Origin of the sequence: Streptosporangium becharense (assembly GCF_014204985.1) — a bacterium.
Classification (GTDB): Bacteria; Actinomycetota; Actinomycetes; order Streptosporangiales; family Streptosporangiaceae; genus Streptosporangium; species Streptosporangium becharense.
The window spans coordinates 397,190-454,860 of record NZ_JACHMP010000001.1 but is presented as its reverse complement, the minus strand read 5'-3'; the positions used below and the strand labels follow the sequence as shown (position 1 = coordinate 454,860).

42 protein-coding genes and 1 pseudogene (2 of these 43 running past the window's edge) are annotated in these 57,671 nt (G+C 73.5%); 30 read left to right on the top strand and 13 right to left on the bottom strand.

The genetic code is table 11. The features are described 5' to 3' along the window. Positions 1 to 78: the final stretch of an HAD family hydrolase gene (locus F4562_RS01995; protein WP_184540521.1), read on the top strand. Its footprint begins 654 nt before the window's first position; only the last 78 of its 732 coding nucleotides appear in the window; the start codon falls outside the window, past its left edge; the stop codon is at positions 76 to 78. A gap of 142 nt (positions 79 to 220) precedes the next feature. On the opposite strand, the gene F4562_RS01990 is transcribed toward F4562_RS01995, so the two are convergent. After that, on the bottom strand, positions 221 to 1,084 hold the full coding sequence (locus F4562_RS01990) for a PaaX family transcriptional regulator C-terminal domain-containing protein (RefSeq protein WP_184540520.1): 864 nt from the start codon (positions 1,082 to 1,084) through the stop codon (positions 221 to 223). Further along, positions 1,081 to 1,695, bottom strand: a complete 615-nt coding sequence (locus F4562_RS01985; RefSeq protein ID WP_184540518.1) for a GNAT family N-acetyltransferase — start codon at positions 1,693 to 1,695, stop codon at positions 1,081 to 1,083. Before F4562_RS01985 ends, F4562_RS01990 begins: the two co-directional genes overlap by 4 nt. Positions 1,696 to 1,751: 56 nt before the next feature. On the opposite strand from F4562_RS01985, the gene F4562_RS01980 reads away from it, so the two are divergent. Further along, the gene (locus F4562_RS01980) at positions 1,752 to 2,783 is read left to right on the top strand and encodes an alpha/beta hydrolase family protein (protein WP_311733912.1); all 1,032 of its coding nucleotides are present in this window, start codon (positions 1,752 to 1,754) and stop codon (positions 2,781 to 2,783) included. A gap of 64 nt (positions 2,784 to 2,847) precedes the next feature. Beyond that, positions 2,848 to 3,267: a DUF1622 domain-containing protein gene (locus tag F4562_RS01975; RefSeq protein WP_184540516.1), complete on the top strand. Its 420-nt coding sequence runs from the start codon at positions 2,848 to 2,850 to the stop codon at positions 3,265 to 3,267. Positions 3,268 to 3,432: 165 nt separating this feature from the next. On the opposite strand, the gene F4562_RS01970 is transcribed toward F4562_RS01975, so the two are convergent. Together F4562_RS01970 and F4562_RS01965 are read right to left on the bottom strand one after the other, a co-directional pair. Continuing rightward, positions 3,433 to 4,326, bottom strand: coding sequence for a fumarylacetoacetate hydrolase family protein (locus tag F4562_RS01970; RefSeq protein ID WP_184540514.1), 894 nt, complete (start codon positions 4,324 to 4,326; stop codon positions 3,433 to 3,435). Between the two features lie 121 nt (positions 4,327 to 4,447). Then, entirely contained in the window at positions 4,448 to 5,572 is a 1,125-nt protein-coding gene (locus F4562_RS01965) for a DUF3500 domain-containing protein (RefSeq protein WP_184540512.1), read from the bottom strand. A gap of 113 nt (positions 5,573 to 5,685) precedes the next feature. On the opposite strand from F4562_RS01965, the gene F4562_RS01960 reads away from it, so the two are divergent. Beyond that, the gene (locus F4562_RS01960; protein WP_184540510.1) at positions 5,686 to 6,405 is read left to right on the top strand and encodes a FadR/GntR family transcriptional regulator; all 720 of its coding nucleotides are present in this window, start codon (positions 5,686 to 5,688) and stop codon (positions 6,403 to 6,405) included. Between the two features lie 126 nt (positions 6,406 to 6,531). Beyond that, positions 6,532 to 7,833 (top strand): serine hydrolase domain-containing protein, encoded by a 1,302-nt coding sequence (locus F4562_RS01955; protein WP_311733911.1) that lies wholly within the window; start codon positions 6,532 to 6,534, stop codon positions 7,831 to 7,833. Here F4562_RS01955 and F4562_RS01950 read toward each other — a convergent pair. Then, a complete protein-coding gene (locus F4562_RS01950) occupies positions 7,821 to 11,042 on the bottom strand; it encodes an AfsR/SARP family transcriptional regulator (RefSeq protein ID WP_184540506.1) in 3,222 nt (1,073 codons plus the stop codon). The two genes, F4562_RS01955 and F4562_RS01950, sit on opposite strands and share 13 nt — an antisense overlap. Before the next feature lie 76 nt (positions 11,043 to 11,118). Between F4562_RS01950 and F4562_RS01945 the strand changes: the two genes are divergently transcribed. The 5 genes from F4562_RS01945 (at position 11,119) to F4562_RS01925 (ending at position 16,321) form a co-directional block, all read left to right on the top strand. Then, a complete protein-coding gene (locus tag F4562_RS01945) occupies positions 11,119 to 11,643 on the top strand; it encodes an ArsR/SmtB family transcription factor (RefSeq protein ID WP_221206596.1) in 525 nt (174 codons plus the stop codon). Continuing rightward, entirely contained in the window at positions 11,640 to 12,851 is a 1,212-nt protein-coding gene (locus F4562_RS01940; RefSeq protein WP_184540504.1) for an MFS transporter, read from the top strand. Before F4562_RS01945 ends, F4562_RS01940 begins: the two co-directional genes overlap by 4 nt. Next, positions 12,832 to 14,049, top strand: a complete 1,218-nt coding sequence (locus F4562_RS01935; RefSeq protein WP_184540502.1) for an aminopeptidase — start codon at positions 12,832 to 12,834, stop codon at positions 14,047 to 14,049. Before F4562_RS01940 ends, F4562_RS01935 begins: the two co-directional genes overlap by 20 nt. A 193-nt stretch (positions 14,050 to 14,242) precedes the next feature. Next, positions 14,243 to 15,004 (top strand): 3'-5' exonuclease, encoded by a 762-nt coding sequence (locus tag F4562_RS01930; protein ID WP_184540500.1) that lies wholly within the window; start codon positions 14,243 to 14,245, stop codon positions 15,002 to 15,004. Between the two features lie 129 nt (positions 15,005 to 15,133). Further along, entirely contained in the window at positions 15,134 to 16,321 is a 1,188-nt protein-coding gene (locus tag F4562_RS01925; RefSeq protein WP_184540498.1) for a hypothetical protein, read from the top strand. A 6-nt stretch (positions 16,322 to 16,327) separates the two neighbouring features. On the opposite strand, the gene F4562_RS01920 is transcribed toward F4562_RS01925, so the two are convergent. From F4562_RS01920 to F4562_RS01910, 3 genes are all read right to left on the bottom strand, one after another. Beyond that, complete coding sequence (locus tag F4562_RS01920) at positions 16,328 to 17,620, bottom strand: RNA polymerase sigma factor (RefSeq protein ID WP_311733910.1); 1,293 nt, start codon at positions 17,618 to 17,620, stop codon at positions 16,328 to 16,330. Positions 17,621 to 17,658: 38 nt separating this feature from the next. Next, on the bottom strand, positions 17,659 to 18,009 hold the full coding sequence (locus tag F4562_RS01915) for a YciI family protein (protein ID WP_184540496.1): 351 nt from the start codon (positions 18,007 to 18,009) through the stop codon (positions 17,659 to 17,661). Between the two features lie 175 nt (positions 18,010 to 18,184). After that, positions 18,185 to 18,787 carry a DUF2249 domain-containing protein gene (locus tag F4562_RS01910; RefSeq protein WP_184540494.1) on the bottom strand — a complete coding sequence of 201 codons (603 nt, stop codon included), beginning with the start codon at positions 18,785 to 18,787 and terminating at the stop codon, positions 18,185 to 18,187. A 192-nt stretch (positions 18,788 to 18,979) separates the two neighbouring features. Here F4562_RS01910 and F4562_RS01905 point away from each other — a divergent pair, with 192 nt between their 5' ends. The 5 genes from F4562_RS01905 (at position 18,980) to F4562_RS01885 (ending at position 24,344) form a co-directional block, all read left to right on the top strand. Continuing rightward, complete coding sequence (locus F4562_RS01905) at positions 18,980 to 19,654, top strand: helix-turn-helix transcriptional regulator (protein WP_184540492.1); 675 nt, start codon at positions 18,980 to 18,982, stop codon at positions 19,652 to 19,654. 421 nt (positions 19,655 to 20,075) lie between these two features. Next, positions 20,076 to 20,660, top strand: coding sequence for a hypothetical protein (locus F4562_RS01900; RefSeq protein WP_184540490.1), 585 nt, complete (start codon positions 20,076 to 20,078; stop codon positions 20,658 to 20,660). Positions 20,661 to 20,902: 242 nt separating this feature from the next. Further along, positions 20,903 to 22,402 (top strand): arylsulfatase, encoded by a 1,500-nt coding sequence (locus F4562_RS01895; protein ID WP_184540488.1) that lies wholly within the window; start codon positions 20,903 to 20,905, stop codon positions 22,400 to 22,402. Further along, on the top strand, positions 22,399 to 23,433 hold the full coding sequence (locus F4562_RS01890) for a formylglycine-generating enzyme family protein (protein ID WP_311733909.1): 1,035 nt from the start codon (positions 22,399 to 22,401) through the stop codon (positions 23,431 to 23,433). Before F4562_RS01895 ends, F4562_RS01890 begins: the two co-directional genes overlap by 4 nt. Continuing rightward, on the top strand, positions 23,430 to 24,344 hold the full coding sequence (locus tag F4562_RS01885; protein ID WP_221206595.1) for an HAD family hydrolase: 915 nt from the start codon (positions 23,430 to 23,432) through the stop codon (positions 24,342 to 24,344). The genes F4562_RS01890 and F4562_RS01885 overlap by 4 nt, the downstream gene beginning before the upstream one ends. Positions 24,345 to 24,590: 246 nt before the next feature. Here F4562_RS01885 and F4562_RS35625 read toward each other — a convergent pair whose 3' ends face one another. The 4 genes and pseudogenes from F4562_RS35625 to F4562_RS01865 form a co-directional block, all read right to left on the bottom strand. After that, positions 24,591 to 25,958 carry a SulP family inorganic anion transporter gene (locus F4562_RS35625; protein WP_184540486.1) on the bottom strand — a complete coding sequence of 456 codons (1,368 nt, stop codon included), beginning with the start codon at positions 25,956 to 25,958 and terminating at the stop codon, positions 24,591 to 24,593. Positions 25,959 to 25,980: 22 nt separating this feature from the next. Further along, positions 25,981 to 26,262, bottom strand: a pseudogene (locus tag F4562_RS36615) (SulP family inorganic anion transporter); the annotation flags it as partial. Between the two features lie 68 nt (positions 26,263 to 26,330). Further along, positions 26,331 to 27,311: a hypothetical protein gene (locus tag F4562_RS01870; protein WP_184540484.1), complete on the bottom strand. Its 981-nt coding sequence runs from the start codon at positions 27,309 to 27,311 to the stop codon at positions 26,331 to 26,333. Continuing rightward, complete coding sequence (locus F4562_RS01865; RefSeq protein WP_184540482.1) at positions 27,308 to 27,691, bottom strand: hypothetical protein; 384 nt, start codon at positions 27,689 to 27,691, stop codon at positions 27,308 to 27,310. Before F4562_RS01865 ends, F4562_RS01870 begins: the two co-directional genes overlap by 4 nt. A 206-nt stretch (positions 27,692 to 27,897) precedes the next feature. Here F4562_RS01865 and F4562_RS01860 point away from each other — a divergent pair, with 206 nt between their 5' ends. The 11 genes from F4562_RS01860 to F4562_RS01810 all read left to right on the top strand — a co-directional run bounded on the left by F4562_RS01860 (position 27,898) and on the right by F4562_RS01810 (position 47,578). Further along, on the top strand, positions 27,898 to 31,485 hold the full coding sequence (locus F4562_RS01860; RefSeq protein ID WP_184854757.1) for a CHAT domain-containing protein: 3,588 nt from the start codon (positions 27,898 to 27,900) through the stop codon (positions 31,483 to 31,485). Between the two features lie 560 nt (positions 31,486 to 32,045). Further along, positions 32,046 to 32,795: a 2,3-dihydro-2,3-dihydroxybenzoate dehydrogenase gene (locus tag F4562_RS01855; protein WP_184540478.1), complete on the top strand. Its 750-nt coding sequence runs from the start codon at positions 32,046 to 32,048 to the stop codon at positions 32,793 to 32,795. A 21-nt stretch (positions 32,796 to 32,816) separates the two neighbouring features. Beyond that, the gene (locus F4562_RS01850; protein WP_184540476.1) at positions 32,817 to 33,992 is read left to right on the top strand and encodes an isochorismate synthase; all 1,176 of its coding nucleotides are present in this window, start codon (positions 32,817 to 32,819) and stop codon (positions 33,990 to 33,992) included. Beyond that, positions 33,985 to 35,523, top strand: a complete 1,539-nt coding sequence (locus F4562_RS01845) for a (2,3-dihydroxybenzoyl)adenylate synthase (protein ID WP_184540474.1) — start codon at positions 33,985 to 33,987, stop codon at positions 35,521 to 35,523. Before F4562_RS01850 ends, F4562_RS01845 begins: the two co-directional genes overlap by 8 nt. Before the next feature lies 1 nt (position 35,524). After that, positions 35,525 to 36,154, top strand: a complete 630-nt coding sequence (locus tag F4562_RS01840) for an isochorismatase family protein (RefSeq protein ID WP_184540472.1) — start codon at positions 35,525 to 35,527, stop codon at positions 36,152 to 36,154. A gap of 49 nt (positions 36,155 to 36,203) precedes the next feature. Beyond that, on the top strand, positions 36,204 to 36,383 hold the full coding sequence (locus F4562_RS01835; RefSeq protein WP_184540470.1) for a phosphopantetheine-binding protein: 180 nt from the start codon (positions 36,204 to 36,206) through the stop codon (positions 36,381 to 36,383). Next, positions 36,376 to 40,251, top strand: coding sequence for a non-ribosomal peptide synthetase (locus tag F4562_RS01830; protein WP_221206593.1), 3,876 nt, complete (start codon positions 36,376 to 36,378; stop codon positions 40,249 to 40,251). The genes F4562_RS01835 and F4562_RS01830 overlap by 8 nt, the downstream gene beginning before the upstream one ends. Positions 40,252 to 40,381: 130 nt before the next feature. Then, positions 40,382 to 42,280 (top strand): ABC transporter ATP-binding protein, encoded by a 1,899-nt coding sequence (locus tag F4562_RS01825; RefSeq protein WP_184540466.1) that lies wholly within the window; start codon positions 40,382 to 40,384, stop codon positions 42,278 to 42,280. A gap of 47 nt (positions 42,281 to 42,327) precedes the next feature. Beyond that, positions 42,328 to 44,088: an ABC transporter ATP-binding protein gene (locus F4562_RS36185; RefSeq protein WP_184540464.1), complete on the top strand. Its 1,761-nt coding sequence runs from the start codon at positions 42,328 to 42,330 to the stop codon at positions 44,086 to 44,088. Between the two features lie 52 nt (positions 44,089 to 44,140). Then, a complete protein-coding gene (locus tag F4562_RS01815) occupies positions 44,141 to 46,081 on the top strand; it encodes a condensation domain-containing protein (RefSeq protein ID WP_184540462.1) in 1,941 nt (646 codons plus the stop codon). 363 nt (positions 46,082 to 46,444) lie between these two features. Next, on the top strand, positions 46,445 to 47,578 hold the full coding sequence (locus F4562_RS01810) for a nucleotidyltransferase family protein (protein WP_184540460.1): 1,134 nt from the start codon (positions 46,445 to 46,447) through the stop codon (positions 47,576 to 47,578). 757 nt (positions 47,579 to 48,335) lie between these two features. On the opposite strand, the gene F4562_RS36180 is transcribed toward F4562_RS01810, so the two are convergent. After that, positions 48,336 to 49,073, bottom strand: coding sequence for a phosphotransferase family protein (locus tag F4562_RS36180; RefSeq protein WP_221206592.1), 738 nt, complete (start codon positions 49,071 to 49,073; stop codon positions 48,336 to 48,338). A gap of 650 nt (positions 49,074 to 49,723) precedes the next feature. Between F4562_RS36180 and F4562_RS01800 the strand changes: the two genes are divergently transcribed. The 4 genes in view from F4562_RS01800 to F4562_RS01785 are tightly spaced (at most 18 nt apart) and all read left to right on the top strand, a layout consistent with a single transcriptional unit that may run on beyond the window. Then, positions 49,724 to 50,890 (top strand): acyl-CoA dehydrogenase family protein, encoded by a 1,167-nt coding sequence (locus tag F4562_RS01800; protein WP_184540458.1) that lies wholly within the window; start codon positions 49,724 to 49,726, stop codon positions 50,888 to 50,890. Between the two features lie 18 nt (positions 50,891 to 50,908). Further along, positions 50,909 to 51,271: a phosphopantetheine-binding protein gene (locus F4562_RS01795; RefSeq protein ID WP_221206590.1), complete on the top strand. Its 363-nt coding sequence runs from the start codon at positions 50,909 to 50,911 to the stop codon at positions 51,269 to 51,271. Continuing rightward, positions 51,268 to 56,199, top strand: a complete 4,932-nt coding sequence (locus F4562_RS01790) for an FkbM family methyltransferase (RefSeq protein ID WP_184540456.1) — start codon at positions 51,268 to 51,270, stop codon at positions 56,197 to 56,199. The genes F4562_RS01795 and F4562_RS01790 overlap by 4 nt, the downstream gene beginning before the upstream one ends. Next, positions 56,196 to 57,671: the beginning of a non-ribosomal peptide synthetase gene (locus F4562_RS01785; RefSeq protein ID WP_184540454.1), read on the top strand. 2,838 nt of this gene lie beyond the right edge of the window; only the first 1,476 of its 4,314 coding nucleotides appear in the window; it begins with the start codon at positions 56,196 to 56,198; its stop codon lies beyond the right edge, outside the window. The genes F4562_RS01790 and F4562_RS01785 overlap by 4 nt, the downstream gene beginning before the upstream one ends.

Here is a 57,671-nt window from a genome sequence, read left to right as displayed (position 1 = left end):
CCGACGGCGGACGAGACGGTGCTCCGCATCGAACGGCTGACCGACCTCCCCGGCCACCTGTCACGCACGAACGCCTGACCGGCGCGGAGGGACCGCATCCTGCTCCCGGCAGGCGGAGACATCCACAAGGACCCACCGGGACAGGGAATGGAGGAGGCGGAAGCGGTGGTGGACATCAACGCGGCATGTCAGGGAACCGCCGCGGCTTCCCCGTGGCCGCTCACACCGGCGGTTCCCGTTCGTCGAGACGGTAAGCGCGGAAGACGGCGAGGTCGGGGGAGACGGCGGCCAGGTCGAGCCAGGCGCGGCGGAACCGGTCGCGGGTGGCCGGCGGCGACCAGTCCGCCGGCCGCAGTTCGGCGGGCAGGAGGGGGTCGAGGTCGAGGGCCCGGGTGAACGCCTGGGCCAGTTCCAGGGCGAGGGCCGTGCGCAGGGCGGCGCCGCCGGTTCCGGCGGCGGCGGCACGCGTCCGTCGCTCCGCGGTGCCGCTGATGGTCGCGTCGAGTGCGCGGTAGGCGTCCTCGACGGGCGGGGACGGCCACAACCTCTCCGCGATGGCGCGTGGATCGTGGGTTCTGCCGAGGCGCAGGTCGTCGGTCGTCGCCACGATCAGGTCGTCGAGTGTTCCGGGGTGCACGCCCTCGGCGGCGAGCGCGTCCCGCAGGTCGTGGGGGCTGAGGTACAGGGCAGGTGCGACGGCGGCCGCACCGAGGCGCCCGAGGGCCGCGCGCAGGGAGTCGCGCCGGGCACGCCGGCTCTCGGGGATCGAGAACGAGTACAGGCGCCACCGGCTGTCCCAGGGGGCCAGTCCGGCGTCCTGCCGGTAGGCGAACGCGACGAACCGGGTGTCGTTCCGCTCCCGGCGCAGCGCCTCGGCGGACAGCCTCAGGGTTCCGCGCCGCCCGCGGCCCTCCTGGACGGCGAGGCCCGCCGTGACGAGCCTGCGGACGGCGAGGCGGACGGGCTGGTCGTCGAGGCCGACGGCCGCGGCGACGTCGTAGACGTGGCCGAGGTCCGCCACGCCGGCCGAGTCGAAGCACGCCTCGACCACCGTGCGCGGCGCGATCGGCGCGGGGGCGGTCATCGGGCGGGCTCGGCGGGTGCGATGGGGAGTTCCATGTCCGTGACCCTGCGGAAACCGTAGAGCTCGCCGAGCATGCCGACGTCCGTGGTCTTCCGCGCGACGAATCCGAGGCGTTCGTAGAGCGCCCGTGCGCGAGGGTTGGTGTCGACGACGCTCAGGCGCACCAGCCGTTTGCGGTGGCGCCGGCCGACGTCGAGGGCCCGCCGGAGCAGGAGGGTGCCGATGCCGGTGCCGCGTGCCGCGGGGCTGACGGCGACGCCGTCGAGCAGCAGTTCGTGCCTGCGGGGTGCGCGGTGCAGCGGCAGGAGGAGGGAGAGGCGCCACGGGGCGCTCCACCACGAGTAGTGCCGTGCGAGCGCCGCGTACGTCAGGTCGATCGCCGAACGGCCCGCCAGCTGGTATCCCAGCGCTCCGACGACCTCGCCGTCGCGCACGGCGCACACGAACCGGTCGGTGGTCAGCCGCGCGGCCACGAACGCCACCGCGTGCCGCCGCGGCCCGAGCGCGTGGCCGAGTTTGCCGCCGAACGCCTCCCAGTACAGGGCCGCCACCTCTTCTCGCCCCTCAGGGGGGACGCCTTCGACGATCTGCGGATCAGCATGTGTGCTCACCGCTCGATTCTATCGATTACCGTACGATCGTGAGCAATTCGATAGGTAAATCTCGGGTGAGACGCTTCGCCACGGTGATCGTGGCGGTGGTGGCGGTGCTGCTCACGGGCGGTGGCTGGGTGCTCGTCGCGAACGACTACGCGTTGCGTGAGGAGCGCGTGTCGATCCCCTTCGACGGCGGTGTGCTGGACGGGATCCTCGCGACGCCCCCGGAACCGGGTCCCCGGCCCGCGGGCCTGGTGGTCTTCGTGCACGGCGACGGGCCCGTCGACGCGACCGCCGCCGGGTTCTACCGGCCGATCTGGGAGAGCCTGGCCGCCGCCGGGTACGCCTCGCTGTCCTGGAGCAAGGCCGGCGTCGGCGCGTCCACGGGGAACTGGCTCCACCAGTCGCTCGGCGATCGTGCTCGCGAGGTCGGGGCGGCGGTGGACTGGGCCGCCCGCCGGCCGGGGATCGATCGGCGGCGCATCGGCCTGTGGGGAGCCAGCCAGGGCGGCTGGGTGGTCCCGGGCGTGGCCGCCGGACGCGACGACGTCACCTTCGTGATCGCCGCCTCGCCCGCGGTGAACTGGTTGCGCCAGGGACGCTACAACCTCCTCGCGGAGCTGGAGCACGACGGTGTGGACGCGGCCGGACGCGCCGCCGCCGTGGCGGCCGCCGACCGCACGCGTGAGCTTCTCGAACGCGGTGCCTCCTGGCGGGAGTATCGCGCCGCGACCCTTGAGACGCACCCCATGACCGAGGCCAGATGGGGGTTCGTCATGCGCAACTTCCGCGCCGACGCCACCGCCGACCTCACCGCCATGGGCCGGCGCGGCGTCCCGACCCTGCTGCTCCTGGGGGAGGACGACCGCAACGTCGACGCCGACGAGACCGAGAGGACCTACCGCGACCTGCTCGGCGACGCCCTGACCGTGCGCAGGTTCCCCGGCGCCGCCCACTCCCTGGCCCGCACGGACGTCGAGGACGACGCCGTCTGGGGGACGATCGTCGGCGTCATGGCCCCACGCCGCGTCTTCGCCGACGGATACCTGGAGGCCCAGCGTGACTTCCTCGCGCGACTGCCCGCGGACGACGGACGCGAGTGATCCCGGGGACGCGTGCCCGCGGTGCCCCCGGCGTGAGTCCCCCGTTCACGGGTAGCGCCAGCACATGCCCGATCTGCTTTCCGAATCGGCCCTGCGTGAGGCCGTCGACTTCTTCGTCCGCCTGGTCGAGGCCGCAGGTGCGATCGTCATCGTCCTCGGCGCGGGCGTGGCCTTCGTACGGTTCCTGCTGGTGGCGGTGCGGCGGAGCGCGGAGGACTTCATCGCCGTGCGCCTGCTCCTCGGACGCTTCCTGGCGCTGGGTCTGGAGTTCCAACTGGCCGGCGACGTGCTGCGCACGGCCATCGCGCCGTCCTTCCAGCAGATCGGGCAGCTGGCGGCGATCGCGGCCATCCGTACGGCGTTGAACTTCTTCCTCAACAAGGAGATCGAACGCGAGGGCCGCTCGATCCAGGACGCCCACCGTCGCCCGGCGGACCGGGAGGCGCGAACCGCCGGGGACGGCGGCCGGGACGGGGAGGGGTGACGACCGGGCGGACGTGTCGTACCGCGACCCGCCGCCCCCGGTCCCGGCCGGTGTGAGCCGGTGCGGCGGCTGATCGGCCGGGGGAAACGTCCGCGTTCGCGCGCGGCCAGGCGGCGCCTCGGCCGCGCACCGCCCGTCGAGGTAGAGACGTTCGCGTTCGCGCGGTCAGGACTCGCCGGGGACGACGCGTGCCCAGGCCGTGCCGAGGTGCTCGATCTCGACGTCGACCCGGTCGCCGGGCTGCAGGAAGACCGCCGGGGTGCGGGCGTACCCGACGCCCTTCGGGGTGCCGGTGGCGAGCAGGTCGCCGGGCTGGAGCGTGAACACCGCGGAGATCGCGGACAGGACGGCGCCCACGGAGAAGATCATGTCAGCGGTCGAGCCCTCCTGCATGACCTCGCCGTTGACGAGGGTGCGCAGCGACCAGCCCGCCGCGGGATCGCCGACCCCGGCGGCGGGCGTGATCGGGCCGAGGACTCCGCTGCCGTCGACGTTCTTGCCCAGGGTCCACTGCGTCGACCGGCGTTGTGCCCGCCGGGCGGTGATGTCGTTGAACGGCGCGTAACCGAACACCCCGGCGAGCGCGGTCTCCTCGTCGGCCCGGTGCAGCCTGCGGCCGACCACGGCGAGCAGTTCGCCCTCCCAGTCGAGCCCCGGCTCGCCCGGGGGGACGGCCACGGTGCCGCCGGACACGTTCAGCGACGCCGTCCAGCGGGCGAAGATCGCGGGGTGGTCCGGCACCTCGAACGGCCCCTCGGCGGCGTGGTCGCGGTAGTTGAGGCCGACGCACAGCACGCGGGCCGCCGGCCGGACCGGAGGCACCAGCTCCAGGGCCTCGACCGGCCGTGCCGTGCCGCCGGAGCCGGGCATGGAGGCCATCGCGGCCTCGGGGTCGTTCCAGAACGCCTCGACGTCGGCGATCGGGACCACCTCGCCGCCGGGCGTGAGGCCGCCGGCCATCGTCCGGCCGTCCTCGCGGTAGCCGACCACGCGTACCCCGGCTGCCGGGTACCCGCCGGATCGTCGGTCGGTGCGGGCCGGGTGACCGGACACGGACATGTGATTCCCCTTGTTTCTCTCGGCCCGCCGCCGGACGGCGGCGAGAAGGGCCTGACCCTTCGGGTGGTTTCTCGGCGTGAGGACGGACCGCGGGAAGAAGAGGCGTCGCGTGTCCCCGTCCTCACTCGTCGCCGGACGTCTCCGGGGCCGGCCCGTGCTGGGCGGCGCGGTGCTCGGCCAGGATGTCGGCGCCGAAGTCGTTGCCGGGGTCGCGCCACACGCAGTGCACGTGATCGGCGTCGTCCTCGGTGTTGTCGAACTCGATGAGGGTGACCGGGCCTTCGATCCGGAAGTAGTGCGGCCGTGCGATGTCGTGCGCTCCGGCCCAGACGAAGTGCAGTTCGTCGTGTCCCGCCTTCCTGATCCGGTCCATCTCGCGGCCGGCCTGGTCGGGTTTCAACCGGTTCAGGAATGCCTCGACGAGGAGGTCGAACGCCCTCTGCTGGGCCGGGTTCATCCGGGTGCGGGCCAGGCCCCGGGGGTTCCCCCGGACGTAACGCAGAGCACGGCGGTCGGCGTCGGTGATCATCGCGTCCCGTCTGCCCACCCCGTGGACGTCGGGCCACTCCTCCTCGCCGATGACCGGTACGCACCGGGTCGCGAAGTCGGGCGGCGGCACCGGGTGGATTGTGGCCCGCTCGACCTGGGCCGGGTCCAGCGCCGCGAGCAGCGAGAACCCGAGGTCCTCCTCCTCGCCGAGGATGCGGAACGGGCCGATCCCGGCCGGTTCCGAACCGAGGAGGAGGGGCGTCGCGGCCAGCCGGTCCTGTCCGGCCACGGTGAAGTTCAGCGACAGGTGGTGCCCCACCAGCCGCCAGCCCCAGTCGCTGTCGGGCTGCGGCTGGCCGAAGAAGGTGAGGAAGTAACCTTCCGGGTCGCGGAAGTGGGCGGCGACGTGCCCGAACACCGGGGCGTTGAGCTCGCGCAGCACATGCTCCAGCGACATGACCTGGACGGCCTTCGCGTACCCCTCGACGGACATGCACTGGGCGATCAGCCGGTGGGCGAGGTAGCGCTGGGCGTTCGTCATGTCGCGCAGCGGAACGCCGCGACGTCCCGACTCGGGGAGGAAGTTCCAGTGCCTGCGGTTGTCGTCGTCGAACGGGACGACGACACGTGCCCGCTGCTCGGCGTCGAACTGGTCGAACAGCGCCATCGCGGCGAACGTCACCAGGGTGACGTTGAAGTCCCCGTCCACCGGCCGGTGCGCCGGCGCGTGGTGCAGCGTCGCCTCGTCGCCGCTCATCGACCCGTCACCCGCATGGCACTCCGATCAGAAAATCACCCGGATGGTTCGGGTGTTTCAGGAATGGTGCAGTGGGGAGCCGCGAGTGTCAAGTAATCACTAGAATGGTTCGGGTGTTTTCCAAGCCGCCGGCGCGTGCCCAGCAGCTCGCCACCGACATCGAGCAGCTGGTCACAGACCGCCGCCTGAAACCGGGTGACCGGATCGCGACCATGGAGGAGCTCCGTGCCCAGACCGGCTACGGGCGTGCCACCATCGGCGAGACCGCCCGCCTGCTCTCGGAGCGGGGTTCGGTGGAGGTGCGACCCGGGCGTGGGGGAGGCCTGTTCGTCGCCCAGTCCAACCCCGTGGTGCGTCTGCGGCGCACCCTGCTGACGGTCCCCCACGGGGGCACCACGGTCTCCGACGCGATCGCCGTACGGGAGGCGCTGGAGGAGCTCATCGCGCTGGAGGCCGCCCGGCACCGCGACGAGCGCGACATCGAGGAGCTGCGGCGGCGTGTCGACGGGATGCGGCGCGCCGGTGACGACGTCGAGGCGTTCCTGAGGGCGAACTGGGCGTTGCACGAGCGCATCGCCGACATCACCCCCAACGAGCTGGCGCGTGCCGTCTACGTCGGGACGATCCGCTGCGTCGCGGATCTCGCCGTCCGGGCGGACAGCGAGGATCCCCCCGCCTCGGGCGACTACCTGGAGCGCCGCGTCGCGGTGCACGAGGAGCTGGTGGAGGCGATCGCGGCCGGTGACGAGGCACGGACGCGCGCCGCCGTCCTGGCGCACGGAGGGGACGCCGCACCACGGTGTGCCGGGCCGGAGGCGATGACGACCGGCTGACAGTGGGCTGAGTGCGGGCTGTGTGCGGTTTGTGAGCGGCGGGCCGGAGGGTGAGGTCGTCCGCGTCACCTACTCACCCGGAGGAACGCCTCGATGTCCCAACGTGTCTTCTCATCGGATCGTGCGGTGCGGCCCCGTCTGCCGCACACGGTCACGGCTTCGGCGCTGGCCGTGAGCCTGACCGTGGCCGCGGCGTTTCCGGCCGCCGCCGCGGCCACGCCGTCCGCGGCCCGCAGCGGCGCCGCCGCGACCTGGGGCGGCACCGAGGCGCAGCGCGCTCAACCGTCCTGGCTGCAGCAGCGCGCTCAGCTACAGCGGTTGGCGCGGAAGCTGGTCGCCGTTGGAGCACCCGGTGTGATCGTGCGGGTGGACGACGGCCGGGGCCGGCCGGTCGAGATCGTCGCGCAGGCCCCCTGGACCAGACGGGATCACCTGCTCAAGGCGGGGGACGAGTTCCGGATGGGGTCCAACACCAAGACCATGACGGCCACGCTCGTGCTGCAACTGGTCGCCGAGGGCAGGCTCGCCCTGACCGACCCGGTGGAGAAGTGGCTGCCGGGCAAGGTGCCCAACGGCGGGGCGATCACGTTGCGCATGCTGCTGAACCACACCAGCGGCCTGTTCGACTACACCGAGGACGCCGCGGTCCGGCCGTCGATCCTCGGCACGGATCGGCGGCGGTGGACCCCGGCGAAGCTGCTCGCCGTGGGGGTGAAGCACGACCCGCTGTTCGCGCCGGGCACGAAATGGTCGTACAGCAACACCAACTACGCCGCGATCGGCGCCGTCCTGGAGCGGGTCACCGGGACGAGCCTGGCCGATCTGGTCCGGGACCGGATCGTCCGGCCGCTCGGTCTCCACCACACCTACTACGCCACGGACTCCACCTGGCGCGGCCCCCACGCCCACGGCTACGAACCGGACGCCGCCCGCATGCCACCGGGTGTGCCGGCCGAGTTCAGACGCTTCGCCGGGGCACGCCACCACGGTCACGTGGACGTCTCCGCCAACGACCCCGGGTGGGGCGGGGCGGCCGGGGCGGTGGTGTCCACCACGCGGGACTGGTCCCGCTTCTCCACCGCGTTGCTGTCCGGCAAGCTGCTGCCCGCCGCCCAGCTGGCGCAGCTGCGCACCACCGTGCCGGTGGACCCGCGGCAGCCGGACGGGCCCGGCTACGGGCTGGGCATCCAGACCGGTACCACCCCGTGCGGCACGTTCTGGGGTCACGACGGCGGCCTCCCCGGCTACCTCACCGTCGGCGTCGCCGACCGCACCGGCGGCCGCACGGCGACCGTCCTCATCGCGACGGAGTCCTGGTCCGAGTTCGGGACCGACCCGAAGATCGCCAAGGCCGCCCAGGCGCTCCAGACCTCCGTGATCTGCGCCATGTTCGGCAAACCCGTGCCGGCCGCGGCTCACGGCGGCTGACCGGCGCGGCCAGCCTCGGGTGCGGTGACGGTCACCGACACCAGGTCCTCGGCCTCCGCCCGCGACATCACCGCACCCGCGGCGTGCGCGGCCGCGAACCCGGCGTCGCCCAGGGCGGCCGCGGCCCGTTGCGTGATCATCCGCACGTCGGCGTCGCCGGGGTCGTCCCGGCCCCGCAACACGGTGGCGGCCCCGAGCAGCCGTCCCGCCCGCTCCGGCCGGCCGCGGCGCAGCTCGATCGCGGCGGCCACGACCGCGATCGAGGCCGCGACCGGCGTATGCCAGGTCAGCGTCAGGTGCACCGCCGGGTGGTCGAGCCGGCGTACCGCCTCGTCCGGGAAACCCTCCGCGGCGTCCACCTGGGCGAGCACGCCCAGCAGTAACGCGGCCAGGTGCGGGGTCGACCGGCCGGGTGACGTCTCGGCCAGGCCGGCCCGGGCGTGTTCGCGGGCCGCCCCCGGCCGGCCGGCCCGCCACTCCAGTCGTGCCAGGCCCAGGCGCACCTGAGCCCGCGACTCCGCCGACCCGGTCCGCTCGACCTGGTCGAGCAGGTCCGTCAACCGCCGCCGCCCGCCGTCCACGTCGCCGGCCTGAGCCCGGTGCGACGCGTCCGCCACCTCGTTCTCCATCGTGTGCTCGGGCATGCCGAGTTCCCGGAAGTACCGGGTGGCCCGCTCGGCCAGCGCGGGCCCACCGGCCGGTTCGCCGGCCCGCCGCAACGCCGAACTCAGGGTGCTCAGCGTGATCGCCAGCCCCCACCGCTCGCCGAGTTCCTCGAAGCCGGCCAGCGCGCGTGGCAGCACCCGCGTCGCCTCGGTGGCGTGCCCGGTGTTCATGGCCAGCACGCCTCGCACCAGCAGAGCCAACGACCGGCTCCAGGGGTCCGCCCGCTCGTCCGGCGGACCGGGCGTGTCCGGTGCGGTTCGATCGCGTCCCGAGCCGATGGCGAATGCCAACCGGGCCATCTCCACGATGGGGTGGTCGCCGGGGGTGACGTGCTCCAGCGCCTCCCCGATCCGATCGAAGGCCGCCTCCGCCTCGTCCGGCCGGCTGACGGCCTCGGTGGTGGCGAGCGCGTGCGCGGCGACCACCAGCGCGCGGGCCCGCGGCTCGGTCGAACCGCGGGCCCGGAGCACCCGGCCGAGCAGGTCCAGCGACTCCGGCGGGTGGTCCCGCAGGAACCAGAACCAGCACAGTGCGACGCCGAACCGGACCGCCAGGTCGGCGTCGCCGGACTCGACCGCCCAGCGGATCGCGGCCGACAGGTTGTCCCGTTCCGCGGACAGGCGGACCAGCCAGCGCAGTTGGTCGGAGGTGCGCAGGTGCCGGTCCGCGGTCTCGGCCAGCCGAAGGAAGAACCCGGCGTGCCGCCCGCGTGCGACGCCGACCTCGTCGCGCCGGATCAGTTGCGCGAGGCCGTACTCCCGGATGGTCTCCAGCATGCGGTAGCGCGGTTCGAGCGGGTCGGCGGGCTCCACCGGGTGCAGCAGGGACTTGTCGACCAACGCCGCCAGCAGCTCCCGGACGTCGCCCACCCGGCCGATCGCCTCCGCCGCGTCCTCGGTGAAGGTGCCGGGCACGACCGACAACCGTTCCAGCAGCGTTCGCTCGTCGGCGTCGAGCAGGTCCCAGCTCCAGGCCACCGCGGCGCTCAGGGTCCGGTGCCGCGGCAGCGCGGTGCGGCTGCCGCCGGTGAGCAGCCGGAACCGGTCGTCCAGCCGTGCCGCGACCGTCTCGACCGGCAGGGCACGCAGCTGTGCCGCGGCCAGCTCGATCGCCAGCGGCAGGCCGTCCAGGCGGCGGCAGATCTCCACCACCGCCGTCAGCGCGCCGCCCTCCGGAGCGAAGCCCGGCCGCACCGCGGCGGCCCGGTCATGGAACAGCCGGACCGCCGCGCAGGCGCGGGCCCGCTCGGCCGTCGCCCCCGGTTCGGGCAGCTCCAGCGGGAGCACCGGGTGCAGGGTCTCGCCGTCGATCCGCAGGGGTTCCCTACCGGTGGCCAGCACCCGCAGCCCCGGGCACCGGCCGAGCAGGGTCCCGGCGAGCGTCGCGACGGCCTCGATCACGTGCTCGCAGTTGTCCAGCACCAGCACCAGGTCATCGTCCGCGAGCGTCTCCACCAGGTGGTCCAAGACCGCCTGCGGGGTGGCGGGCCGCGGCGGCACGCCCTCCTCGCGCACCCGCAACAGGTCGAGCACCACGCGGGGCACGTCGTCCGCGCCGACCGGGGCCAGCGGGACGAACCACACCCCGCCGGACGGCGTGAGCCGCCGGCCGACGGTGCCGGCCAGCCGGGTCTTGCCCGCCCCTGCGGGGCCGACCAGGGTGACCAGCCGGACCCGGCCGAGCAGTTCGACCACCCGGCGGACGTCGTCGTCGCGGCCCACGAAGCTGGTGAGCGGGATGTCCAGATTGCCGTTCGACCGGCGGGACCGGGGGAGCTCACCGCGCAACACCGCCAGGTGGGCCTGCTGGAGCTGCGGTCCGGGGTCGCTGCCGAAATCGTCCGCCAGCAGGCCGCGGATCCGCTGGTAGGCGGCCAGTGCCTCGGCGCCGCGGCCGTCGCGCGCCAGGGCCCGGATCAGCTGGGCGTGCAGCCGTTCGCGCAACGGGTGCGCGGCGGTCAGCGACTCGAGCTCGGCGACCAGGTCGAGGTCGGTACCCAGCGCCAGCTCGGCTTCGATCCGGTCCTCCAGGGCGGCCAACCGGGCCCGCTCCAGCCGTTCGGCCTCGGCGGCGGCGAACGGTGCCTCGCGCACGTCCGCCAGGGCGGGGCCGCGCCACAGGCTCAGGGCCTCGCGCAGGGTGGCGGCGGCCTCGGCGGGCCGGGACCGCGCGTGCGAGCGCCGGCCCGCGCGGGCCAGCCGCTCGAACCGGACTGCGTCGACCGCGTCCGGCTCGACGGCCAGCCGGTACCCGGCCGGGCCCGAGGTGAGCAGCCCGGGGTCGCCCAGGACGCGCCGCAGCCGGGAGACCAGCGATTGCAGCGCGTGCAGGTGGTCGGCCGGTGCCGCCTCGCCCCACAGCGCCTCGGCCAGGGTCGCCGGCCGGACGGCACGCCCGGCGTCCAGGGCCAGCCGGGCCAGCAACGCCCGCAGCCGCGCACCCCCGACCCGCGCCGGGCCGGTGGCGGTGTCCAGCGTCAGGGAACCGAGGACGCCGACGCGTACCCGTCCGCTGTCACGGCACGGCCCGATCGCATCTGCCATGGCCGGCAGTCTCTCAGATGGCGGCGAACCCCGGCCCGATCTTCCCAAGACATGTTGGGAATGTCATAATCCCAACATGTCTTGGGAAAAAGATGGCGACCTGGTGCCGCTGCGCGCGCTGGCGAACCCGCTCCGGATCCGCATCGTGTCACTGCTCACCGGCACGGCCATGTCGGCCACGGAGGTCGCGGAGGAACTGGGCATCGCCCACGCCTCGGCCAGCTACCACCTGCGCCAGCTGGCCGAGGCCGGCTTCCTGCAGCAGGTGGACGAGCGGCCGCCCCCGGGCGGCAAGGGCAGGCCCCGCCGGCTCTACCGTTACGACCCCTCCAGCGGCGCGCGGCTGGAACGCGCGGACGGCCGGCAGCTCATGCACGAGGCGCTCACCACCGACTTGGCACGACGCCTCGCCCAGACCAGGCTCCAGCGCATGTCCATGGACGCCGAGGTATGGCTGGACCGCGCCGTGTGGGAGGAGATCGTCGGGCTGATCGAGCAGGCGGTCGCGCTGGCCCACGACAAGGCCGGGCCGCCCCGTTCCGGCGACCGGGTCAAGGTGAGCATGACCGCGTTCCTGCTGGAACTCGACGACGTGCGATGACCCGCCTGCTGACGGTGTGCGCGGGACTGTGCTTCCTGTCGCTCGGACTGCTCATCCCCACGATCCCCAAGTACGTCACCGGTCCGCTCGGCCAGGGGCCGGGCCTGGTCGGCGGCTGCCTGGCGATCACGTCCGTGTGCGCCGTCCTCTTCCGCCCCCTGGCCGGCCGGATGGCCGACCGGCGCGGCCGCAGGGCGGCCGCCTGCACTGGTGCCGCGTTGCTGGCGATCACCTCCTTGGCCGTGCTCACGGCCGAGTCGCTGCCGCTGTTCCTGGCGTGCCGGGCCGTCGCAGGAGCGGGGGAGGCCCTGGCCTACGTCGGCCTGGCCGCCGCGGCCGGCGACCACGACCGTCCGGGCGCCGCGATCAACCGCTTCTCCGTCGCGGTCAACGCCGGCCTGTGGGCCGGACCGGCGCTCGCCGAGGCCGGCCATTCCGTCGCCGGTCTGCGGGCGGCGTGGGCGTTGTCCGGAGCCGTGGCCCTGGTGGCCTTCGTGGCCTGCCTGTTCCTGCCCGCGGGCCCGGCCGTCGCAGGTGATGCCGCCGGTGACGACGCCGGCGGTCCCGCCGGCACGGGGAAGGCCGGGCCGCTCGTGCACCGCGCGGGACTGCGTCCCGGGCTGGCGTACTGGGCGTCGGTGTGGGGATACACCGCCTTCAGCGCCTTCCTCCCGCTGCACGTCGCCGCGCTGGGCGGCAGCGGCAGCGGCCCGCACTTCCTCCTCTACGGCTGCGTGCTGCTCGCCGTGCGGCTCGGCGGGCAACGATGGACGAACCGGATCGGCCCCGTCAGGACGGCGACCGTGTCCCTGCTGGTCACCGCGGCCGGACTGGCCCTGCTCGTCGCCTGGCCGTCCGTGGCCGGCGCGCTGGCCGCCGCGGCGGTGATCGGTGCCGGGCAGGCACTGGGGCTTCCCGCGTTCCTCACGATGGCGGTGACCGGCCTGCCCGCCACGCAGCGCGGCTCGGCGGTGGCCACCACGACGGCGTTCTTCGACCTCGGGTTCACGACGGCCGCGCTCGCGCTGGGCGCCGTCGTGCAGTCGTCCGGCCTGGCCCACGGTTTCGCGGTCGCGGGCTGCGTGCCGGCCCTGGCGCCGCTGCTGTTCCTCTCCCTTCCTCGAAAAACCCTTCCCCGCGAGGCCCTTCCCCGCGAGGCCCGCGAGACATCGTCCCAAGGAGGCAGTCATGACCGTTCCCACCGCTGAGCTGGCCGGTTACGCCGATGTCGTCCTCGACGTCGCCGTGCCGGTCGTCGCCGGCGACCGGGTGCTGATCAACGCCGAGATCGAGCACGCCCCGCTCGCCCGCGCTCTGGCCGAGGCGGCGTACGCCCGAGGCGCCCGCTACGCCGACATCTGGTACTTCGACCCCTACGCGAAGCGGTCCCGGGTTCGGCACGCTGACACGGCCACGCTGAGCGAGGTCCCGGCCTGGCTGGACGCGCGCAACGAGGACCTGGTCCGCCACTGCGGCGTCCTGCTCAACATCCGCGGCGCCGCGGCGCCGGATCTCCTCGCCGGGCAGGACCCGGTACGGGCGGGCCTGGACCGCATGCCGTATCTCACGTCGAGGCAGCGGATGCAGCTCGGCAACCTCGTCCGCTGGGCGATGGTCCCCTGCCCGACCGCGGAATGGGCACGCGCGATCTTCGGCGAACCGGACGAGACCCGCCTGTGGGAGCACCTTCGCCCGATACTGCGCCTGGACCGGCCCGACCCCCGCGCCGCCTGGGAGCAGCGGATCACCGAGCTGCTGGGCCGCGCGGAGGTGCTGAACGGGATGCGGCTCGACGCCGTCCGGTTCGAGGGGCCCGGCACCGACCTGACCGTCGGCCTGCTCCCGGACGCGCACTGGACCGCGGCGCGCCTCGAATCCGTACGGGGGCACCGCTTCCAGGCCAACCTCCCCACCGAGGAGGTGTTCACCACCCCCGACTACCGCCGGGTGGAGGGCACCGTCCGGTCGACGCGGCCGCTCGCGCTCGACGGGAGCGTCATCCGCGACCTGGAGCTGACCTTCACCGGCGGGGTGGTGACGCAGGTGCGGGCGAGCACCGGCGCCGACGTGGTCCGCACCCACCAGGCGACCGACGCCGGCGCGGCCCGTCTGGGCGAGCTGGCCCTGGTCGACGGCTCGTCACCGGTCGGGCGATCCGGCCTCACCTTCCTGGAGACCCTGCTGGACGAGAACGCCACCTGCCACCTGGCCTGGGGTGCCGGCCTGCCCCCGGGTGTGCCCGAGCACCTGCGCGGCCGGGACGCCGCCGGGCTGGAGGCGGCCGGGGTCAACGTCTCCGGCGTGCACGTCGACTTCATGGTGGGCGGCCCCGACGTCACCGTCACGGGGATCGGGCACGACGGCGGTGAGATCGAGCTGCTCCGCGACGACGAGTGGCAGGTCTGAACCACCCCAGTGCCCCCTGACACGGCCGGGTCGCCCCCTGACACGGCCGGGTCGCCCCCGGCGCGCGGCTGGACGCGCGGAGCCCGTCCACGCCGCGCACCGGGGACGTCGAACCGGCCGATCCGTGCCGCGTCACGTTGCAGATGGATCACGTACCGTTTGGGAACGCACGCGAAGTGTTAGATCACGACGTATGGGATCTTCGCCAGAGGCCGACCAGCCCGGCCTTCCCCGCATCACCTGGAAACAGGCCATGGCGCAGGGCCTCGACACCTACGCGCGGCTCAGGAAGAAGGGCCTGCAACCGGTCGGACCGCCCGTCGCCGTCACCGAGTTCGAGCGCCGCGAGGTCAAACTGTTCGACCCCGGCAAGGCGCTCGACCTCGAACAGTACGCCGCCCGGGCGTCCGCCTGGGCGGTCGAGCGGCTCCGCTCCGACGCGGTGATCCTCGACACCGAGACGACCGGCGTGGACGTCGAACACGACCGCGTGGTCCAGGTCGCCGTCATCGACATGCGGGGCCGGGAACTCCTCGACACGCTCGTCGACCCCGGCGTGCCGATCCCGCCCCGGGCGAGCGACATCCACGGGATCACCGACCGGGACGTCGCCGGCCGCCCGGTCTTCGCGGAGATCCTCCCCCGGCTGACCGAGGCCCTGGGGAGGCGGCCCGTCGTGGTCTACAACAGCCGGTTCGACGGACCGCTGCTACGCGCCGAGGTCGCCCGCGTCCACGGGGCCGAGCACGCCGAACAGTGGACCCGGGCCAGGCCGTGGAAGTGCGCCATGACCGTCTACAGCTGGTACCGCGGGCAGTGGAACGTCGAACGGGGCGACTGGCGGTGGCACAGGCTGCCGAACGCCCGGCACGGGGCACTCGGCGACTGCCGGGCCACGCTGGCGCTGCTCCATGAGATGGCGGCAGGCCGGGCGGACCCGGACGGGGGCGGGTGAGCCGGTCGGGCGGCGGAATCGGCCAAGTTGGGCCTTCTCGGTGGCCGGTCGGCGGGTTATGCAAGAGCCGGAGAGCATGCGCGCGCCATCCCTCTCACGACCACCGCTCCGATGTGGACGAAGGATGACATGCGCCGATTATGGACAGTAATCGTACGGACGCTCTGCGTCACAGCCCTGGCCGCGACCGGGCTCACCGCGACCGCCACGACCCCCGCGGCCGCCACAACCGTCACGACCAGCGTGACCGCCACAACCGCCGCGACCAGTGTGACCGCCACGGCTACCGTGACCCCCGCGACCGCCACGGCCGAGCCGCCCCGCTGGGGGTTCGCCGTCGTCAGGAACAGCGCCAGCGGCCCCGTCGTAGACCTCAGCCGCCAGGCGGGTTCGTGGCCGGACGGGCTCAAGGTCGAGGCCACCCCGGGCGGCCCCGGCCAGGTGTTCGTGAAGTTCCCGCAGATCGGCATGGCCGCCGGGGGAGTCGCCCACGTCACGGCGATCTCCCAGTCCGCCGACTGGTGCCAGGTGCAGAACTGGTGGCAGTCGGGCGCCGACGAGATCGTGGCGGTGCAGTGCCACCGGCACGGCGTGGGCCCGATCGCCTCGTGGTTCTCCGTCACCTTCGGCCACAGTGCCCAGTACCTGCCCGCCCACCAGGCGTTCGGGTACGTGCACTGGGACGGCTCCGCCGTGGCCGCCGGGTTCAACTCCTCGGCGCCGACCGCCGTGAACACCGTCGAGCCGTGGACGGGACCGGGATCGTGGCGGGTCACCCTGCCGGGGCTCGGTTCGGCGGGCCGCGCCGGGAACATCCAGGTCACCGCGGCCGACCCGGCCGTACCGGCGCGTTGCAAGCTGGGCGGATGGAACGCGACGACGGCCGCGCAGAGCATCCTGGTGCGCTGCCACGACGCCACCGGGGCACCGTTGAACACCGGGTGGAGCCTGACCTACCACCGTGAGCGGGCCCTCATGTGGACGCCCCCGTCGTACCGCTTCGCCTACACCTTCGACAACGCCCCCGACACCCCTGGTGTCTACGTGCCGACGCCGTACCCGGTCAGCTACAACTCCCGGTCCGGGGCCGTGCAGCTCAGCAGGTACGCCCTCGCCAGGAAGCAGGTGGTCTTCGGCGACGTCAGCGGGTACCGGGACAGCGTCCAGGTCACCGCGTTCGGCTACGGCCCGGAGTTCTGCAACCTGTTCGCCCCTTGGGAGATCTCCACGGCGCTGGTGAGAATCCGGTACGTCACCTGCTACAACGGTGCCACTCAGGTCGACCATCCGGCGATGGTCACGTACGTGGCCCGTTAGCCGGTGTCACGGCGACGCCTCGCCGTTCTCGGCCGGCGTCGCCGGGACCCGCCCCGACGGCGGCTCCCGCCCGGCGCCGGAGCGTTCGGCCGCCTCCAGCCGGCACCGCAGGTGTGCCCGTTCGGGCTCGGTGCCGGCCAGGTCGAGTGCCTCCCGGTAGGCCAGGGCGGCCTCGGGGAAGCGGCCGAGCCGGTGCAGCAGGTCCGCCCGGGCGGCCGGATAGGGGTGGTGGCCGCGGAGCCCGGGCTCGCCGGCCAGGTCGTCGAGCAGGGCCAGGCCCGCTGCCGGGCCGTCGCGCATCGCCACCGCCACGGCCCGGTTCAGCGCGACGACAGGGGACGGCGCCAGCGCCTGCAGCACGTCGTAGAGCGCCACGATCTGCGGCCAGTCGGTGGTCGCGACGTCCGCGGCCTCGTCGTGCAGCGCGGCGATCGCGGCCTGCACGCTGTACGGGCCGGGCGGGCCGCCGCCCAGCGCGGCGAGCACCAGGCCGCGGCCCTCCTCGATCATCGCGCGGTCCCAGCGGCCGCGGTCCTGGTCCTCCAGCAGCACGAGGCCGCCGTCCGGGCCGGTCCGGGCGTCGCGCCTGGCGTGGACCAGCAGCATCAGGGCGAGCAGCCCGGCCACCTCCCGCTCGGCGGGCATCAGCCGGCGCAGGATGCGTGCCAGTCTGACGGCCTCCCCGGCGAGGCCGGACCGTTGCAGGTCCGCCCCCGAACTGGCCGCGTACCCCTCGGTGAAGATCGAGTACAGGACCTGGAGCACGACCGGCAGGCGCTCGGGCAACTCGTCGGCGCCGGGCACGCGGAACGGGATGCGGGCTTGGCTGATCTTCTTCTTGGCCCGCACGATCCGCTGGGCCATCGTCGCGGGCGGGACGAGGAAGGCCCGCGCCACCTCGGGTGTCGTCAGCCCGGCCAGGCAGCGCAGGGTCAGCGCCACCCGGTCGTCGGCGGCGAGGGCCGGATGAGCGCAGGTGAAGAACAGTTGCAGCCGCTCGTCGGGCAGGCCGCCGCCGGTGTCCGGAAGCGGGACGGGACCGGCCCGTTCCGCCTCCACCTGGAGGACGGCGAGCCGGGCGGCGTAGACCCGGTCCCGGCGCAGCCGGTCGACGGCCCTGCGCCGCGCCGTCGTCAGCAGCCAGGCGCCGGGCCTGGCCGGCACGCCCTCCACCGGCCAGTGCGTCAGCGCCGCCTCGATCGCCTCGGAGGCGACCTCCTCGGCCAGGTCGAGATCGCCGAAGCGGCGCACGAGGGAGGCGATCAGACGGCCGTGCTCCTCGCGGAACACCGACTCCACCACCCCGTTCTCACCGCTTCCCCCGCCGTCCGGCACCGTCAGACCCCGAAGTCGGCGACCGGCCGCACCACGACCGCGCCGCTGCCGCGTGAGCCGGGGCAGCGGGCGGCCCAGTCGAGTGCGGCGTCGAGGTCCGGGACGTCGATGACGTAGAAGCCGCCCAGCACCTCACGGGTCTCGGCGAACGGCCCGTCCGTGACGGTCCGCTCGCCCGCCGGGCCGACCCGGACCGTCGTGGCGGTGACCAGGTCCGCCAGGGATTCGCTCGACACGTGGATCCCGGCGTCCCGCACGGCCCTGTCGTAGGCCATCCAGTCCTCGGGGGTGCACTCCGCGGCCGCGCCGTTCCCGTCGATCGCACCCGCGTGGATGAGCAGCATGTACTTCATGGTCAGACCTCTCCGTATCCCGTCATGTCACCGTACGGCGCTCGCCGTACACCATGACGACGAACGGGACCCGGCCGGATCGACAGCGTCCCCGGGATTTTTTCCCGAACGGGAACGGCGGCCGGGCCCGCCCTCCGCCCGGGAGCAGGTGGGGCGGACGAGGGCGGAGGAGAGGTCACCGGTCGGCGGGCTCCGGGGTCCTGACGACGGGCTCCAGGACGAGGGCCTGACGGCCGCGGTGGACGGTGAGGTAACCCAGCCCCTCGGGCCCGGCGGCCAACCGGCGCCGGGAGCGGCGGGGCAGCCACACGAGGGCACCGGGTCGCAGGTCCAGGGTGCCGCGTTCGGTGGTGAGCCGGCCGGTGCCGTGCAGGACGTGCAGGAGGACGTCGTGGTCCAGGCCGTTGTGGGCGTCGACGGTGGCCTCGGGTGCCAGCCGGGTGATGTCGGCGTCCAGGTCGCGCTGGGGCACCTCCAGCTTCCAGGCCGTGCCGGTCGCGTCCGGGGGGACCGCGCCGGTGTCGCACAGGAGGCGGGGGAGCGGGGTGGCGGCCAGCTTGGTGATCCGGATCCGCCAGACCCCGGGGCCTCGGTCGAGATAGTCCCAGCCGTGGCCGCCGGGGTGTTCGTTCTCGAACTCGTCGCGCAGGTGCCGGGGGTCGTGGTCGTTGACCAGCACGAAGGATTCCCCGACGGCGAGGGCGCCGTAGGTCGCGAAGATCGTCGGATGCTTGTCGGGCTTGCGTAGGGAGCGTACGTCGAGCTCCTGGTCGGACATGAGGTCCCCTCTCGTCCCGCTATTTATACAAGTGGAAATTGTATAAACTCAAGTCGTGACCCCCACGGACCGGACCCGCGAGGAGGAACGCCCGGTGGACCACGTCATCGGCACGCCGTCGGCGGCGGCGCTCCCGTCGCCCGACCCGTGACCGTGCCGGCCGGGCCCCGGCGGCATGGCACAGTGGATCCCGTGAATGCCGAGCAGGGGGTCCCGCCGCCCCCGACCGGGCGCCGCCGCGAGGTGCTGGAGGTCCTGCGCGCGTCCTCCTCGGCGATGAGCATCGTCCGGATCGCCGAGCGGCTCGGCGTGCACCCGAACACGGTCCGCTTCCACCTGGACGCGCTGGCCGAGACGGGGCTCGTGGAGCGGGTGGACGCCGCCCCGGCCGGTCCGGGCCGTCCGCCGCTGGTGTTCCGGGCCAGGCGTGGCATGGACCCGTCCGGGCCGCGTAACTACCGGTTGCTGGCCGGGATCCTGGCCGGCACCCTGGCCGCGGACCCCGACCCGGTGGGCCGGGCGACCGAGGCCGGGCGGGCCTGGGGCAGGCAGCTGGCGGAGCCGCCCGCCTCACCGTCCGGGATCGGTGAGGAGGAAGCGGTCGGCCGGCTGATGAGCGTGCTGGACGACCTGGGATTCGCCCCCGAGCGCCGCCCCGCGGACGCGCGGGGGCCGATCGGACTGCGGCACTGCCCCTTCCTCGATCTCGTCGGCACCCAGGCCCGGGTGGTGTGCCCCGTCCATCTGGGCCTGATGCAGGGCGTGATGACCGCCATGGGGTCGCCGGTCACGGTGGAGCGGCTGGAACCGTTCGCCGGCCCCGACCTGTGCCTGGCGCACCTCGCCGGTGCCGGATCCCCGCCGTGACCGCCGGGTTGTCCGCGCGAACGCCCTCCGCCGGTCCGGTCCGCGTACTCCTCACCGGGCCGGGCAGCACGGCCGAGGGAGATCTCCGCACTGTCGGTGTGGCCCACGGGGATCTTCAGGCCGATCGGGCAGGGGAACAGGCTGATGCAGGGGCCCGGAGACTGCGGTCACCCTGTACGTGTCCGGCAGCGCGGATCTGTTTCCGCCGGGAGCCGGGCCGGTTCGGTGCCCGGCCGCCGCGTCCACCGGGGCTGACGGAAACACCGTCATGTTTCTCGGCGCGGACGGTGAGTCGCCGGGACGGGAACGCGCCGCGCCTGCCTATATTGCCGAAGTGGGCGTACATCGTGCCCGCAAGCGTGAGTCCAGCGGCTCGCCCCGGTGGCCGGTGCCGAGCGGTCGGAGTGAACCCGGAGTGAACATGGCCGGTGAATCGGCCCGCGATCCCAGCCCGAGAGGGAGGCGCGGGCTCCCCGAGATCGACCCTGCTCTCCGGGCCGCCGCGGCGGCGTCGGCGGGCGGCACGCTCGTCATCTGGTGGCCCGCGTTCACGCTGGGCGCCTACGACGCCGTCTTCTTCGACGCCGTGCTGGCGATCTGGGCCGTGGCCACGGCGGTGCTGCTCGCACCCCTGGTGCTGCGCACCAGGGGTGCGCTGCCCTGGGCGGGGTGGATCGCTCTGGCGTTGCCCTCGGTCTGGATCGTCCTGGCCGTCGTGGCGCCGAGGAGCCACGGGTTCCGCTACCTCCACTACTTCGAGGTGGTGCTCACCCTGGTGGGTGCGCCGGCCCTGACGTGGCTGCTGTCGAGAATCCTGCTGCCCGAATACGCCGAGCTCCCGGAGCGGTACCGGCTGCGGGCGGTAGCCGTCACGATCGCCGTCGGAGTCCTGGCCTTCCTGCTCGGCAAGTTCAACTACCTGTTCCTCACCTGCGCCGATTTCGACGTCAGCGGCAACAACACCCCTCCGGGCTGCGCGAACGGCCCGCCTTTCCACCTTCTCTGAGAGCCTGACGCCCGGGGACGGCCCATGCGGCTCCCGGCGACGACCTCCGCCGTAGGAGGCTCCCGGCAATCCCGAGCCTCGTTTCCCGAGGGGGGTCGCCTTCACCTGCGGGCATCCTTGGCCACGTCGCACTCGAATCTTGACAACCCGATGGCCCGGCCATTCCGCCCGGCGGGCGATGCTGGTCACCCGGGGATCGTGTATCACGGCTGCCGGACGGTCAGGACACTGCGGAGGAATGCATGCCGGAGCGACCGAACATCCTGGTCATCTGGGGAGACGACATCGGGATCTCGAACCTCAGCTGCTACAGCGAGGGGCTGATGGGATACCGCACCCCGAACATCGACCGGATCGCCGAGGAAGGCGCGCGGTTCACCGACTACTACGGCGAACAGAGCTGTACGGCGGGCAGGTCCGCGTTCATCACCGGCCAGAACCCCTACCGGACGGGTCTGACCAAGGTGGGCATGCCCGGCGCCGACCTCGGGCTGCGCGCCGAGGACCCGACGATCGCCACCGCGCTCAGGGCCCAGGGGTACGCGACCGGCCAGTTCGGCAAGAACCACCTCGGCGACCGGGACGAGTTCCTGCCGACGATGCACGGGTTCGACGAGTTCTTCGGCAACCTCTACCACCTCAACGCCGAGGAGGAGCCGGAGCAGGCCGACTACCCTACCGAGGAGGAGTTCCCCGGGTTCGGAGAGCGGTTCGGGCCGCGAGGGGTGATCCGCTCATGGGCCGACGGGGACGGCACCCAACGCGTCGAGGACACCGGACCGCTCACCAGGAAGCGGATGGAGACCTGCGACGAGAAGTTCCGCGACGCGGCGATCGACTTCATCCGCCGCCAGAACGAGGCCGGCACGCCTTTCTTCGTGTGGTTCAACACCACCCACATGCACTTCCGCACGTACTGCAAGCCGGAGAGCAGAGGCCGCGCCGGGCGGTGGCAGTCGGAGTACCACGACACGATGCTCGACCACGACGACCTCGTCGGGGACCTGCTGGCCGTCCTCGACGAACTCGGCGTCGCCGGGGACACGATCGTCGTGTACTCCACCGACAACGGCCCGCACATGAACACCTGGCCGGACGGTGCCATGACGCCGTTTCGGAACGAGAAGAACTCCAACTGGGAGGGCGCCTACCGCGTCCCCGCCCTCGTGCGGTGGCCGGGCAGGATCCCGGCGGGTACCGTGCTCAATGGCATCGTCAGCCACAACGACTGGTTCGTCACCCTGCTGGCCGCGGCCGGCGTGCCGGACATCGCCGACCGGCTCAGGGCGGGAACGGAGCTCGGCGGCACGGCTTTCCGGGTGCATCTGGACGGCCACAACCAGCTTCCCTACCTCACCGGCGAGGTGGACGAGAGCCCGCGCGAGCACTTCTTCTACGTCTCCGACGACGGCGACCTCACCGCGCTGCGGTTCCACAACTGGAAGCTGGTCTTCCTGGAACAGCGCGCCTCCGGAACGTTGCGCGTGTGGAGCGAGCCGTACACCCGGCTACGGGTCCCGAAGGTGTTCAACCTGCGCACCGACCCTTACGAACGCGCCGACATCACCTCCAACACCTACTACGACTGGATGATCGACCATGCCTGGCTGGTGATCCCCGCGCAGTCGTACGTCGCCGGAATGCTCTCCACGTTCGCCGACTTCCCGCCGCGCCAGGAGCCGGCGAGCTTCGGCATCGACCAGGTGATGGAAAGGCTGCGCACCGGGATGGCGAGCGCGTGAGCGGCGTCGCGCGCGCCGGCGACCACGGGTCGCGGACGCCGCGCACGTCCCGGCCCGCGGGGTCGCCCCGCGGGGCCGGTGGCCCGGTCCACCTCGACGGCGGCGTCTTCACGATGGGCTCCGACGAGCACCATCCCGAGGAGGCGCCGGCTCACGAGGTACGGGTCGACGCCTTCGCCATCGACCCGGTCGCCGTCACCAACCGTCGCTTCGCCGCGTTCGTCGCGGCGACCGGCTACGTCACCGTGGCCGAGCGGCCGCCGGACCCGGCCGAGTTCCCGGGCGTGCCCCCGGAGAGCCTGGTGCCCGGGTCGATGGTGTTCACGCCGACGTCCGGCCCGGTCGACCTCCGGCATCTCAGCCTGTGGTGGAGATGGACGCCGGGCGCGTACTGGCGCTCCCCCGAGGGGAGCGGTTCCAGCGTCGACGGCCGCCTCGACCATCCGGTGGTCCACGTCGCCTACGAGGACGCCGTCGCCTATGCGACCTGGGCCGGTGCCGCGCTGCCGACCGAGGCGCAGTGGGAGTACGCCGCCCGCGGCGGCCTTGAGGGCGCCGCGTTCACCTGGGGCGACGAGCCCCGCCCGGGGGGCCGCGTCATGGCCAACACCTGGGACGGGGACGACTTCCCCTGGCGCTCGATGGGCGAGTCCGGCTGGTCGGGGACCGCGCCGGTCGGCTCGTTCCCGCCGAACGGCTACGGGTTGTTCGACATGGCGGGCAACGTCTGGGAATGGACCGGCGATTGGTGGACCGAGCGGCATCCCGGCCGGGCCGCGTCGCCGTGCTGCGTCCCGCGCAACCCCCGCGGCGGCGACGTCGACGCCAGCTACGACACGCGACAGCCCTGGTTCCGCGTCCCCCGCAAGGTGATCAAGGGCGGATCGTACCTGTGCGCCGACACCTACTGCCTGCGGTACCGGCCCGCCGCCCGCCGGCCGCAGATGATCGACACCGGTATGAGCCACATCGGCTTCCGCTGCGTCCGGGACTCCCCGGCGTCCGGACGCGCGGAAGACACCGCGTCGTGACCGCGGGGATCCCGCTGCCGTCGTGGCGGCCGGGCATGACCCGGGACACGCTCCTGGGGTTCCTCGACGCCGCCCGTTCCGTGCCGAAGGCCGATCGGGTGGCCTACTTCGACAACGACGGCACGTTGTGGTGCGAGCGGCCGACGTACGTCCAGTTCGAGTTCTTCCTGGACGCCCTGCGCCGGCGAGCCGCGGACGACCCGCCGGTCGGTGGACGGCCCGAGTTCGCCGCGGTTCTCAGCGGTGATCCGGAGCAGGTCGGCGCGCTCGGCCTGCAACGCGTCGCGCTCGCGCTCGCCGGACTGTTCGAGGGCTTCACCCCCGAGGAGTTCACCGCCGAGGTCCGGGCCTTCATGGCGACGGCGACCCACGCCGCGCTCGGCCGGCCGATGAGCACGACCGTGTACCGGCCCATGCTGGAGCTGATCGCCGAACTCCGCCGGCTGGACTTCACCGTCGGCATCGTGACCGGAGGCGGAACCGAGTTCGTCCGCGCCGTCAGCGACGACCTCTACGGCGTGCCCGCCGAACTGGTGGTCGGCACGCTCATCGCCTACGACTTCGCACGGGACCCGGGCGGGCGTCCGGGGCTCCGCCGCACCGGGCACATCCTCGGCGCCGCCAACGAGGGACCGGCCAAGGTCGCCAACATCCAGACCCAGCTCGGGCGACGCCCGATCCTGGCCGCGGGGAACTCCGGCGGTGACCGCGAGATGCTCGAATGGGCCACCGCCGCCGACCGGCCGAGCCTGGCGCTGCTGGTCGATCACGACGACGCCGGACGCGAGTACTCCTACGCCGGCAAGGCCCAGACCCTGAGCGAGACCGAGCCCGTCACCGAGATCGCCTCCCGCCTGGGCTGGTGCGTCGTCAGCATGGCCGACGACTGGGAAACCGTCTTCCCCCGCTGACCTGGAACGCGGCGGCAGCCGGCAGCGCCGCCCCGGATCACCGGCTGTCGCCCGGCGTGGCGTGCTCAGGCGCGGCCCGGACGTCCGGGCCGCGCCTGAGCACGCTCCGCAGGAGATCGACGCCGGTGCGGCATCTGAGCGGCATCTGATATGTCAGACCTTCCTGTTGCCGCCTTTCCGGTGACCCCGTGTGCCCGTCGCCCCGGCCCGGCCGAACGGCGACGCCGGGAGCGGTCTCGCGCGTGTTCACGGTTCTCGCATGGCGGTGAAGGCCTGCCGGACTCCGGGAAACACCGGCAGGTTCCGGGTGGCGCCGTCGTGGTAGGGGTTGGCGCGCAACACCGCCAGAACGGGCTCGTGGACGCGGGCCAGTACCAGCCGGCAGCCCAGGGCCCGCAGGTCGGCCGTGAGCTGGGCCAGGGCGTCGGCGGCGGTGGCGTCCACGTAGAACACCGCCTCCGCATCCAGGATCACACCTCGCGGATACGGCTCGCGGGCGGTCACCAGGGTCAGGATTCGCTGCCGGATCCGTCCGGCGTTGGCGAAGAACAGCGGTGCGTCGACCCGGTAGATGAGGATGTCCGGGTGGGGAGACGCGTCTTCGCCGAGATCCCGGGGAGGTTGATCGTCATCGACGACGACGATCAGGCTCTCATGCGGGCGGGCGGCGCGGCGGATCAGCTGGCCCGCAGAGAGGATCACCGCGATGAGCAGGCCGCGCAGCACGCCGAGCGCCAGCACGCCGACGACGGCCACGAGTGCGATCATGCTCTCCGCGCGCCAGCCCCGCCACAGCCGCAGCAGGCCGGTGACGTCGATGAGCCTGGGAACGCCCATCATCACGACGGCGGCCAGCACCGGAATCGGCAGCAGCGCGACCAGCGGTCCGCCGGTGAACAGGACGAACAGCACGATGCCGGCGGCGACGAGCTGGAAGAGCTGGGACTGCGCGCCGGCACCGCGCGCTGACAGGGTGCGGCTGGTGCTGGCCATCGGCGGAAACCCGCTCAGCATGCCCGCGGCCAGGCTCGCCCCGCCCAGGGCGGTGGTCTCCCGGTCAAGGGAGAATCGGCCGCCGATGTCGGTTCCCGTCTGGCGAACGGCGCTGACGGTCTCGACCGAGGCGATCAACGCCATACCCGCCGCCGGCAGGAGCAGCGCCCACAGGTCCGCCACGTTCACCCCGGGCCAGGCGAGCATGGGCAGGCCGCCGACCGCCGGGCCGACCACCGCCACGCCCCGGCCGGCCAGCCCCACCGCCGCCGAGACCGTTATGCCCAGCACGCAGACCACCAGTCCGGCGGGCAGGCCGGGCAGACAGCGCCTGAGCACGACGAGTGTGGCCAGCGCGGCCAGGCCCGTCGTCGCGGCCGGCGTCCCGGCCTGCCCCAGGTGGGTGAGGGCGTACCAGAGCTTGCCGAGCGGATCGGGAACGGGCGCCGGGATGCCCAGCAGCGGACTCACCTGCCCGGCGAGGATCTCGATGCCCACGCCGGCCAGGTAGCCGAGCATCACCGGCGCGGACAGGAAATCGGCGACGCCCTGCAACGGCAGCGCGGCCATCAGCAGACAGCAGACGCCCACCAGGAGTGACAGGGCCGCCGCCAGCGCCACCGCCCGCCCGGTCCTGCACCACGGTGAACGTCAGCAGGGCCAGTGCTGAGGAGGGGCCCACCGCCACGAATCGCGTGCCGGTCAGCAGGGCGAACACCGTCGCGGCGCCCAGGGCGGTGTACAGCCCGGTGACCGGCGGCAGCCCGGCCAGGGTGCCGTACGCGAGTCCCTGCGGCAGCAGGGTCGCCGCGGTCGCGAAGGCGGCCACGATGTCCGCGCGCACCCGGCGCGCCGAACAGCAGCGTAACTGGTCGACGAGCGGCACCACGTCCGCTGCCCGAAACCGGCGCGCATCCACACCCATCATCATGCGATCGGCGCCGGCCGCGACTCCTCGGACACGCCCGGCCGGCGTGGCGAACCCGGTTCACGTCAGGACAGCGGCCCCGCCTCGGACGCCGGCCCGGGAAGATCCGTTCCGATGGCGGAGTGGCGGGTCTCGGGATCCTTGCGGACGGTGGCGGTGATGGCCAGGCCGGTCCGCCGCGACAGCGGCCCCTCGCAGGAGAGGCCGAGTTGCAGGGCCAGGTCCCGGCCGTACAGGTCCACGGTGGCCTCGATCAGGTCGGACAGCGTGCCGGCACTGGACCGGCCGCGCCGCCAGGCGACGGCGGCCACGGTGACGGTGATCGGCAGGGCGGGCCACCACCATGCGGTCAGCGGCAGGTACAGCACCGCCCAGCCGGTCAGGCGCGCCGCCGAGGCGTAGGCCTCATGGGCGGTGCCCAGTTCGGCGCGGGCGGTGTCGGGGATGACGAGCCAGAGGCGGGGCCACGCACCGGTCAGGTCCAGGTCGTATGCCTCGTGAACGCGCTGGTCGGCGGCGCGGAGCCGGTCGGCGATCCAGGTGGGCCGTTGCGGGCGGGTCAGCCCGATCTCCTGCCGGGCGGCGATCAGGGCCGCCACCTGTGCGGCGGGCGGGGCGGGGGTGCCGGAGCGGGCGTGGTCGCGGGCCGCCGCGGCGGCGGACCTGATCTGTTCGCGGACGCGGTCGTCGGCCCTGTCCCAGCGTTTCCGCCGGATTCCGGTCAGCGGGCGGATGATCCGGTGCCGTCCTTCGGCGTTCCAGACCCGCTCGGTGAGCCGTCCCAGGCCGGCGGCGGCGAGTCCGGCCGCCGCCGCGGCGGCCAGGACGCCGGCGACGAGCAGGACGAGCGCACCGGGTGTGGCCATGGAGGGCTGGGCGGCCAGCCGGTTGACGGCGTCCCCCAGCGCGGCGGGGTTCAGGGCGTTGCGCTGCCCCAGGGTGAGGGCGATCGCCGCGCAGGTCAGATAGATCAGACCGGGCAGCACCAGCAGCGTCAGCCAGCGTTCGGCGAGTTTCTTGCCCAGTTCGCTGAGGAAGACGTTCATGTGGGTAACCGGACCAGGGCCAGCGGTTGCCCGGTCGCCGCGCACACCGGTGGTCCTCCTCGGCCGGCGTGGGTTTCCGCGCGGGCACAGGGAACACGGGCCGGGCATACCCAGGCGTGGACGACCGGGTGTCCCCGCGCGTGGGGGAGGGGCCGGAAGACGCGCGCGGACCGGGTGACCGTGCCGAATCCCGCGGCGGCCATGGCGTCGTCGATCGCGTCCAGTCGTCGGCGCAGGGTGTCGTCCGGTGCGCCGGTCCCGATCGCGGTGACGATCTGGCGCAGTATGTGGCCTGCCCCCGCTTCTTCGGTGTAGTCCCATATGTCGTCCTCCTCGAGGAGGACGCACAGGCGTTTGATCCGGTCCGCCGTGTCGGTCACCTTTTTCTTCCTTCCGTCCCCGTCATGGCTGCCTTCTGGAACACTGAGATTGCTTTTCTGCGGGGTTTTGATCACAGGGAGTGTAGATCGGCGTCGTCCGATCGACCAGGTGCGCGGTGGCCGACGCGGTTCCGTCGCCGCCCGGTCGTGGGGGCGGGTCGCCGGGCACGGTTCGTCGTCGATCAGCGATCGTGGCGGGGGCGGAGATGACTGACGGACAGGTCCCCCTGGAGAAGCTGAACGCCAGCGCGCACCTGTTTCGACGGCTGCTGGCCGAGATCCCCCTGGGGCGTCCCGAGCGGGCCATGTTCCTGTTCGACCTCGCCGAGGTGCTGAGGGCGGCGTCCGTGCACACCGGGCGGGCCGAGCCGCTGCGCGAGGCCGTCGAGCTGTACCGGCAGGCGGTCGCCGCCCTCGCTCCCGGCCATCCCGGCCGCGCGCGTTTCCTGTTCGGTCTCGGATTCGCCCTGCAGATTCTCAGCGGGCACGGCGGGCGGGCGGATCCGCTCGGGGAGGCCGTCGCGGTGCTCCGGCGGGCGGTGGACGCCACCGGTCCCGATGACTCCGAACGCGCCGTGCGGCTCTTCACCCTCGGCGCGGCCCTTCACACCCTGTTCGAGCGGACCGGGCGGGAGGAGACGCTGCACGAAGTCGTCACGGTGTACCGGGAGGCGGTGACCGCCACCGCCCCCGACTCGTCCGAGTGGGGAACCCGCCTGCTCCTCCTCGGGTCGGCCCTGCGGTTGCTGTATGAGCGCACCGGGTGGGGTGAGGTTCTGGACGAGGCGGTGGAGGTGGGGCGGCTGGCGCTCGCGGCCCTCGCCCCGGGCGATCCCGGCCGGGCCGTGAACCTGTCCGAGCTCGGGCTGTCCCTGCGGTTGTCGTATGAGCGCACCGGGTGGGGTGAGGTTCTGGACGAGGCGGTGGAGGTGGGGCGGCTGGCGCTCGCGGCCCTCGCCCCGGGCGATCCCGGCCGGGCCATGAACCTGTCCAACCTCGGGTTGTCCCTGCGGCTGCTGTATGAGCGCACCGGTCGGACGGAGGCGCTCGACGAGGCCGTCGGGCTGCACCGCGAGGCGGTCGCCGCCACCCCTTCCGGCGATCCCAAGCGCGCGGTGCGGTTGTTCAGCCTCGGTCTCGCCCTGCACGCCCTGGCCGAGCGGACCGGCCGGGACGACATGCTGGACGAAGCCCTCGACGTGGACAGGGAGGCCGCCGCCGCCACGGCCGGCAACCCCAACCGCGCCTTCTACCTCTCCGGCTTCGGACGGAACCTCTGTGCCCTGTTCGAGCGGACCGGTCAGACGGAGGCGCTCGACGAGGCCGTCGTGATGTACCGCGCGGCGGTCGCGGCCTCCTCCGAGACGTCCCACCGGGCCGCGTACCTGTCCAACCTCGGGAACGCGCTGCGCTCGTCGTATGAGCGCAGCGGGCGGGCGGAGGCGCTCGACGAGGCCGTCAGGGCGGGACGCGAGGCGGTCGCCGCCGCCCCCGGCGAGCCCGACAGCCCGCTCTACCTGTCCAATCTCGCCAACGCCCTGGTCCTGCTGTTCCTGCGTACCGGACGGACGGAGGTGTTGGACGAGGCGGTCGGGCTGCACCGTCGAGCCGTCGCCGCCGCCCCGCGTCGCGCCGAGTACGGCGGGCTGCTGTCCAACCTGGGGAACGCCCTGCGGCTTCGGTACGAGGAGGGCGGCCAGGCGGGGGTGCTGGACGAGGCGGTCGAGGCGCACCGCCGGGCCGTCGCCGTCACCGATGCCGGCCATCCGGGCCGTGCCGCTTTCCTGTGCAACCTCGCGGACACCCTGCGGCTCCTCCACGAGCGCTCGGGGGAGCCGGCGGTGCCGGCCGAGATCAGGGCGGTGCTCGCCGAGGCGACGGAGGCGGCGGCCGCTCCCGTGACGGTCCGGATCATCGCTCATCACCGGCGGGGAAAGGCCCTGATGAGGGCGGGTGACGGTGCGGAAGCGCTGGCCGCCTACGAGGAGGCGATCGCGCTGCTGCCCCGGTTGGCTCCTCGCCGGTTGAGACGCGCAGACCGTGAGCACGGCCTGGGCGAGGTGGCCGGGCTGGCCGCGGACGCGGCCGCGGCGGCGATCGAGGTGGGGCGGCCGGAGCGCGCGGTCGAACTGCTGGAGCAGGCACGCGGGGTACTGCTGGGAGAGGCCATGGCCGCGCACGGCGACCTGACGGACCTGCGGGTGCGCGCTCCGGAGCTGGCCCGGCGGTTCACGCAGTTGCGCGACGCCCTGGACGCCGCCGACCGTCCGGCTCCTGATCCCCTCTCCGAGGACGGTCCGTTCGGTGCCCTCACCGGCTCGGCGCGTGGCGACGGTGCGGGGACGGGGCCGCGGGACGTCGCCTCGGGGGACGGAATCGTGCCCGGGGCGATCTGGCAGGTCGCCGAGCGACGGCGGTCCCTGGCACGGGAATGGGAGGAGTTGCTGGCCCGGATCCGCAGCATGGAGGGCCTGGAGCGGTTCATGCTGCCGCCGTCCGTCGACCGGTTGCGGCGGCAGGCCGTCGACGGCCCGATCATCGTGGTCAACATCAGTGATCATCGATGTGACGCGCTGCTCCTCACCGCGGACGCCGGGCGTCCGGTACGCCTGGTGGAGCTGCCGCGTCTCACCCGTCCCATCGTGATCGACCAGGTCAACCGTTTCCTCGCGGCGGTCGCCGACGCGAAGGGTGGGGAGCTGGGGCGGCGTCCGGGTGCCCACGGGGAGATGAACGCGGTGCTCGGGTGGTTGTGGGACGAGATCACCGGGCCGATCCTGGAGAGCCCCGAACTGGCCGCCGCGTTCGAGGCCGGAGGCGGTGTCCGCGAGTCCGAGGCGAGGGCCGGTCTCCATGAGTCCGAGACCGTAGGCGGCGTCCATGGGTCCGGGGCCGAGGCCGGTGCCGTCGGATCCGAGGCCGGAGGCGGTGTCCGCGAGTCCGGGCAGGCCGGGATCCGGCCGCGGGTGTGGTGGTGTCCGGTGGGGGAGGCGGTGTTCCTGCCTCTGCACGCCGCCGGTCGTCACGTTCCCGCGGAAGACGGCAACGACGACGGCGGCGGGCGGACCGGCCGGCCGGCGACGGCGCTGGACCGGGTCGTCTCCTCCTACACCTCCACCGTCCGCGCGCTGGCCCACGCCCGCCGCGGCCGTACCGCCGACCTCGGCGGGCCGGCGCCCGAGGTGACCCGGGGTGCGGCGGTGGTCGTCGCCATGCCCGTCACCCCCGACGCCCCCGATCTCCCGGGTGTCCGCGCCGAGGTCGGGCGCCTGGCGCGGCTGTTGCCCGGCTCCCTGCTCCTCACCGGTGCCGGGGCCACCCGAGACGTCCTGCTGGAGGTTCTGCCGCTGTACCGGGTCGCGCATCTGGCCTGTCACGGTCTCAGCGACTGGGAGGTCCCCGCCGGCAGCCGGTTGCTGCTGCACGACCACGTCACCCGGCCGCTCACCGTCACCGCGATCTCCGGGCTCCGCCTCGCCCACGCGGAACTGGCCTACCTGTCGGCGTGCAGCACCACCCGCGTCAACCAGCGGCTGGCCGACGAGGCCGTGCACATCACCGGTGCCTTCCAGCTGGCCGGATACCGGCAGGTGATCGGTACGATGTGGCCCGTCGACGACGGGAGCGCCGCCGACCTGGCCGAGGATTTCTACGGGCGTCTCACCTGCGGCGGTGCCCGCCCGCCCCGGACCGGGGACGCCGCCGTCGCCCTGCACTGGGCCGTCCGCGCGTTACGCGAGCGGTATGCGGCCAGCCCTTCGTTGTGGGCCGCGTACGTTCACACCGGAATCTGATCATTGCAGTGAGGCCGGTACGGGTGTGCCGGACGTGTCGGAGGACGACGGGACCGTCCTTCTCGGGTGCGGGAGAGGAGAGGGATAAAACCTCCGGCGTTCGCACGGCGTCCGGAAGTCGGGGTCGCCGGCGAGTGCCTTTCCGATGAGAGTGCGCGGCCGTCTTTCGCATTCTCACCGTTGAATTCCGGTGGTGGAATTTCCCGCGCCGCCTGCCGGGTCCGGCCGGGTGACCTGCCCGGGGGCGAGGTTTTCGGCGGGCCGGTCATCGGTTTCGCGTTTCGGCGGTATCCGTAGGGCGTCACGCGGAAAAAGCAGCGGTGTCGTTTCCTCCCCGGTCGGCCGGATGATCGGGAAACAGGCCGGGCGCCGACGGGGATACCCGTCTGATGTTTTCGGGCGGTGTCTCCGGTGCGGTTTTCTCCGGTGTTCTCCGCCGGCGTCGGTCCGCCCCGTGACCGTCCCCGGGATCATGGCCGCCGGCTCCGTCCAGAGCATGACGCCCTCTCCTGACGGTAAGGCTTACCTGACCTTGACCCCCTTGTGGATCTCGTTCTAGCTTGAGCGAGCCTTACCAGAGCGAGGGGGTCGGCTTGGAACTCCACGGCAGGCACGCCCTGGTCACCGGTGGTGGCCGGGGCATCGGCGAAGCCGTCACCCGGGCGTTGACCGGCGCGGGGGCGGTCGTCTCGGTGCTCGACGTGACCGAGCCACAAGCGGTCGACGTCAGTGACGCCGCCGCCGTGGAGCACGCCGTCGACGCGGCGGAGCGGGCCAGAGGGCCGATCGACATCCTGGTCAACGTGGCGGGTGTGCTCTGCCTGGGACCGGTCGTCGAGATGGGCGACACCGACTGGGAGCGCACCTTCGCCGTCAACGCGGGCGGCGTCTTCCACACCTCCCGCGCGGTCGCGCGGCGTATGATCCCCCGCCGGAAGGGAGTCATCGTCACCGTCGGTTCCAACGCCGCCGGAGTGCCCCGTGCCCGGATGGCCGCCTATGCCGCCTCCAAGGCCGCGGCGACCATGTTCACCAAGTGCCTGGGACTGGAGCTGGCGCAGTACGGCATCCGCTGCAACGTGGTCGCCCCCGGTTCCACGGACACCGAGATGCAGCGGGCGATGTCGTCCATCGCGTCCGGCGACCCGGTCGCCGGCGCGCCGGAGCTGTTCCGCGTGGGCATCCCGCTCGGCCGGGTGGCCGATCCCGGGGACGTCGCCGAGGCGGTGCTCTTCCTGGTCTCCGACCGGGCCCGCCACATCACCCTGCACGACCTCTACGTCGACGGCGGCGCCTCGCTCGGCGTCTGACCTGCACAGAATTGGAGCACCGTGTCCCTCATCGGGGCCCACGTCGGGCTTGCTCCGGCGGGCAGTCTGCTGGCCGCCTACCGCGCCGACTCCTGTTTCGTGTTCTCCTCGGCCCGGGGTGCCCTGCTGGCCGAAGGCGCCTACTTCACCGTGTCCTCCCCGCCGCGCGACGGGGGGCTGGCGGACCTGGCCGCGCGGGTCGGCGGTTCGCTGCGGGGCGCGGCGGCGGCCGGGCACGAGCACCCCATCGTCGTGGGTGCCGTCCCGTTCTCCTCCGCCACGGACGCGTGCCTGGTCATCCCCCGGTCGGTACGGCACGCACCCACGCTCGTCCCGCCGGGACACCACCTGAGATACAAGTATCTGCTGGGGCGGGAGGAGGCCGTTCCACACCCGGAGAGCTACGTCGAAGCGGTCCGTGAGGCCATCACCCACCTGCGCTCGGGCCGTCTGGCCAAGGTGGTCCTGGCCCGTTCGCTCCGCATCCCCTTCGACGGCCGTCTCACCCCGCTGCTGGCCGCCCTGGCCCGGCACGACCCGGCCGGATACACCTTCGCGGTGCCGCTGCGCGACGGACGCGTCCTGCTCGGCGCCAGCCCCGAACTCCTCGTCTCCCGCCGAGGCCGGAATGTGGCCGCCAACCCGCTGGCCGGGTCGGCACCCAGGTCCGCCGATCCCGCCGAGGACCGCTCCCGTGCCCGGGGCCTGCTGGAGTCGGCCAAGGACCGGCACGAGCACGCCCTGGTCGTGGACGCCGTCGCCGAGTCGTTACGACCACTGTGCGGCACTCTCACGGTGCCCGCCGAACCCGTTCTGACCCGCACCGCCACGATGTGGCACCTGTCCACGACCGTCACCGGCGAACTGGCCGACCCCGGGGTCAGCTCACTCACGCTGGCAGCGGCCCTGCACCCCACCCCCGCCGTCTGCGGCGTCCCCACCGAGGCGGCCCGGCGGCTGATCGCGGAGCTGGAGCCCTTCGACCGGGACTTCTACACCGGCGTGGTCGGCTGGGAGAACGCGAGCGGCGACGGCGAGTGGGCGTTGACCATCCGCTGTGCGATCGCCGACGGTTCGGTCATCAGCCTGTTCGCCGGGGCCGGGATCGTCGCCGACTCCGACCCGGAGGCCGAGCTCGCCGAGACCACCGCCAAGTTCGGTACCGCCCTACGCGCGTTGGGACTCACACATGCCTGACTTCACCCCCTGGCCCGAGCAGGAGGCGGCCCGCTACCGGGCCCTGGGCTACTGGCGCGGCCAGACCTTCGGCGCCTGGCTGCGCGAACTGGCCGGGAAGCACGGGCCGCGGGTGGCGGTCGTCGCCGGCGACCGCGGCCTGACCTACACGGAGCTGGACCACGCCGCCGACCGGCTCGCCGCCGGGCTCAGCGGCCTGGGCCTGCGCCGGGGTGACCGCGTGGTGGTCCAGCTGCCCAACGACATCGTCTTCCTCGAAGCCGTCTTCGCGCTGTTCCGGCTGGGGGTGCTGCCGGTCTTCGCCCTGCCCGCGCACCGCGAGACCGAGATCGCCCATCTGGTCGAGCACAGCGACGCGACGGCCTACCTCACCACCCGGGAGCTGGAGGTGCCGAGCAAGGCCCGGGTGCTGCACGCCGATGCCCTGCCGTACGGAGACCCCGGCACCCAGGACGGGCCGCAACCGGGCGACGTGGCCTTCCTCCAGCTGTCAGGAGGCAGCACCGGGCTGCCCAAGCTCATTCCCCGGACCCACGACGACTACCTCTACAGCGTCCGCGCCAGCGCCGGCATCTGCGGGCTGGACACCGGCACGGTCTACCTGTGCGCGCTGCCCGCAGCGCACAACTTCCCGCTCAGTTCCCCCGGCGTGCTGGGCGTGCTGCACGCGGGCGGCCGGGTGGTGATGGCACCCCGGCCCACCCCCGACGTCGCCTTCCCGCTGATCGAGCGGGAACGGGTGACCGTCACCGCGCTGGTGCCGCCCCTGGCGCTGGTCTGGCTGCGGGCCGCGGCCCGCACCTCCCACGACCTGTCCAGCCTGCGGCTGCTCCAGGTCGGCGGGGCCAAGCTCGCCGCCGAGACCGCCCGCCAGGTCCGTCCCGTGCTCGGCTGCCGCCTGCAGCAGGTGTTCGGCATGGCCGAGGGACTGGTCAACTACACCCGCGCCGACGACCCGGACGACATCGTCGAGACCACGCAGGGCCGCCCGATCTCACCGCACGACGAACTGCTCGTCGTGGACCCCGCAGGCCGTCCGGTCGCCCCCGGCGACGTCGGAGAGCTGCTGACGCGCGGGCCGTACACCATCCGGGGCTACTACCGCGACGCCGATCCCGCCGCCTTCACCGAGGACGGCTACTACCGCACCGGCGACCTGGTGCGGCTGACACCGTCGGGTCACCTGGTCGTGGAGGGCAGGGCCAAGGACCTGATCAACCGGGGCGGGGAGAAGGTCTCACCCGAGGAGGTCGAGAGCCACCTGCTCGAACACCCGGCCGTGCTGGACGCCGCGGTCGTCGAGGTGCCCGACGCCTACCTGGGCGAGCGCACCTGCGCGTTCGTGGTCCCGAACGGGCCGCCGCCCTCGGCGGCGGAGATCAGGTCGTTCGTGCGCTCGCGCGGCCTGGCCGAGTACAAGGTGCCCGACCGGGTGGAGATCGTCGCGGCCTTCCCCTCGACCGGGGTCGGCAAGACCAGCAAGAGGGAGCTGCGCGCCGCGCTGCGCGCCGCCGTGCGAGGAGGACAGTGAGATGGCGCTGCCCGTGATCAAGCCGTACGACCTGCCCGTGGACCTTCCCGAGAACAGGACGAGCTGGCGCGTGGAGCCGGAACGCGTCGCGCTGCTCGTGCACGACATGCAGAACCACTTCCTGGCCCCGTTCGAGTCCGCGCCGATCCCGGAGGTGATCGACAACATCCTGGCGCTTCGCGAGCTCTGCGTGGCGCTGGGCATCCCGGTGCACTACTCCGCCCAGCCCGGAGGCCAGACGCCCGGCCAGCGCGGGCTGCTGACCGACTTCTGGGGGCACGGCCTGGGCGGCGAGCCGCACGCCGCGGCCATCGTGGACGCGCTCAAGCCGGGCGACCCCTCGGCCGTGCTGACCAAGTGGCGCTACAGCGCCTTCGTCCGCACCGACCTGGCCGAGCGGCTCGGATCCCGGGACCAGCTCCTGATCGTCGGCGTCTACGCCCACATAGGCGTGCAGGCCACCGCGCTGGACGCCTTCATGCGGGACATCCAGCCCTTCGTGGTGGCCGACGCCGTCGCCGACTTCTCCCCGGCCCACCACCGCGCGGCGCTGGAGTACACCGCGCAGCGCTGCGGCCAGGTGCACTCCACCAAGCGCATGGCACAGGAGCTGACGGCGGTGCGCTCTTGACCTCCTTCCCACGGCCGCAGTCCGGGCTCCTCACACCGGAGGTGTTCGGATGAGGGAGTACGTGGCCTCGCTGCTGGACGGCCCCCTGCCGGGCGACGACGACAACCTGCTCGACCACGGGCTGGACTCCGTCCGCCTGATGATGGTCGCCGACCGGCTCGGCGTGGACTTCACCGACCTGGCCGAACGTCCCACGCTGCGGGCGTGGGCGGAGCTTGCCGGTGACTGAGCTCCCCCTGACGCCCGCCGCGGAGGGCATCCGGACCGGTCAGGCCCTCGATCCGGCCAGCCCGGTCTACAACGCCGGGGAGTGCGTCGACATCGTCGGCCCGCTGGACGTGGAGCGTTTCTCCCGGGCCCTGCGGCAGGTGATCGACGACGCTCCGGCCCTGCACGTCCGGTTCCGCGACGGCGTGCAGGTCCTCTCCCCGCGGCCGTGGACGCTGCACCTGGCCGAGGTCGCCTCGGAGGCCGAGGCCGAGACCTGGATGCGGGCCGACCTGGCGACGCCGGTCGACCTGGCCGCGGGGCCGCTGTTCACCCAGGCGCTGTTCACCCTCGGCGACGAGCGTCACCTGTGGTTCCAGCGCATCCACCACATCGCCGCCGACGGCTACGCCTTCGCCCTGCTGGCCGGGCGGGTCGCCGCCGCCTACGACGGGCGTCCACCGGCCGCCGGCCCCTCCTCCCTGGAGTCCTTCGCGCGCGCGGTGGCCGAGGCCGGCGCCTACGCCGCCTCGCCCGAACGCGACGCCGACCGGGCGTTCTGGCTGCGACGGTGCGCGGACCTGCCCCCCGCCGCGCTGCTCGCCCGGCCCGCCCCCGTCTCCCGGACGACGTTGCGCCGCACCGGGAAGGTGCCCGACCTCGGGAACGGGTGGCCCGACGTGCTGATCGCCGCCACGGCCGGCTACCTGGCCAGGCAGACCGGCGCGGACGAGGTGGTGCTCGGCCTGCCGGTCATGGGCCGGCTGGGCTCGGCGGCGCTCAAGGTGCCGTGCATGGCCATGAACATGGTGCCGCTGCGGGTGCCGGTTCCCCACGACGCCACACTGGCGACCCTGACCGAGCACGTCGCCGGGGAGATCCGCGCGACCAGGCCGCACCACCGCTACCGCCACGAATGGCTCCGCCGCGACCTGGGCCTGGTCGGCGGCGAGCGGCGGCTGTTCGGCCCGGTGGTGAACATTCTGCCCTTCCGCTCCGAGCTGCGTTTCGGCCGGGCACGCGGGGTGGTGCGCAACCTGTCGGCGGGCCCGGTGGAGGACCTGTCGGTGACGGTCTCCGGGCGGAGCGGCCTGCGGGTGGACGTCGAGGCCAACCCCGGCGCGTACTCGGCGCGGGACCTCGAAGCCCACCTGGACGGCTGGCTGGGCCACCTGGACGACCTCCTCCGCGGCCGCCCGGCGCGGCACGGCAGCCCGCTGGACGGCGGCCCCCTGCCCGCGCCGGCCGTGCCCGTGGCCGAGCTGATCGCCGCGCGGGCGGCGGAACGGCCGCACGCCGTCGCCGTCGAGCACGGGGGAACCAGCCTCACCTACCGTGAGCTGCTACGACGGGCCCGGGACGTCGCCGGGCGGGTGGCGGGTGCCTGTCTGGTGGGCGTCATGCTTCCCCGTGGCCCGGAGGCGGTCACCGCGATCGTCGGCACACTGCTCGCCGGTGCCGCGTACCTGCCCCTCGACCCCGCCTGGCCGAGGGCACGCGTCGAGGCGGTGCTCCGGGACGCCGGGCCCGACGCGCTCATCACCCCCTCCGGCGTCGAGCGCCGCGGGGACACCGGACAGGGCGACGGTCGCCGCGGGGACGCGACCCCGGACGGGCTGGCGTACGTGATGTACACCTCCGGCTCCACGGGCCGCCCCAGGGGGGTGGCGGTCGGTCACGAGGCGCTGGCGCAGTTCGTCGCCGGTGCCACCGACAGGTACGGCCTGCGGTCGGAGGACCGGGTGCTGCAGTTCGCGCCTCTGCACTTCGACGCCTCCGTGGAGGAGCTGTTCCTCACCCTGTGCGCGGGGGCGACGCTGGTGGTGCGGACCGAGGAGATGGTCGAGTCGGTGGCGCGGCTGCTGCGAGCCTGCGGCGACCTGGGCGTCACCGTGCTCGACCTGCCGACCGCGTACTGGCACGAGGTGGTCCGTGCCCTGTCCGCCGGCACCGCCGTGCTTCCGGCGAGCGTGCGCACCGTGATCATCGGCGGGGAGGCGGCGCTGCCCGAGTGGGTGGCCCGCTGGCACGCCGCGGTGGGCGGCGGGGTCAGGTTGTTCAACACCTACGGTCCCACCGAGGCGACCGTGGTGGCGACCGTCGCCGAACTGCCGCCCGGCGACGACGAGGTGCCCATCGGCAGGCCGCTGCCGGGGGTGCGCGCGGCCATCGTCGACGGCGAACTGGTGCTGATGGGCGGCGGCCTGGCCAGGGGATACCTGCGCGAGCCGTTCGCCGGGCGGGCCTACCGCACGGGGGACCGGGTCCGGCTGCGGCCGGACGGGCAGCTGGTGTACCTGGGGCGGACCGACGACGAATTCAAGATCAGCGGGCATCGGGTGCACCCGGCGGAGATCGAGGCCGCGCTGCTCGGGCACCCCTCGGTACGGGAGGCCGCGGTCGTCGGCAGGACCGGCGCCGGCGGCGTCAGGTCCCTGGTCGCGCACGTCGTGACCGATCCCGGCCGATCGGAGCCGGTGAGCCCCGCCGAGTTGCGCGCGCACCTGGCCGGGCGGCTGCCCGCGGCGGTGGTCCCCGGCGCGTACGTGTACGCCGACCGCCTGCCGCGGACCGCCTCCGGGAAGGTCGACCGTTCGCTGCTCCGCGAAACCGCAGGACCGGCGCCCGAGCCGGCCGGTGACCTGACCGGGACGGTGCTGGCCGTCTGGGCGGAAGTGCTCGGCGTCACCGGCCTGTCGCCCGGCGACGACTTCTTCGCGCTGGGCGGGCAGTCGTTGCAGACCATCCAGGTGGTCAACCGGCTCGCCGCCCATCTGGGCCGGGACGTGCCCGCCACGCTGGTGTTCCGCCACCCCACCGCGGCGGAGCTGGCCCTGGCGCTCGGCGGCGGAACCCCCGGGGCGTCCGGGACCGGGACGTGGCGGGCCGACGCCGAGCTTCCGCGGGACGTGCACCCCCGGCGGACCGGGCGGGCGGGACGGGCCGGGACGCCCGGGGACGTGCTGCTCACCGGGGCCACCGGGTTCGTGGGCAGGCGCCTGCTCGCCGAACTGCTCGCGACCACGGACGCGCGGATCGTCTGCCCGGTCCGCGACCCCGGCCGGCTGCCCCGTCACCGGAGAGTGCGCGCCGTGCCCGCCGATCTGGCCGAACCGGGCTGGACCGGCGCTCTGCCGCCCGTGGACGTGATCTACCACAACGCGGCCGAGGTCAGCGTCACCCGCGCGTACTCCAGCCTGCGCGCGGTGAACGTGACCGCCACCGTGGACCTGCTCCGGCTGGGCGTGTCCTTCCACTACGTCTCCACGCTGGCCGTCGCCCCGGCCGGAGCCGTCGTGGCGGAGGAGTTCGTCGCCGCGCACGACGGCCTGCGCGACGGCTACCGGCGCAGCAAGTGGGTCTGCGAGCAGCTGGTACGGCAGGCGCTGGAGCGCGGGCTGCCCGCCGCGGTCTACCGCCTGGGCCGGGTGGTGGGCGGCCCCAACCCGAACGACCTGCTCCGGCGCATCCTGCGGGCCGGCGCGCTGGCGGGGGCCGGGCCGAAGCTGGACGTCGCCGAACCGTGGACCCCGGTGGACTACGCCGCGCGGGCGATCGCCGGGTTGTCGGCGTCCGGCGCGACCGGTGTCTTCAACCTCGCCCCGCTGCCTCCGGTCCGCCTGGACGAGGTGATCGCCGACGTTCTCGGCCTGCCCGTCGTGCCCCTTCCGGAGTGGGTCGACCGGATCAGGCACCTGGACGCGGACTCGGCCGCCCTCGCCGTCTTCTTCGACCTGAACCCCGGTCCGCCGCCGGTGCCGGGGGAGGTCAGGTGCGACCGCGGCGCCGGGTTCGAGTGCCCGCCCCTCGACCCGTCCGGCTGCCTCGGCGACCTGGGAGACCTCATCCCGGCCGGCGCACCCGGCGGTGAGACCGGACCCGCCGGGTGAGACCGCACCGATCGCCGCACCGATCACCGTCCGGGCGACGGGAGGACCGGCCGGGAGACCCCCGCACCCGGCCCGCGGTCGCCTGTCCGCTTCCGACCACCGAACACGCGAGGTACGAAGGCATGACCTCATGACCGTCACGGAGAGACCCGGAACGTCCTCCGGCCCCCCGCGCTTCTCGCCGCGCGGTGACATGGCGTTGCTGGGGCTGCTGCGGCACGCGGGAACCGGCTCCGTCGCCGCGCTCGTCCTGGTGTCGGTCCTCCAGGTCGCCGCGCCGCTGGCCGTCGCGTACGTGCTGGGAGCGTTGGCGGGCCTGCTGGTGGACGGTGCGGCGGCGACGGCCTTCGACCACGCCCTGGGGCCGCTGCTGGCCCTCGCCGTCATGATGCTGCTCACCCAGGCGTCGTCCGCGCTGGAGAAACCGCTCCGGGACCGGGTGACACGGCAGGTCGACGGTCGCGTCCGCCACCGCGTCCGCCGGATCGCGCTCGACGCGGCCACCCCCGCCGAACTCGCCGAACAGTCCGTCCAGGACGACCTGGAACTGGTGACGAAAGGGTACTCCCACCACACGGCGGGCGCCGCGGCCACGGCCCAGCTGGCGCTGTGCTTCCGCCGCGCGGCCACCGTCGCCGCGGCCGCGGCGCTGGCCGTCTTCTCGTGGTGGATCGCCCTGCCGGCGCTGGTGCTGGTGCTGGCGCAGAACGCCCTGCTGCGCCGCCAGTGGGCGGGCACCGGCGGGATACGCACCCTCGCGCTGCGGACGCAGCCGTTGCAGCGCAGAGCCGACCACCTGGCCGACACGGTCACCGGTGCCCGTGCCGCCAAGGAGATCCGTATCTTCGGCCTCGCCGGCTGGTTCGTCAGCGAGTACGAGCGCGTCGCGCTGGCCCGGTTCACGCCCCTGTGGAGCAAGCGCATGCGGGTCATGGGGGAACAGTGGATCGTGCTGGGCATGTCCGCCCTGACCGCGGTGCCGGTCTTCGTCCTGATCGCCATGGCGGCGGCACGCGGTGAGCTGACCGCCGCGGAACTGCTCTTCCACCTGCGTGTCGCGCTCCTGCTGCTGGCCGGGTCCGCGCTGGGCCTGGAACCGTTCGTGGTCGACTACGGCAAGGTGTCCGCGGCGGCGTACCGGAGGCTGCTCGACCGGTTCGGCCGTCGTGCCCCCGCGACCGTCCCCGGCGGCACGGTCGAGGCCGCACCCGCGGCGATCCGCCGCACGGACACCGTCGCGACCGCACCTCCGATGATCCGCTTCACGGATGTGGGGTTCGGCTACCCGAACGGTGACCGCCAGGTGCTCGACGGGCTGAACCTGGAGATCCGCGCCGGTGAGAAGCTGGCGATCGTCGGGCTCAACGGGGCGGGCAAGTCCACCCTCGTCCGGTTGCTCACCGGGCTGCAATCCCCGCAGCGGGGCCGGATCACCGCCGACGGCGCCGACATCGCCGCGCTCGGCCTCCCGGCCTGGTGGGCGAGGCTCGCCGTGGTGTTCCAGTCACCCGTCCGCTACCACCTGTCCGCCGAGGACAACGTGCGTCTCGGCAACGGTGCCCTGAACGATCCCGAGATCGCGGACAGGACACTGCGGGAGGCGCTCGACCAGGCGGAGGCCCGGGAACTCGTGGAGGCCCTGCCCGACGGGCTCTCGTCGGTGCTGTCGGCCGGATACCGCGGGGGCACCGACCTGTCCGGCGGGCAGTGGCAGAAGATCGCCCTGGCCAGGGCGTTCTACGCGGCCGGCAGCGGCGCGAGCGTGGTCGTGCTCGACGAGCCGACCGCGCACCTGGACGTCAAGGCCGAACTGGGGGTCTTCCGCAAGCTCATCGAGGCCACGGCGGACCGGACCCTCGTCCTCATCTCCCACCGCTTCGCCACCGTGCGGCACGCCGACCGGATCGCGGTCCTGTCCGGCGGCCGGGTCGGCGAACTGGGCACGCACGAGGAACTCCTGGCCCGGGGCGGGGACTACGCCCGCTGGTACCACCTGCAGGCCGCCCTGGTCCACGGCCGGGTCTCCTGATCGAGGAGTCAGTCATCGACACCCACAGCACCCGTACCCGCCTGGGCGTGCTCGCCGCCCTGCTGGGATTCGCCTGGCGAGCCGACCGGCGCAACGTCCTCGTCGTGGCGGTCCTCCTGCTGTCCGGCGGCGCCGTCGTGATCGCGGAGGTGTGGTTCATCCGCGACATGGTGGACGCCGCCGTGGCGGGCCGGTGGACGCGGTGCGTCACCGCCGCAGTCGCCGCGGGCCTCCTGGCGGCGTCGGCGGCCTCGATCGGCAGGGTCCAGTCCAACCTGGAACTGCAACTGGGGGAGCGGATCGGTCTGGAGGTCGACCGGCAGGTCCTCACCGCGGTGTCCGGCGTCCCGCACATCGGGCACGTCGAGAACCCCGACTACCTCGACCGCGTCGCCCTGATCCGGGCACGCAAGTCATGGCTCACCTCCGCCCTGTGGAACGTGGGCGGTGTGGCGAACACCGCGGTCGTCCTCACGCTCGGCATCGCCCTGATGCTCACCGTCCACCCGCTCTCCGCCCTCATGGTGCCGGCCGGGGTGCCGGTCCTGCTGCTGCGGGCGGCGGGCCAGCGGAAGGCGACCGCGCTGCTGGACCGGGCCACCCCGCTGACACGGCTGGAGCAGCACCTGACCGGCCTGTGCCTGTCCCCGGACGCCAACTCCGAGATCCGCATCGGAGCGGCGGGCGACGGCCTGGACGAGCGCGCCGATCGGCTCTGGTCACAGGCGTCGGCCATCGAGGCGAGAGCCGACCTGCGAACCGCGCGGTTCGCCATCGCGGGGTCGGCGATCCTGGTCGCCTCCTACACCGGTGCCCTGGCGGTCGTCGCCTGGCTCATCTCACAGGGCCGGGCGGGACTCGGCGACCTCATGATGGTGGTCATCCTGACGGCCACCCTCACCCGGTCCACGACGTCGCTGGCGGGCAGCGTGACCGCGCTGCAACGGGCGGTCGGCCTGCTGGACCGCTATCACTGGCTGCGGGACTTCGACGCGGGCCTCACCCCGGCCTCCGGCGGGGCCGCGCCGGCGACGCTGCGCTCCGGCATCACCCTGAGCGGCGTCTGTTTCCGCTACCCCGGAAGCGAGGCGGACGTGCTGCGCGACATCGACCTGACCATCCCCGCCGGGACGAGCGTGGCCGTCGTCGGCCCGCACGGGGCGGGCAAGAGCACACTGATCAAACTGCTCTGCGGGCTGTACGAACCGACCACGGGCGTGATCACCGTCGACGACCGCCCGCTGACCGCGATCGAGCCCGCCTCGTGGCAGAGCGCCGTCACGGCGGCGTTCCAGGACGGGCACCGCTTCGAACTGCGGTTGGCGGAGGCGGTGGGCATCGGGGATCTCCCCCACATGCACGACGAGTCCCGCGTCGAGGCCGCGATCCGGGCCGCGGGTGCCGAGGACGTCGTCGCGGCCACCCCGCACGGCCTGCGGACGCCGCTCGGCCGCAGCCTGGACGGGGGCGTCGACCTGTCCGGCGGGCAGTGGCAGAAACTCGCCCTGGCCAGGGCGGCGATGCGCACCCGGCCGCTGCTGGTGGTGCTCGACGAGCCCTTCGCCAGCCTGGACGCCCCGGCCGAGCGTGACCTGGTCCGCCGGTACGCCGAGACGGCCGGTCAGGTCTCGGAAACGGGTGCGATCACCGTGTTCGTGACCCACCGCCTGTCCACCGCCCGGATCGCCGACCTGATCGTGGTGGTGGAGGACGGCGGGATCACCGAGGTCGGAAAGCACGAGGATCTCGCCGCCCGGCGGGGACTCTACGCCGAGTTGCACCGAATGCAGGTCGACTCCTACGCCTGACCGGCCCACCGCAAGCTCCTACGCCTGACCGGCCCCACCAGAAGGAGGACCCGTGCCGCACGCCCCGCTCACCCGCGGCCAGCTCATGCTGTGGTGCAACAGCCTCGCCGCCCCGGAACCGGCACGCGCCGCGCTGAACCTCCGCCAGGTCGTCCCGGTCCCCGACGGCGTGGACCTGGCGGGGGTGCGGGCCGTCCTGGCGGAGTGCGTGCGCCGCCACGAGGCGCTGCGCACGACGATCCGGACCGACGAGCACGGAGACCCGCACCAGGTGATCCATCCGCCCGCCGGCCCGCCGCTGCGCGTGGTGCCCGCCGAGCCGCATGACGTGCCGTCCCGGGTCCGGGAGGTGGCGGCCGAACTGGGCCGGGTACCGGTGCGGCTGGACACCGAGTGGCCCCTGCGGGCGGCGGTGGTGACCGAGGCGGGCAGGCCGCGGACGTTGTGCCTCATGGTGCACCACATCGCCGCCGACGCCCGCACCCTGGACCTCCTCGCCACCCAGCTCGGCGACGGCCTCGCCGCCGCGGCGGCAGGCGTGACCGCCCCGCTCCCCGCCGTCCGCCAGCCCCGTGACCTCGCCGAACAGGAGCGCACGCCCGCCGAACAGGCGAGGGCCGCCGCCGCGATGACGTACTGGGCCGAGCGGCTGCGCACGATCCCGACCACGCTGTTCCCCTACCGGCCGGACCCGGCGCACCCGGGCCGGGTCCGGGTGGACCTGCGTTCCCCCGCCCTGGCGGCCGCCCTGCCCGTGGTCACCCGCGGGCTCGGCCTGCCCGCGTCGGCGGTGCTCATGGCCGCGGTGACCGCGGTGCTCATGCGGTACACCGGCAACGACCGGTGGTCGTGGACGACGGTGGTGGACAACCGTCCCACGACCGGCTACGAGTCGTCGGTGGGGTCGTTCATCCAGCTCGGTCTCGTCGACGTCGACGCGGCCGGGACGGGAGCCTTCTCCCTGCTCGCCAGGTCGTGCTGGCGTGCCCAGCTCGTCGCGGCCAGGCACAGCGGCTACGACCACGCGGAGATGCTGGAGCAGCGGGCACTGGCGACCGGGGAACGCCGTACGGCGGTCACCCTGCCGACCATCTTCAACTTCAAGCCCACCGCCCGCCGCTCGCCCGGCCGCCGGGAGGACGCGGGCACGCTCGACGGCGACCTGCTCGGCCGGACCGAGACGACCCGGGGGCCGGGGAAGGGCAAACCCGACACCACGCTGTTCGCCGTGGTCGACGAGATCACCGAGGTCGCCCTGCTGTCCTTCGACGCCGACGCCGCGATCCTGCCGGCCGACGACCTCGCCGAGCTGTTGCGGGCCGCGGAACGACTGGTGTGGCGGGCCGCGGAAGGAGACGACCCGGCACCGTCCGACCTGGGCGTCGCCGTGCGTACGACGGACTGGCTGCGCACCGCCGACGGCAGGGTGCTCGACCTCGCCGGGACCGAACGCCTGCTGCGTGAGCATCCGGGCGTCGAGGACGCCGCGGTGACCGTCGCCTCCGACGGCGCGGTCGTGGCGACGGTGCGGGCGGCGATCCCGCCGAGCGCGGTGCTGGAGCATGTCGCGTCCGCGCTGGACACGCCCGGTGTGGTGCTGCCGGACGCGGTCCGCCTCGTCGGCGGGCTCCCGGAACCTCCCGCGCGGCCGGACACCGAGGCCGAGCAGGCCCTGCTGGCGGCCCTGCGGGAGCGCGCGGGACTGGCGGGGGCCGTGCTCGGCCGTTCCTACGCCGAGCAGGGCGGCCGTGCGCGCCGGGTGCCCGCGGTGCTGGACCGGCTGGCGGAGCTGGGCTTCACCGGCGTGACGTTCCCCGACCTGCTCGGCCCCCGGCCGCTGCGGTCGGTGGCGTCCGCGCTCCGTACGACCGCGGACCGCCGCCTCCCGCACGGGGTCGACCGGCGATCCGGCACCGGCCACGCCGGCCCGCAGGCCGGCGCCGGTCGTCCGCGGGCGGCCGGGCGGGATCCGGCCCGGGAAATCCGTCAATGAGAGCGGTCGTGCGCCGTCGCGCCGTTCCGGAAGGAATTCCAGAAGATATCGGAAATCCCATGAGAACAATAACGGCGGTCGGACGTCAACTCTTGACCTTATATCGGAATTTGATGTATCAAAAACTCGTGCCACATCTGGAGTCGAAAAGGGATGGCATCAGCGGTGATAAAGTATTGATTTCCCGTCGGGCCGGTCGCGGGGAGGCCGCGTGCCACGTCATGCGGCCCGGGACGAACCGGCGGACCGATCGGCGGGTCGGCGCGTCCGGTCCGCGCACCCCGGACGCCCGCCGCAACGTGCCGGGAGGGCCCGGACACGGGGCAGTGGGTTTCCGCGGGGAACGCGGCGGAACGGAGTGCCGTGGAACGCGATGAAATCCCCGAGACCTGGCGTCTGCTGGAGCGGGTGTCCATAGCGTCGCCGGGCAACGAGGCTTTCGACGAGGCCCAGGCCATGATCTCCCGGGGAGTGGACGGCGACCTGCTCGTGGGGTTCGCCGCCCGGCACGCCCTCGCCCCGGCGCTCGCCGACCATCTGACGCGGAGCGGCACGCTGGGGAGACTCCACAACCGGGTCCAGCGCCACCTCAAGGACTCCCTGACCATCAACAGGCTGAGGATCGGGGAGCACCTGCGTGAAGCGGCCCGCATCTCGGACCGCGTGGCGGCGGCGGGCCTGCGTGTCGCCTTCACGAAGGGGGTGGCCGCGCAGGCGAGACTCTACGACGGGACCGGCGCGCGCGTCCTCGGCGACCTGGACGTGATGGTGAGCCCCGAGGACGCCCCCAAGCTGGCGCAGGTCGTCGAAGAGCTGGGCTACGCCGGCGGGAAGGTGGTGGACCCCGCGTCCCGGGAGCTGGTCGACATGCCGAGACCGGCGAAGTTGCTGTTCAAACTACGCCCCGACCACCTGCCGCACTTCTTCCGGCCGAGCGGGAACCCCTACTTCAGGTACCACATCGTCGACGTGGCCTTCAGCTTCACCTGGTTCGGGTGCCGGTGGGCCGTCGGTGTGCCGGAGGCTCTCGCGAACGCGTCGTCGCTCGCGGTGGACCACGAAGGCGGCCGGAGCCGCATCCCCGTCCTGGACCCCGTCCACGACTTCGTCTTCCACGTCCTGCACCTCTTCCGGGAGGCGTGGTGGGTGGACGACACGAACCCGTTGGCGGACGTGCGCCTCAGCCAGTTCGCCGACGTGTGGCGTGCCTGGGACCGGCTCTCGGCCGGAGAGAGGGCGGACGCGGTCGCGCTGATCCGCGACCGGGACCTCGGCCCGCCCGTGGCCTGGGTCTGCTTCCACCTCGACGAACTCTTCGGCTCGGCCGTCGTGGAGGAGATCGGGCTGCGCGGGTTCTGCTCGCCCCGCTGGCTGCGGAGCGCGGCGGACAGGAACGTCGGCGGGGCCTTCCTGTCATGGGACGGAGACATGCGTCTGCGGCTCAGAAGCAGAACCGGAGTCGAGGTCTCCCCGGCGGAGCGTCCGCCGTTCGTCTGACGAAGAGGTGACGGTGCCCGTTTCCCGGCGTTCCGCGTGCGCGTTCCGCCGGGCGTGATTGGAGAGAGAGAACATGTCCCTGGTCTCCTACTGGTCGATTGTGCCGGTCTTCCTGAAGCCCGACGCCCTGGAAGGGGAGAACAGCGTCATGCCGGGGAGGCGGGCGGCGGACTTCGCCATGTTCCTGGCGGCGGGCCTGGACGAGCCGGACCGCCTGGCCTACGACCCCTGCTTCCCGGAGTCGGCGGCCGGAGCCGGCCTGGCCAGGAGACACGTGGCGGGCGAGAGCGGCGCCTTCTCCTGGTACGAGTGGCCGCCGGCCGACGTCCCCGGCTGTCAGCGGCGCCTGGCCGAGTTGCACGCCGAGTGGGCTGGGCTCCCCTCCGTCGACGTGCCGCGCATCGTGACGCGGGCGTCCGCCGCCCTGGGCTTCGAGGTGACGCAGGTCACCGACATGATCCTCACCCTCGACGACTACATGGTCTTCTACGGCGACACCCCGCGACCGGATCTCCACCCGCGGATGCAGCGCTACCTCGTCGACCGGCCGATACGGCTCCTCATGATGTGCGGGAAGCAGCAGAACTCGGCGCTCCAGGCCATGAAGACGTATCTGAGGAGGGTCCTGGTGCACCACTCCGGGAGGTCGAGCGACGGCGGCAACCTCATCCACGTGACGAACCCCGACGCGTCGAACTACCCCGAGCTCATGCGCTTCTACCTGCGGGCGTCCGAGCAGGGGTCAGCCGCGGGCGGCTCAGGTCAGAGCGCGGTCGAACACCGCACGGTTCGCGTGGGTGAACGCGTGCTCCCGCCGGCTCCACGCGATACGCGTGCCGATGACGCCGGGATCGGCGGGCGCCGTGCCGGGCTCGGCGAGCAGTTCGCCCCAGAAGCGGGCGTTCCGTAGCTGGCGCTCCAGGACTGAGTCGACCAGGACGCCGCGCTCCACGTCGGGGAGCCGGTAGGCGTCGGCGAGGATCCGCACCTGGAGCGCCTGCCGTTCCACCGGGACGGTCTGCTTGGACGAGACGCACCACGTCCAGGCCATGTATCCGAGATCCTCGAGCGGGCTGCCCGGGGCCGCGGTGTCGAAGTCGATGAAGGCGACCGGCTCGCCCCGGCGGAAGACCGTGTTGTTCGGCCCGGCGTCGTGGTGACACACCACGGGGTGGCGGCCCGCCAGCGCGCTCCCGCGTGTCGCGTCGTGAAAGGCGCGGAGCAGCGATCCCGCGGCCGCCACCTGCCCGTCCGACCACGCGCCGAAGCGCGCGGGGACGTCTCCGGGCAGGTAGCTGAGGACATCCATGCCGTCCTCCTGCCCCAGATGGCGCGGAGCGCCGTCGAAGCCCCTGTCTCGCAGAAGCCCCAGGAGGGCCGCGACGAACGCAGAGGAGCCGTTCACCGGTCTGCGCACGGTGCCGCCGCGCAAGACGACGCCTTCGGTCATCCGTCCCCCGGTCAGCGGGATCGCCTCACCAGGTGTGCCGGCCACCGCCGCCTCCTCTTCTCGTCGTTTTTCGTCGTTTTTCGTCGTTCCGCGGGGGAGACGGCCTTCTCACCGCGGTGTCGCGCGAGCACGGAGCCGGCGCGGCCGGGACGGTTCCCGGCCCGATGATAACGCCCGGCCCGACGCCGCCCGTGCCTCCCGAAGGCGCCGGCCGTGCCTCCCGAGCCCCCGGAGAGGCCGGCCGAGCCCCGGAGACGCCGGTCGTGTCACCCGTGTCACCCGTACCGCTCCGGACGGCGACGCCGACGACGCCCCGGCCGTTACGGCTGGCCATTTATGGAGAATCATCCCGGAGAAAAACAAAACCCGGCGGAAGGCGCGGTGGGCGGCGAAGCCGGAGACGCCGGGATACGGGCCGTGGAAAGCCGGTCGGGGCGGCCGGTCGCGCGCGGGATTACCGATTCGTAGCGACTGATTACAGTTTCCGGACTCGGTTCGGGCATTGACATTAAAGGAAATCGTTTACTAGCATGCCAACCGATGCTCATAAATGGTGATGATTACCCTCGATGCAGTAGTTTACTCACACCGTCGTCGTCCCATATTCCGGATCGTGAATCCGGGATCGCATATTCCGCGCCGGCCGTCCGGCCACCCGCCGCCCCCACGCGACCGAGTGGGAACACTTGAATCCGGTGACGCACACTCCGCTGGAACTGGCAGAGGCCGTGCTGCCGACTCTGGCCGGGCACGCGGCGGAGGCCGACCGTCGTTCGGAGTTTCCACGGCGGTCGCTGGCGGCGCTGCGCGCCAACGGCCTGATGGGCCTGCTGGTGCCCCGCGAGTACGGCGGCCTCGGCGGCCGGCTGCCCGATCTGGTGGCGGTGGCGCAGCGGCTGAGCACGGCCTGCCTGTCGACCGGGCTGATCTGGGCCATGCACTGCCAGCAGGTCGCGGTGCTCGCCCGCTTCGCGAGTGCGGATCTGGCGGCCGCGCTGCTGCCCCGCATCGCCCGCGGGGAGCTGTATCTGGCCTCGGTGACCACGGAGCCGGGCAAGGGCGGGCACCTGATGACCGGGGTGGCGGCGCTGGCCGACCGGGACGGGACCCTGTTGTTCGAACGGGAGGCGCCGGTGGTCACCGGCGGCGAGTACGCCGAAGGCTTCCTCATCACCATGCGCGCCTCCGAACAGGCCCGCGACAACCAGCTGACGCTGGTCTACGCCGACCGGGCGCAGCTGGACATCACGCATCGCGGTGAGTGGGACGCCATGGGCATGCGCGGCACGCGCAGTGTGAGCATGGCGCTCAGGGCCGCGGTGCCGGATGAGCAGGTGGTGGGCGAGCCCGGCGGGTTCCGCGAGATCGCGGTCGAGGTGATGGCCCCGTACGGGCACCTGGCCTGGGCGTCGTGCTGGCTGGGGGCGGCCACGGGCGCGCTGCGCGACTTCGTGGCGCTGGTCCGCTCACCGCGGTGCCCGCCGTCGTTCGACATCCGGTCGGACCTCGTCCGCGAACGCCTGGCGCGGACAAGGATCGACCTCGAGGTGACGAGCGCCTACCTGCACCGGGTGTGCGAGGAGGTCGCGGAGCTGTCGGCGGCGTCGCAGTCGCTCGACAACCCGGCGACACAGGTCCACCTGAACACCCTCAAGGTGGTCGCGGCGGAGCACACCTTCGACGCGGTCGACCGGCTCGTCCAGCTCGCGGGGATGTCGATCGGCTACCGCCGGGGAGCGGTCATCCCGCTCGAACGGCACTTCCGCGACTTGCGGTCGGCCAGCCTGAACTACGCCGACGACCGCCTTCTCGTGGCCACCGGTGCCCTCTGCGTGCTGGACCGCGCCGTCAGGCTGGCCTGAAGGAACCGAGACGCTTCGATGACCACGACCCCGGAGGAGCCGGTGACCATGAGCACGACACCGTGGCCGGACGTTTTCGACGCGTTGCTGCGCCGGCACCTGCCGCTGCTGGGCGCCGGCACGCTGGCACCGGCGACGAGTCTTCCCGACATGGGGCTGGACTCGCTCGCCTCCGTGACCCTGCTGGTCAGCCTGGAGCAGGAGTTCGACATCATGGTCCCCGACGAACGGCTCGACCCGGACAGTTTCGCCACCGCCGGTGCCCTGTGGACGATGATCCGCGAAGTCGTCGGCGACCGCGGGCCGGCGCGCACGGGTGAGACGCCCGCCCGCCCGGCCGGCGTCGGTGAACCCGCCGGCTCCGACCGGGCCACGCCATGACGGCTGGCCACGCCATGACCGCGGACGACTCATCACAGGGCCGGCGAACCGGGCGGACGAGCCCAGGGGCCGGCGGCGACCCGCTCGCCACGACCTCGTCACAGGACTGGCGGGCCGGCTGGACCCGGCCCGATCCCGGCGGGAGCCGGACACGGGCCGCCGTCACCGTCCCCGTCTGCCCGGCCCCGACGTGGGAGGCCGCGCGCGGGCAGGCGGATCCTGAGGACCTGCAGCGGACGGTCTTCGCCTTCCTGCTGGCCGTCAACAGCGGATGCGCCGTCGTGCACACGGCGGACGGAGGCAGGGGACCGGACGGGCCGCGGGGGCAGGCCGACGTCCTGACCCTCGGCATCGAAGGGGAACGCTCCCTGCACGCCCTGGCGGAGAGCTGGACGCGCACGCCGGCGCGGCGGCACCCGGACGACCCGCTGGACCTCATGCGGCGGACGCTGCGGATCTGCGAACTGCCGGAGTTCGCGTTCCGCGTCGACCGGCACACCGGAGTCCCGCCCGCAGCCGGCCACCCGCTGTCATGTCTCGTATGGGTCGGCGACGACGGGGTCGAATGGACGCTCACCGCGCGCCGGGATATCGCCGACGAGGGGGTTCTCCGGGCGTTCGCCGGTCAGGCGGCCGCCGTGATCCGGGCCCTGGCCGACCACCCCGGAGCCTCCGCGGAGGCGACGGCCGGCCGGGTGCCCCAGCTCTTCTTCGACATCCGTCTCCTGGCCGCCGCCGGGTTCACCGAGGTCGCCGCGGCCCTGCACGCGTGGGGTGCGGCGATCGACCTGCCGGTCCGGGTACGGCGGATCGAACCCGAGGAGACACGGGCCCCCGAGCGGGAGACGGGCCGGCTGCGTCCCGCGAGCCGGGGAGCGAACCTCGTCGTCGCCGGTCCCGGCGTGGGCTGGTCGCCCGTCGTCGGGGGCCACGACGCCGGCGGGCCGGCGGGGACGCTGCCCGACGGGAGACCCGTCGCCGAGATGAACGCGAACGAGACCCGGGAGCTCTACGACGAGATCGTCGTCCGACGGCGGTATCTCCGCCACGGTCTGCGCGTCTGCGACGGGGACCACGTGGTGGACGTGGGTGCGAACATCGGGCTCTTCACTCTCTTCGCGGCGGCCGAGGCGGAGAACGTCCGGGTCACCGCCTTCGAACCCGTCTCGGCCGTCGCCGAGGCACTGCGGTCGAACATCGACCGCTACCGGGTGAACGCCACGGTGTCGGCCGTCGCGCTGGGGGAGACCCGGGGCGAGCGGACCATCACGTTCTACCCCCACTCGTCGCTGCAGTCCGGGTTCCACACCGACGCGGACGCCGACGAAGAGATCATCAAGGGGTACGCCCGGCACCGGACCGCCGCCGACGGGAGGATCACCCCGGACATGCGGGAGGACGTCGAGCGGGCTCTCGCGACCACCGTGCGGACCCGGACGACGGGGCGGCGGCTGCACCGGGTGCCGGTGATCCGCCTCTCCGACTGGATCCGTGACCGGCGGGTGGAGCGGATCCACCTGCTGAAGATCGACGCGGAACGGGCGGAGGAGGAGGTGCTCGCCGGAATCGCCGACGAGCACTGGCATCTCATCGACCAGATCGTCGCGGAGGTGCACGACGTGGGGGGACGGCTGGCCAGGATCGGCGCGACGCTCGACCGCCACGGCTTCGACACGGTCGTCGAACAGGACGCCCTGTTCACCGGGTCGGAGATCTTCATGCTGTACGCGTGGCGCCGCGGTGTCCCGCGGCGCGACGCCTCCTGGCTGGCACGCCAGGCGGACGCCGCCGCGCACTGGGCCCGGGTCTCCTCGCTGCCGCTGTACGTGACCGTGCCGCCGGGGACGACGCCCTCCGACGAGCGGCAGGTCCGGGACGCCGCGGCGGCACGCGGCCTCTCCTTCGTCGGGCCACGCCCGGCGGCCGGGCATCCGGGCCCCGCGACCGGTCGCCCGAGCCCGGCACAGGCCGGGCACGCCACCGCCACCGCCCCCACCGTCTCCGCCGCCACGGCCTCCGTCCCCACCTCCGCCCCCACCGCCTCCGCCGCGCTGGAGCTGGCCGAAGCGCTGCTGCGCACCATGACGGCGGTGGAGCGTCCCGTCACCAAAGCCGTGCTGGTGGACGCCGACAACACACTGTGGGGCGGCGTGTGCGGCGAGATCGGCCCGGAGAACGTCGACGTGGGCGGCCCCTATCGCCGGGTGCAGGAGTTCCTGCTGGCCCAGGCGCGGTCCGGGCGGGCGCTGTGCCTGTGCTCACGGAACAACCCCGAGGACGTCGCGGCCGTCTTCGCCGCCCACCCCGGCATGCCGTTGACGCTCGGCGACTTCACCCTCGTCCGCGCGGACTGGGGCCCCAAGTCGGCCACCGTGTCGGCCGTCGCCGCCGAGCTGGGCTTCGCCGCCGAGTCGCTGGTCTTCATCGACGACAGCCCGGCGGAACGTACCGAGGTGGCCCTCGCGCACCCCGCGCTGACCGTCGTCGACCTTCCGGACGACCCACACGCCTTCCCGGAGGCGCTGCACGCGACCTGGCAGCTCGACATCCCGCCCGGCACCGCCGAGGACCGGTCCCGTCTCCGGTCGTTCGCCCACGAGGCGCGGCGCCGCGAGGCAGCCGCGGCGGCCTCCACGGTCGCCGACTACCTGGCGCAGCTGGAACTCGACGTCCAGGTGACCGACGCAGAGGACGGCGAAGCGGATCGGATCAGCCAGCTGGCGGCCCGGACGACGCAGTTCAACCTCCTCCTGCGCCGGCACACCCCCGGAAGCGTGCGCCAGCTGATCGCCCGCGGAGCGGTCGCGCTGTCGGTGCGGGCACGCGATCGGTTCGGCGACTACGGCCTGGTCGGCTTCGTGTCGGCCGACCCCGACCCCGACGGCGACGGCGACGGCGACACGCTGCGGGTGCGGGACTTCTTCCTCAGCTGCCGGGCACTGGGACGCAACGTCGAGTGGCGCATGCTCCGCGCGCTGGCCGAGCGGGCGACCGCGACCGGGCTGCGCGGCATCGACCTGCACGCCGTGCCGGGACCCCGTAACCGGCCGGCCCTGGACTTCGTGCGCGCCGCCCACACGCTCCTCGCGGCCCGACCCGGCGGAGCCGCCGGACCGGTGGACGCCTCGGCCGCGTCCCGGCTGGACTGGCGGCGTGTCCAGCAGGCGGCCCCGGGCACCGCCCCCGCCCCGGCACCGCCCGGGGCACCCGACACGATGTCACCGCGTCCGCGGTGGCCCGTCTCACCGCACGCCGCCCGGGTGGCAGAGGCCGCCCACGCCGGACCGGTGTCACGGCCGGGGCCGGCGAACACCCCGTACGTGGCGGCGGAGACCGACACGGAACGCCGGATCACCGAGGTGTGGGAGGACGTTCTCGGCGTCCGGCCCATCGGCGTCCACGACGACCTGTTCAGCCTCGGGTGCGACTCCGTGACGGCGGCCCTGATCTCCACCCGGCTGCACCGGGATCATGGCATGGACGTGCCGGCCGACCGGCTGCTGGGGACCCCGACGGTCAGGGGCGTCGCGCACCTGGCCGCCGCGGGCCGGCGGCCCGCGGCGCGGCGCGGCGAACCCGCCGGCACCGGGGACGGCTCCCGCGCGGCCTCGTACGGGCAGCGGCGGATCTGGGCGGCGGAGATGATCGGCGGACGCGGCAACGCGCAGATCATCCCGCTCGTGCACCGCGTCCGCGGCCCCTTGGACCTCGACCGCCTCCGCGGGGCACTGGCGGCCGTCGTCGCCCGGCACCCGGCGCTCGCCACCGTGCTGACGGCCCGTGACGGCGTCCTGGTGCAACGGCCGTGCCCGCAGGAGTTCCGGCTGCCGGTCACGGACCTGACGGCGGTGCCCGCCCGGCAGCGGGACCGGGAGATCGAGCGCGCCTGCACCGAGTTCCTCAGCCGGGCGTTCGACTTGGAGCGGGACCTGATGCTGCGCGCTGCCGTGCTCGTCCTCGGGCCGGCGGACCACGTGCTCCTGATGGCGTTGCACCACAGCGCCGCCGACGGCTGGTCCGTCGACCTCGTCCAGCGCGACCTGACGTCGGCGTACGCCGACCCCGGCCCGCCGGCGCCGCCCGGTCCTCCGTTCTCCGACTACAGCGACCACGTGCTGCGACGGCGACGGCGCCAGGAGTTCGACGAGGCGGTCACGGCCGTCCTGGCCTCCCTGCCCGGGGCGGGGACGGCCCGCTGGGACGCCCGCGGCGGCGGGCCCGTCGATCCGCGCCACATCCGGTTCCCCCTCGGCGAACCGCTGATCCGGCGTGTCCGCACCCTGGCCCAGGGGCTCCCGGCCACCCCCTTCACCGTCTACCTCGCCGCCTACCAGCTGCTTCTCGCCGCGACCACCGGCACCGACACCGTGGTCACCGGTGTCCCCGTCGCCAACCGCGCCGATCCGGCGTTCTCCGGCACGGTGGGATTCGTCGCCAACCTGGTGCCCGTCCCGGCGCGCGTCGACTGGTCGGCCGGCATCGCGGACCACCTGACGGCGGCCGCGCACGAAACGGCCGGGGCACTGGAACACGCCGAGGTCCCCTACGGCCTGGTGGCCCGGCGGGCCCCGGCGCCGCTCTTCGACACCATGTTCACCCTGCAACCGCCGCCGGTCCACCCCCTGAGCCTCCCCGGGTGCGCGGTCACCCGGGCTGAGCCTGCGGTGTGGCCGCTTCCCTACCCGCTGATGCTCGACGTCTGGGAACACGCCGACGGCGGCACGGGCCTGCTGCGGTTCGACGCCTCCGCGGACACACCGGTCCCGGCCGGCTGGGTCGCCGAGGCGTACCCGCTCGTCCTGGAGGCGTTCTGCGCGCTGCCGGAGCTTGCGCTGCACCGCCTGCGGGCCCTGCTGCTTCCCCAGGTCAGCGAGGCCCGCGACCTCGTCCGGCAACGCCTGCGCGCCATGAGAGGGGGCGGACGGTGACAGCCGCCGACGGTTCCCCCCACACCGGAGAGGACGTCTGGGCGATCGGCCCGACGGACGAGGGCGACACCCGGCCGGTGCGGGCCCCGCAACACCGGCACCTGTCCGCCCGGCACGGGACCGGCTGCGCCGCCCCGATCCTGACCCTGCGGGTGACGGGACCGCTCGACACCGCGCGGCTGCGCTCGGCCGCCGAGCAGGTCCTGCGGCGTCATCCCGCGCTGCGCGGGCGTCTCGTCACCGGCCCGGGGGGTGCCGCGATGTGGACCGCGAAGGGCACGACGCCGGCCCCGTCCCCGGGGACGCGGCCCATCGTGAGCCTGCGACGTCACGGGGACACCAACCACCTCCTGCTGCTGCGGCCCGCCACCGGCGGCGTCGACCCGGTCGGCCTGCTGCGCGCCGCGCGGGCGATCGCCGCCGCCTACCGCTCCCCAGCCGGGGAAGCCGGGGAACCGGCGGGTGACGCCGCCGACCCCGAGACGATCGACCGGTTCCTCGCCGACCTCCTCACCGATCCCGAGGCGGCCGGAGGGCGTGCCCACTGGGAGAGCCGGCGGCCCGAGACGGCCGCCGAGGAGGTGGCGCGCGGCCTCGTCCTGCGTGCGGCGCCACCCGCCCCGCGCATCCGCGTCCCGGTGCCTCTCGACGGAGCCGCCCGCGCCGCCGTCCTCGCCCTGGCACGGACCGGCCCGGGGGTGGACGCGGTCGTCCTGACCGCCTGGCGTCTGCTGCTGACCCGGATCGCGCCGCACGAGACGGGATCGATCGCCGTCTTCGCCGAAGGGGCGGCGCGCCAGCTTCCCGGCACGGTCGGCCTCCTCGGGCGTTGCGTGCCGTTGCCCGTCCGCGGCGACGCCGGTGGATCACTCGCCGACCTGGTACGCGCCTGCCGCGCGGAGATCGACGAGGCGGGGGAGCACGCCGACTTCTTCACCCACGACGGGGAGACGGGACGGTTCACCGTCGGTTACCGCCACCTCGACGCACCGGCCGAGTTCTCCCTCGGACCGCACACCCGGGCCCGCCTCGGCACCGTGCACGCCCCGGTCGACCACGTCGCGGTCGACCTGCAGTCCCTCCTCGCCGGTGACGACCTCCGGCTGTGCCTGGAGGCCGACCCCGCAGCCCTGGACGCCGGCCTGGCACACCGTCTCGCCGGCTGGCTGGGCGACCTGCTCACCCGGACGCCCCACCTGCTCGGCGGCACACCGCAACAGGTGACCGCCACGGTGCTGGACCCCGCCGCGGCCACGGCGCGCCTCGACGGCGGCAGCCGCCCCGTGGACGGGGGCACCCTGCTCGACGTCTTCGACGAACAGGCCGGACGCACGCCGGACGCCTGCGCCGCGAGCGACGACCGCGTACGGGTCGACTACCGCACCCTGCGCGCGGCCGTCGCCGCGCTGGGCGGGCTGCTGGCCGAACGGGGCGTCGGCGCGGGGGACCGCGTCGCCGTGTGCATGAGCCGC

Coding starts and splice junctions, on each gene's coding strand:
- F4562_RS01990 (WP_184540520.1), bottom strand. CDS start 1,084: ATGACCGCCCCCGCGCCGATCGCGCCGCGCACGGTGGTCGAGGCGTGC.
- F4562_RS01790 (WP_184540456.1), top strand. CDS start 51,268: ATGACGGCTGGCCACGCCATGACCGCGGACGACTCATCACAGGGCCGG.
- F4562_RS01825 (WP_184540466.1), top strand. CDS start 40,382: ATGACCGTCACGGAGAGACCCGGAACGTCCTCCGGCCCCCCGCGCTTC.
- F4562_RS01900 (WP_184540490.1), top strand. CDS start 20,076: ATGGCCGGTGAATCGGCCCGCGATCCCAGCCCGAGAGGGAGGCGCGGG.
- F4562_RS01945 (WP_221206596.1), top strand. CDS start 11,119: ATGTCTTGGGAAAAAGATGGCGACCTGGTGCCGCTGCGCGCGCTGGCG.
- F4562_RS01845 (WP_184540474.1), top strand. CDS start 33,985: ATGCCTGACTTCACCCCCTGGCCCGAGCAGGAGGCGGCCCGCTACCGG.
- F4562_RS01915 (WP_184540496.1), bottom strand. CDS start 18,009: ATGAAGTACATGCTGCTCATCCACGCGGGTGCGATCGACGGGAACGGC.
- F4562_RS01895 (WP_184540488.1), top strand. CDS start 20,903: ATGCCGGAGCGACCGAACATCCTGGTCATCTGGGGAGACGACATCGGG.
- F4562_RS01925 (WP_184540498.1), top strand. CDS start 15,134: ATGCGCCGATTATGGACAGTAATCGTACGGACGCTCTGCGTCACAGCC.
- F4562_RS01835 (WP_184540470.1), top strand. CDS start 36,204: ATGAGGGAGTACGTGGCCTCGCTGCTGGACGGCCCCCTGCCGGGCGAC.
- F4562_RS01970 (WP_184540514.1), bottom strand. CDS start 4,326: ATGTCCGTGTCCGGTCACCCGGCCCGCACCGACCGACGATCCGGCGGG.
- F4562_RS01965 (WP_184540512.1), bottom strand. CDS start 5,572: ATGAGCGGCGACGAGGCGACGCTGCACCACGCGCCGGCGCACCGGCCG.
- F4562_RS01935 (WP_184540502.1), top strand. CDS start 12,832: ATGACCGTTCCCACCGCTGAGCTGGCCGGTTACGCCGATGTCGTCCTC.
- F4562_RS01870 (WP_184540484.1), bottom strand. CDS start 27,311: ATGAACGTCTTCCTCAGCGAACTGGGCAAGAAACTCGCCGAACGCTGG.
- F4562_RS01940 (WP_184540504.1), top strand. CDS start 11,640: ATGACCCGCCTGCTGACGGTGTGCGCGGGACTGTGCTTCCTGTCGCTC.
- F4562_RS01930 (WP_184540500.1), top strand. CDS start 14,243: ATGGGATCTTCGCCAGAGGCCGACCAGCCCGGCCTTCCCCGCATCACC.
- F4562_RS01795 (WP_221206590.1), top strand. CDS start 50,909: ATGACCACGACCCCGGAGGAGCCGGTGACCATGAGCACGACACCGTGG.
- F4562_RS01840 (WP_184540472.1), top strand. CDS start 35,525: ATGGCGCTGCCCGTGATCAAGCCGTACGACCTGCCCGTGGACCTTCCC.
- F4562_RS01975 (WP_184540516.1), top strand. CDS start 2,848: ATGCCCGATCTGCTTTCCGAATCGGCCCTGCGTGAGGCCGTCGACTTC.
- F4562_RS01950 (WP_184540506.1), bottom strand. CDS start 11,042: ATGGCAGATGCGATCGGGCCGTGCCGTGACAGCGGACGGGTACGCGTC.
- F4562_RS01860 (WP_184854757.1), top strand. CDS start 27,898: ATGACTGACGGACAGGTCCCCCTGGAGAAGCTGAACGCCAGCGCGCAC.
- F4562_RS01910 (WP_184540494.1), bottom strand. CDS start 18,787: ATGTCCGACCAGGAGCTCGACGTACGCTCCCTACGCAAGCCCGACAAG.